The 55,036-nt window shown below is 69.5% G+C and carries 56 protein-coding genes, 1 tRNA gene and 1 other RNA gene (2 of these 58 running past the window's edge); 30 read left to right on the forward strand and 28 right to left on the reverse strand.

Going from position 1 to position 55,036, the window contains the following annotated elements; translation table 11 throughout:
- Positions 1-1,030, forward strand: partial view of a transglycosylase domain-containing protein gene (locus FHW79_RS00265; RefSeq protein WP_183177163.1) — the end only. Its footprint begins 1,997 nt before the window's first position; the window shows 1,030 of its 3,027 coding nt (coding positions 1,998-3,027); the start codon falls outside the window, past its left edge; its stop codon occupies positions 1,028-1,030.
- 98 nt (positions 1,031-1,128) lie between these two features.
- Here FHW79_RS00265 and FHW79_RS00270 read toward each other — a convergent pair whose 3' ends face one another.
- The 3 genes from FHW79_RS00270 to FHW79_RS00280 all read right to left on the reverse strand — a co-directional run bounded on the left by FHW79_RS00270 (position 1,129) and on the right by FHW79_RS00280 (position 2,734).
- On the reverse strand, positions 1,129-1,386 hold the full coding sequence (locus FHW79_RS00270) for a hypothetical protein (protein WP_183177164.1): 258 nt from the start codon (positions 1,384-1,386) through the stop codon (positions 1,129-1,131).
- A gap of 166 nt (positions 1,387-1,552) precedes the next feature.
- Positions 1,553-2,029, reverse strand: a complete 477-nt coding sequence (gene bfr, locus FHW79_RS00275; RefSeq protein WP_035671636.1) for a bacterioferritin — start codon at positions 2,027-2,029, stop codon at positions 1,553-1,555.
- A gap of 615 nt (positions 2,030-2,644) precedes the next feature.
- Positions 2,645-2,734, reverse strand: a tRNA-Ser gene (locus FHW79_RS00280).
- Positions 2,735-2,943: 209 nt separating this feature from the next.
- Here FHW79_RS00280 and rplU point away from each other — a divergent pair.
- The 5 genes from rplU to FHW79_RS00305 all read left to right on the forward strand — a co-directional run bounded on the left by rplU (position 2,944) and on the right by FHW79_RS00305 (position 6,798).
- Positions 2,944-3,261 carry a 50S ribosomal protein L21 gene (rplU, locus tag FHW79_RS00285; RefSeq protein ID WP_014239459.1) on the forward strand — a complete coding sequence of 106 codons (318 nt, stop codon included), beginning with the start codon at positions 2,944-2,946 and terminating at the stop codon, positions 3,259-3,261.
- Between the two features lie 33 nt (positions 3,262-3,294).
- On the forward strand, positions 3,295-3,573 hold the full coding sequence (gene rpmA / locus FHW79_RS00290; RefSeq protein ID WP_137139219.1) for a 50S ribosomal protein L27: 279 nt from the start codon (positions 3,295-3,297) through the stop codon (positions 3,571-3,573).
- Between the two features lie 159 nt (positions 3,574-3,732).
- Positions 3,733-4,977 carry a GTPase ObgE gene (gene obgE, locus FHW79_RS00295; RefSeq protein ID WP_183177165.1) on the forward strand — a complete coding sequence of 415 codons (1,245 nt, stop codon included), beginning with the start codon at positions 3,733-3,735 and terminating at the stop codon, positions 4,975-4,977.
- On the forward strand, positions 4,895-6,118 hold the full coding sequence (gene proB / locus FHW79_RS00300; protein WP_247884098.1) for a glutamate 5-kinase: 1,224 nt from the start codon (positions 4,895-4,897) through the stop codon (positions 6,116-6,118). The genes obgE and proB overlap by 83 nt, the downstream gene beginning before the upstream one ends.
- Entirely contained in the window at positions 6,115-6,798 is a 684-nt protein-coding gene (locus tag FHW79_RS00305; RefSeq protein ID WP_183177166.1) for an HAD family phosphatase, read from the forward strand. The genes proB and FHW79_RS00305 overlap by 4 nt, the downstream gene beginning before the upstream one ends.
- A gap of 16 nt (positions 6,799-6,814) precedes the next feature.
- On the opposite strand, the gene FHW79_RS00310 is transcribed toward FHW79_RS00305, so the two are convergent.
- Together FHW79_RS00310 and FHW79_RS00315 are read right to left on the reverse strand one after the other, a co-directional pair.
- On the reverse strand, positions 6,815-7,558 hold the full coding sequence (locus FHW79_RS00310) for a sulfite exporter TauE/SafE family protein (RefSeq protein ID WP_183177167.1): 744 nt from the start codon (positions 7,556-7,558) through the stop codon (positions 6,815-6,817).
- A gap of 107 nt (positions 7,559-7,665) precedes the next feature.
- Complete coding sequence (locus FHW79_RS00315; RefSeq protein ID WP_183177168.1) at positions 7,666-8,532, reverse strand: cytochrome c; 867 nt, start codon at positions 8,530-8,532, stop codon at positions 7,666-7,668.
- A gap of 181 nt (positions 8,533-8,713) precedes the next feature.
- Between FHW79_RS00315 and FHW79_RS00320 the strand changes: the two genes are divergently transcribed.
- The 9 genes from FHW79_RS00320 (at position 8,714) to FHW79_RS00360 (ending at position 18,022) form a co-directional block, all read left to right on the forward strand.
- Entirely contained in the window at positions 8,714-9,994 is a 1,281-nt protein-coding gene (locus tag FHW79_RS00320; RefSeq protein WP_183177169.1) for a glutamate-5-semialdehyde dehydrogenase, read from the forward strand.
- Positions 9,995-10,102: 108 nt separating this feature from the next.
- The gene (locus tag FHW79_RS00325; protein ID WP_183177170.1) at positions 10,103-10,720 is read left to right on the forward strand and encodes a nicotinate-nucleotide adenylyltransferase; all 618 of its coding nucleotides are present in this window, start codon (positions 10,103-10,105) and stop codon (positions 10,718-10,720) included.
- Positions 10,717-11,157 carry a ribosome silencing factor gene (gene rsfS, locus FHW79_RS00330; protein ID WP_104675343.1) on the forward strand — a complete coding sequence of 147 codons (441 nt, stop codon included), beginning with the start codon at positions 10,717-10,719 and terminating at the stop codon, positions 11,155-11,157. The genes FHW79_RS00325 and rsfS overlap by 4 nt, the downstream gene beginning before the upstream one ends.
- A gap of 41 nt (positions 11,158-11,198) precedes the next feature.
- Positions 11,199-11,657, forward strand: a complete 459-nt coding sequence (gene rlmH / locus FHW79_RS00335) for a 23S rRNA (pseudouridine(1915)-N(3))-methyltransferase RlmH (RefSeq protein WP_183177171.1) — start codon at positions 11,199-11,201, stop codon at positions 11,655-11,657.
- 137 nt (positions 11,658-11,794) lie between these two features.
- A complete protein-coding gene (gpmI, locus tag FHW79_RS00340; protein ID WP_183177172.1) occupies positions 11,795-13,360 on the forward strand; it encodes a 2,3-bisphosphoglycerate-independent phosphoglycerate mutase in 1,566 nt (521 codons plus the stop codon).
- Positions 13,361-13,373: 13 nt separating this feature from the next.
- Positions 13,374-14,825, forward strand: a complete 1,452-nt coding sequence (locus FHW79_RS00345; RefSeq protein ID WP_183177173.1) for a peptidoglycan DD-metalloendopeptidase family protein — start codon at positions 13,374-13,376, stop codon at positions 14,823-14,825.
- Positions 14,826-16,250, forward strand: a complete 1,425-nt coding sequence (locus FHW79_RS00350; RefSeq protein WP_183177174.1) for a S41 family peptidase — start codon at positions 14,826-14,828, stop codon at positions 16,248-16,250. It abuts the gene before it with no gap.
- 18 nt (positions 16,251-16,268) lie between these two features.
- On the forward strand, positions 16,269-17,519 hold the full coding sequence (locus tag FHW79_RS00355; RefSeq protein ID WP_183177175.1) for a divergent polysaccharide deacetylase family protein: 1,251 nt from the start codon (positions 16,269-16,271) through the stop codon (positions 17,517-17,519).
- Between the two features lie 5 nt (positions 17,520-17,524).
- Positions 17,525-18,022: an RNA pyrophosphohydrolase gene (locus FHW79_RS00360; protein ID WP_183177176.1), complete on the forward strand. Its 498-nt coding sequence runs from the start codon at positions 17,525-17,527 to the stop codon at positions 18,020-18,022.
- Between the two features lie 22 nt (positions 18,023-18,044).
- Here FHW79_RS00360 and FHW79_RS00365 read toward each other — a convergent pair whose 3' ends face one another.
- The 6 genes from FHW79_RS00365 to FHW79_RS00390 all read right to left on the reverse strand — a co-directional run bounded on the left by FHW79_RS00365 (position 18,045) and on the right by FHW79_RS00390 (position 24,138).
- The gene (locus FHW79_RS00365; RefSeq protein WP_183177177.1) at positions 18,045-18,863 is read right to left on the reverse strand and encodes an acyl-ACP desaturase; all 819 of its coding nucleotides are present in this window, start codon (positions 18,861-18,863) and stop codon (positions 18,045-18,047) included.
- Positions 18,864-19,063: 200 nt separating this feature from the next.
- Entirely contained in the window at positions 19,064-19,477 is a 414-nt protein-coding gene (locus tag FHW79_RS00370; protein WP_014239442.1) for a F0F1 ATP synthase subunit epsilon, read from the reverse strand.
- A gap of 90 nt (positions 19,478-19,567) precedes the next feature.
- A complete protein-coding gene (gene atpD / locus FHW79_RS00375) occupies positions 19,568-21,007 on the reverse strand; it encodes a F0F1 ATP synthase subunit beta (protein WP_014239441.1) in 1,440 nt (479 codons plus the stop codon).
- Positions 21,008-21,076: 69 nt separating this feature from the next.
- Complete coding sequence (locus tag FHW79_RS00380; RefSeq protein WP_174439533.1) at positions 21,077-21,967, reverse strand: F0F1 ATP synthase subunit gamma; 891 nt, start codon at positions 21,965-21,967, stop codon at positions 21,077-21,079.
- A gap of 72 nt (positions 21,968-22,039) precedes the next feature.
- Complete coding sequence (atpA, locus tag FHW79_RS00385) at positions 22,040-23,569, reverse strand: F0F1 ATP synthase subunit alpha (protein ID WP_035671446.1); 1,530 nt, start codon at positions 23,567-23,569, stop codon at positions 22,040-22,042.
- Complete coding sequence (locus FHW79_RS00390) at positions 23,569-24,138, reverse strand: F0F1 ATP synthase subunit delta (RefSeq protein WP_038526237.1); 570 nt, start codon at positions 24,136-24,138, stop codon at positions 23,569-23,571. Before FHW79_RS00390 ends, atpA begins: the two co-directional genes overlap by 1 nt.
- Positions 24,139-24,553: 415 nt before the next feature.
- Between FHW79_RS00390 and FHW79_RS00395 the strand changes: the two genes are divergently transcribed.
- Positions 24,554-24,877, forward strand: coding sequence for a hypothetical protein (locus tag FHW79_RS00395; RefSeq protein WP_183177178.1), 324 nt, complete (start codon positions 24,554-24,556; stop codon positions 24,875-24,877).
- 61 nt (positions 24,878-24,938) lie between these two features.
- Here the strand turns inward: FHW79_RS00395 and FHW79_RS00400 are convergent, their stop codons facing one another.
- Positions 24,939-25,442 (reverse strand): cache domain-containing protein, encoded by a 504-nt coding sequence (locus tag FHW79_RS00400; protein WP_247884099.1) that lies wholly within the window; start codon positions 25,440-25,442, stop codon positions 24,939-24,941.
- A gap of 159 nt (positions 25,443-25,601) precedes the next feature.
- Complete coding sequence (locus FHW79_RS00405) at positions 25,602-27,854, reverse strand: primosomal protein N' (RefSeq protein WP_247884100.1); 2,253 nt, start codon at positions 27,852-27,854, stop codon at positions 25,602-25,604.
- A gap of 88 nt (positions 27,855-27,942) precedes the next feature.
- On the opposite strand from FHW79_RS00405, the gene fsa reads away from it, so the two are divergent.
- The 3 genes from fsa to FHW79_RS00420 are packed head-to-tail and all read left to right on the forward strand — an operon-like array spanning position 27,943 to position 30,296.
- Positions 27,943-28,599 (forward strand): fructose-6-phosphate aldolase, encoded by a 657-nt coding sequence (fsa, locus tag FHW79_RS00410; protein ID WP_014239434.1) that lies wholly within the window; start codon positions 27,943-27,945, stop codon positions 28,597-28,599.
- 10 nt (positions 28,600-28,609) lie between these two features.
- Positions 28,610-29,323 (forward strand): DUF484 family protein, encoded by a 714-nt coding sequence (locus tag FHW79_RS00415; RefSeq protein ID WP_183177180.1) that lies wholly within the window; start codon positions 28,610-28,612, stop codon positions 29,321-29,323.
- A gap of 13 nt (positions 29,324-29,336) precedes the next feature.
- Positions 29,337-30,296, forward strand: a complete 960-nt coding sequence (locus FHW79_RS00420) for a tyrosine recombinase XerC (protein ID WP_183177181.1) — start codon at positions 29,337-29,339, stop codon at positions 30,294-30,296.
- A gap of 118 nt (positions 30,297-30,414) precedes the next feature.
- Here FHW79_RS00420 and lpdA read toward each other — a convergent pair whose 3' ends face one another.
- The 3 genes from lpdA to FHW79_RS00435 form a co-directional block, all read right to left on the reverse strand.
- Positions 30,415-31,815, reverse strand: coding sequence for a dihydrolipoyl dehydrogenase (gene lpdA, locus FHW79_RS00425; protein WP_183177182.1), 1,401 nt, complete (start codon positions 31,813-31,815; stop codon positions 30,415-30,417).
- A 206-nt stretch (positions 31,816-32,021) separates the two neighbouring features.
- Positions 32,022-32,669, reverse strand: a complete 648-nt coding sequence (locus FHW79_RS00430; RefSeq protein ID WP_183177183.1) for a hypothetical protein — start codon at positions 32,667-32,669, stop codon at positions 32,022-32,024.
- An 88-nt stretch (positions 32,670-32,757) separates the two neighbouring features.
- A complete protein-coding gene (locus FHW79_RS00435) occupies positions 32,758-33,639 on the reverse strand; it encodes an alpha/beta hydrolase (RefSeq protein WP_183177184.1) in 882 nt (293 codons plus the stop codon).
- A 124-nt stretch (positions 33,640-33,763) separates the two neighbouring features.
- Between FHW79_RS00435 and FHW79_RS00440 the strand changes: the two genes are divergently transcribed.
- Positions 33,764-33,922, forward strand: coding sequence for an entericidin A/B family lipoprotein (locus FHW79_RS00440; protein ID WP_038526216.1), 159 nt, complete (start codon positions 33,764-33,766; stop codon positions 33,920-33,922).
- Positions 33,923-33,979: 57 nt separating this feature from the next.
- Here FHW79_RS00440 and rfaE1 read toward each other — a convergent pair whose 3' ends face one another.
- Entirely contained in the window at positions 33,980-35,425 is a 1,446-nt protein-coding gene (rfaE1, locus tag FHW79_RS00445) for a D-glycero-beta-D-manno-heptose-7-phosphate kinase (protein WP_183177185.1), read from the reverse strand.
- A 167-nt stretch (positions 35,426-35,592) separates the two neighbouring features.
- Between rfaE1 and FHW79_RS00450 the strand changes: the two genes are divergently transcribed.
- The 3 genes from FHW79_RS00450 (at position 35,593) to FHW79_RS00460 (ending at position 38,160) form a co-directional block, all read left to right on the forward strand.
- Complete coding sequence (locus tag FHW79_RS00450) at positions 35,593-37,047, forward strand: HAMP domain-containing sensor histidine kinase (protein ID WP_183177186.1); 1,455 nt, start codon at positions 35,593-35,595, stop codon at positions 37,045-37,047.
- A 150-nt stretch (positions 37,048-37,197) separates the two neighbouring features.
- Entirely contained in the window at positions 37,198-37,362 is a 165-nt protein-coding gene (locus FHW79_RS00455; protein ID WP_162801091.1) for a hypothetical protein, read from the forward strand.
- A gap of 33 nt (positions 37,363-37,395) precedes the next feature.
- Positions 37,396-38,160: a methyltransferase domain-containing protein gene (locus tag FHW79_RS00460; RefSeq protein WP_183177187.1), complete on the forward strand. Its 765-nt coding sequence runs from the start codon at positions 37,396-37,398 to the stop codon at positions 38,158-38,160.
- 18 nt (positions 38,161-38,178) lie between these two features.
- Here FHW79_RS00460 and FHW79_RS00465 read toward each other — a convergent pair whose 3' ends face one another.
- A complete protein-coding gene (locus FHW79_RS00465) occupies positions 38,179-38,715 on the reverse strand; it encodes a DUF4405 domain-containing protein (RefSeq protein WP_183177188.1) in 537 nt (178 codons plus the stop codon).
- A gap of 204 nt (positions 38,716-38,919) precedes the next feature.
- Here FHW79_RS00465 and FHW79_RS00470 point away from each other — a divergent pair, with 204 nt between their 5' ends.
- Positions 38,920-40,308, forward strand: coding sequence for a PAS domain S-box protein (locus tag FHW79_RS00470; RefSeq protein ID WP_183177189.1), 1,389 nt, complete (start codon positions 38,920-38,922; stop codon positions 40,306-40,308).
- Position 40,309: 1 nt separating this feature from the next.
- Here FHW79_RS00470 and FHW79_RS00475 read toward each other — a convergent pair whose 3' ends face one another.
- The 3 genes from FHW79_RS00475 to FHW79_RS00485 all read right to left on the reverse strand — a co-directional run bounded on the left by FHW79_RS00475 (position 40,310) and on the right by FHW79_RS00485 (position 43,742).
- On the reverse strand, positions 40,310-40,933 hold the full coding sequence (locus FHW79_RS00475) for a ParA family protein (protein WP_145674709.1): 624 nt from the start codon (positions 40,931-40,933) through the stop codon (positions 40,310-40,312).
- 11 nt (positions 40,934-40,944) lie between these two features.
- A complete protein-coding gene (locus FHW79_RS00480; RefSeq protein WP_183177190.1) occupies positions 40,945-42,552 on the reverse strand; it encodes a CYTH and CHAD domain-containing protein in 1,608 nt (535 codons plus the stop codon).
- A gap of 95 nt (positions 42,553-42,647) precedes the next feature.
- Positions 42,648-43,742, reverse strand: a complete 1,095-nt coding sequence (locus tag FHW79_RS00485; protein ID WP_183177191.1) for a class I SAM-dependent methyltransferase — start codon at positions 43,740-43,742, stop codon at positions 42,648-42,650.
- A 149-nt stretch (positions 43,743-43,891) separates the two neighbouring features.
- On the opposite strand from FHW79_RS00485, the gene FHW79_RS00490 reads away from it, so the two are divergent.
- Positions 43,892-45,088, forward strand: a complete 1,197-nt coding sequence (locus FHW79_RS00490) for a phosphoglycerate kinase (RefSeq protein ID WP_183177192.1) — start codon at positions 43,892-43,894, stop codon at positions 45,086-45,088.
- Between the two features lie 150 nt (positions 45,089-45,238).
- Here the strand turns inward: FHW79_RS00490 and recR are convergent, their stop codons facing one another.
- The 5 genes from recR to FHW79_RS00515 form a co-directional block, all read right to left on the reverse strand.
- Complete coding sequence (gene recR, locus FHW79_RS00495; RefSeq protein WP_094301833.1) at positions 45,239-45,832, reverse strand: recombination mediator RecR; 594 nt, start codon at positions 45,830-45,832, stop codon at positions 45,239-45,241.
- A gap of 76 nt (positions 45,833-45,908) precedes the next feature.
- Positions 45,909-46,232, reverse strand: coding sequence for a YbaB/EbfC family nucleoid-associated protein (locus FHW79_RS00500; RefSeq protein ID WP_014239409.1), 324 nt, complete (start codon positions 46,230-46,232; stop codon positions 45,909-45,911).
- Positions 46,233-46,235: 3 nt separating this feature from the next.
- Positions 46,236-48,110 carry a DNA polymerase III subunit gamma/tau gene (locus tag FHW79_RS00505; RefSeq protein WP_183177193.1) on the reverse strand — a complete coding sequence of 625 codons (1,875 nt, stop codon included), beginning with the start codon at positions 48,108-48,110 and terminating at the stop codon, positions 46,236-46,238.
- Between the two features lie 99 nt (positions 48,111-48,209).
- Positions 48,210-48,307, reverse strand: an RNA gene (ffs, locus tag FHW79_RS00510) — signal recognition particle sRNA small type.
- 135 nt (positions 48,308-48,442) lie between these two features.
- A complete protein-coding gene (locus FHW79_RS00515; RefSeq protein ID WP_183177194.1) occupies positions 48,443-48,982 on the reverse strand; it encodes a cytochrome c family protein in 540 nt (179 codons plus the stop codon).
- 250 nt (positions 48,983-49,232) lie between these two features.
- Here FHW79_RS00515 and FHW79_RS00520 point away from each other — a divergent pair, with 250 nt between their 5' ends.
- The gene (locus FHW79_RS00520; protein ID WP_183177195.1) at positions 49,233-50,015 is read left to right on the forward strand and encodes a 3-deoxy-manno-octulosonate cytidylyltransferase; all 783 of its coding nucleotides are present in this window, start codon (positions 49,233-49,235) and stop codon (positions 50,013-50,015) included.
- A gap of 14 nt (positions 50,016-50,029) precedes the next feature.
- On the forward strand, positions 50,030-50,914 hold the full coding sequence (locus FHW79_RS00525) for a prephenate dehydratase (protein WP_183177196.1): 885 nt from the start codon (positions 50,030-50,032) through the stop codon (positions 50,912-50,914).
- 163 nt (positions 50,915-51,077) lie between these two features.
- Here the strand turns inward: FHW79_RS00525 and nudC are convergent, their stop codons facing one another.
- Positions 51,078-52,019 (reverse strand): NAD(+) diphosphatase, encoded by a 942-nt coding sequence (gene nudC / locus FHW79_RS00530; RefSeq protein ID WP_183177197.1) that lies wholly within the window; start codon positions 52,017-52,019, stop codon positions 51,078-51,080.
- A gap of 158 nt (positions 52,020-52,177) precedes the next feature.
- Between nudC and hisN the strand changes: the two genes are divergently transcribed.
- Positions 52,178-52,960 (forward strand): histidinol-phosphatase, encoded by a 783-nt coding sequence (gene hisN, locus FHW79_RS00535; RefSeq protein WP_183177198.1) that lies wholly within the window; start codon positions 52,178-52,180, stop codon positions 52,958-52,960.
- A gap of 18 nt (positions 52,961-52,978) precedes the next feature.
- Positions 52,979-53,518, forward strand: coding sequence for a hypothetical protein (locus FHW79_RS00540; protein WP_183177199.1), 540 nt, complete (start codon positions 52,979-52,981; stop codon positions 53,516-53,518).
- 257 nt (positions 53,519-53,775) lie between these two features.
- On the opposite strand, the gene aqpZ is transcribed toward FHW79_RS00540, so the two are convergent.
- On the reverse strand, positions 53,776-54,516 hold the full coding sequence (gene aqpZ / locus FHW79_RS00545; RefSeq protein ID WP_183177200.1) for an aquaporin Z: 741 nt from the start codon (positions 54,514-54,516) through the stop codon (positions 53,776-53,778).
- A 215-nt stretch (positions 54,517-54,731) separates the two neighbouring features.
- Between aqpZ and FHW79_RS00550 the strand changes: the two genes are divergently transcribed.
- Positions 54,732-55,036 carry the start of an extracellular solute-binding protein gene (locus FHW79_RS00550; RefSeq protein WP_247884101.1) on the forward strand. It continues 1,507 nt past the right edge of the window, so 305 of the gene's 1,812 nt are visible here — the first part of the coding sequence; it begins with the start codon at positions 54,732-54,734; its stop codon lies off the right edge, out of view.

The raw sequence follows: 55,036 nt of genomic DNA on the forward strand, positions 1-55,036 counted from the left end.
GAACATGCTGGCGGCCCGGTCGCGGCCGATGCCGCACCGCCTGTCGGTGATCTTCCGCACCGTGCGCCCGCAGGCCGGGGTGAAGGAGTTCGGCGCCTTCCTGCGCGCCCGCCTGCCCGACGCCAAGCTGGACGACGGCGACATCGCGTCGCTCTACGGCAAATACGGACCGGACAAGTTCCCGCTGAACGACCTCGGCTATCTGGCGCGCATCCATCCGCTGGAGCTGTGGCTGGTCTCCTACCTGCAGAAGCGTCCCGACGCCAAGCGGCAGGAGGTGCTGGAGGCCAGCGTCCAGGAGCGCCAGGAAAGCTACCGCTGGCTGTTCAAGAAGGGGCAGTCGGCCCAGAACACCCGCATCCGCATCGGGCTGGAGGAGGAAGCCTTCCAGCGCATCACCGAGCAGTGGCGCAAGCTGGGCTACCCCTTCGAAACGCTCGTCCCGTCCTTCGCCACGGCCATCGGCAGCTCCGCCGACCGCCCGGCGGCGCTGGCGGAGCTGGTCGGCATCATCCAGAACGACGGGGTGCGCCAGCCGACCGTGCGCGTGCGCAAGCTGCATTTCGCCGCCGGCACGCCCTACGAGGCCGTCGTCGGCCTGGGCGAACTGCGCGGCCAGCGCGTGATGAAGGCGGAGGTCGCGGCCACCCTGCGCAAGGCGCTGATGGACGTGGCGCAGAACGGCACGGCCAAGCGGGTCTGGGGCTCCTTCAAGGACTCCTCGGGGACGGTCATCCCGATCGGCGGCAAGACCGGCACGGGCGACCACCGGCTGGACCGCTACGGCCCCGGCGGCCACCTGATCGAATCGCGGGCGGTGAACCGGACGGCGACCTTCGCCTTCTACATCGGCGACCGCTTCTTCGGCACCATGACCGCCTTCGTCCATGGGCCGGAGGCCGACAACTACCGCTTCACCAGCGCCCTGCCCGCCCAGCTGCTGAAGAGCATCGCCCCGGCGCTGCAGCCCCTCATCGACCCCGGCGTGACCAAGACGGCGGACACCGGAAAGCCGCAGACGGGGCTGTAACCGGCCGGACGGCGCCGACCCGGACAACGAAAAGGCCCGCCCCGGGGAAACCGGAGCGGGCCTTTTTGATGAACCGGGGAAGGACGGCCGGGCGTGCCTTACGCCAGGGCGGGCTCCTGCGCCGGTGACACGGCGGCCGGCAGGGAGGCCAGCAGCAATTCCAGCTCCGCCGCGGCGATGTTCAGCGGCAAGCCGGGACGGTAACCGCGCAGCGTCTCCAGCGCCCGGTCGAAGGCGCTCTCATGATCGCCCTGATCCAGGTCGCTCTCATCCAGCGCCGCCAGATAGGCGTGCGCGACGGCGGCGGTCTCCTCCGGCGTCAGGTCGTCAACCTGCAAGGACGTGATGGGGAGCATGATGGCGGTTCCCGTACAAACTGAAGCGGAAACCCGCAAGCTACGGCAACATGGTTAACAAGGCGTTGCCGGCACCGCCCCGACACTCTGCGAAAAAGGGGAAACGCAAAAGGGGCGCGGCCTGCAGCCACGCCCCTCCAATCGGCCCTGAGCGGCCCCGAGCGGATCAGCTCTCGCCGTAGATCTGCTCCTGCTGGTAGGCGACAATGCCCACGCGCTGGATCAGGTCGAGCTGCGTCTCGATCCAGTCGATGTGCTCTTCGGTGTCGTCGAGCAGTTCGGTGAGCTGCGCGCGGGTCTCGTAATCGCGGACCTGCTCGCACAGGGTGATGGCGTCGATCAGGTCGGTGCGGGCCTTGTGCTCCACCTTCAGATCGTTGCCGAGCATTTCCGGCACGTCCTCACCGATCATCAGCTTGCCCAGGTCCTGGAGGTTGGGAAGACCTTCCAGGAACAGGATGCGCTCGATCATCTTGTCGGCGTGCTTCATCTCGTCGATGGATTCTTCGTAGATCTTGTGCGCAATGCGCTTCAGGCCCCAGTTCTTCAGCATGCGGGCATGCAGGAAGTACTGGTTGATCGCCGTCAGCTCGTTGGTCAGGATCTTGTTCAAATGGGTGATGACCTGCGGATCGCCCTTCACGTCCTGCCTCCATGCGGTTTGTTTGTCGAATCACGACGTTTCTGGAATGACCATGCCCGATTTCCGGAGCCTTGGCAACTGGATGCACGGCAGTTGCCAGAACAAATTCTTTTCCCTGCCCCCAGATCACTCATCGCAATTGCGAGTGAATATCAAAAAACCATCACGATGGATCGGAGCGATACATTCGGGAACGTGGAAATAGACTGGCGTTTTTGACGCCTCTACTCCATACCTCCCGACCAGAACCCATCTTCTTTTGGAAATCCGGAAGATCCGACACCGCGTCCGGACGCCGGAAGCAACATGGCGCAGCCGGTGCTGTCGCGGCTTTCCTGGCCACAAGGGCGACATGAAGGATGCATGGCCGGTCAAGCCGGACCGCTCGATCCTCTGGAGCGCTCCGCAGGCCTGGGCACGAGCGGTGATCCGCAAAAGCGGTCGTCAGGGATTGCGGAGTTCACGGTGCAGCACAATGCATCACCGCCAGCCCGAGACACGCGGAGACGCCGCAACCGGTGTCGGCGGCGTGGAACGACAAGGTGGGCCGGCGTGGGGGAATGAAAAAGGCCAGAGCGGATTTCGTGGCGAAATCAACGCTCTGGCCTGAAATTCTGGCGGATGGGGGGAGATTCGAACTCCCGATACCCTTGCGGGTATGCCGCATTTCGAGTGCGGTGCATTCAACCGCTCTGCCACCCATCCGCAGCCCCGTTTCCGGGGTGGCGCGGAACCTACCCAAAAGCCTGGGGGGATGCAAGCCCTTGTTTGCAGGAAAATGAACGGGAAATTGCCACCATGCCTGTTGACTCCCGGTGGCCCATCGGTTAAATCCCCGCTCTCACGAACGGGCTTGCACCTCAAACGGTGGGCGAGCGGCCCTTCCGTTTGTTTTGAGATAGGCAGTGACGACGATGTTTGCAGTGATCCGCACCGGCGGCAAGCAGTACAAGGTCGCCAATGGCGACGTGATCCGCGTTGAGAAGCTCGAGGCCGAGGCCGGCGCTTCCATCACGCTCAACGACGTGCTGATGGTCAGCGACGGCGGCAGCACCACCCTTGGCACCCCGACGGTTGCCGGCGCTGCTGTGACCGCCGAGATCGTCGCCCAGGATCGCGGTCCGAAGATCATCGTCTTCAAGAAGAAGCGCCGCCAGAACTACCGCCGTAAGAACGGCCACCGCCAGGACCTGACCGTCCTGCGCATCACCGGGATCAACGGCGCCGCCTGAACGGCCGCCGACCAGTCACAGGAGTAACTCCCCATGGCCCATAAAAAAGCAGGCGGCTCCTCGCGCAACGGCCGCGATTCCGCTGGCCGCCGCCTCGGCGTGAAGCGTTTCGGTGGCGAGAACGTCGTCGCCGGCAACATCATCGTCCGCCAGCGCGGCACGAAGTTCCACCCCGGTGAGAACGTCGGCATCGGCAAGGACCACACCCTGTTCGCCAAGGCGGATGGCGTGGTGGCCTTCAAGCACAGCGCCCAGGGGCGCACCTACGTCGCCATCGAGGCGGTCGAGGTCCCGGCGGTCGCGGCCGAGTAATCTCGTCCGGCCCGTACGGTGTGTTGGGATGATCGGGGGTTCGGGCAACCGGCCCCCGATTTTCTTTTTTTGCCATCTTTTGTTGATGGTGTGGTCACCGCCCCCTTCCCTCGGTTGGAGGACGGTGCGCAAACGGTAGATTGGCCGGCACGGTCCCCGATGAAGTTCCTCGATCAAGCCAAGGTGTATCTGAAAAGCGGCGACGGCGGCCCCGGCGCCATCGCCTTCCGCCGCGAGAAGTTCATCGAGTATGGCGGACCGGACGGCGGCAACGGCGGCCGCGGCGGCGATGTCGTGATCGAGGTCGTGAACGGCCTCAACACGCTGATCGACTACCGCTACAAGCAGCATTTCAAGGCGCAGCGCGGCAACCACGGCATGGGCGCCAACCGCAACGGCGCCAGGGGCGAGGACGTGGTCCTGCGCGTGCCGGTCGGCACCCAGATCCTCGACGAGGACCAGGAGACCGTGCTGCTCGACCTGACGGAGCCCGGCCAGCGCGTCGTCTTCCTGAAGGGCGGCGACGGCGGCTTCGGCAACGCCCATTTCAAGACCCCGACAAACCGCGCCCCGCGCAAGTCCCACCCCGGCTGGCCGGGTGAGGAGCGCTGGGTCTGGCTGCGGCTGAAGCTGATCGCCGACACCGGCCTGCTCGGCCTGCCCAACGCCGGCAAGTCCACCTTCCTGGCCGCGACCACCGCGGCGCGGCCGAAGATCGCCGACTACCCCTTCACCACGCTGGCCCCCAACCTGGGCGTCGTCCGCGCGGGTGACGAGGAGTTCGTCATCGCCGACATCCCCGGCCTGATCGAGGGCGCGCATGAGGGGCATGGGCTGGGCGACCGCTTCCTCGGCCATGTGGAGCGCACCCGCGTGCTGCTCCACCTGATCGACGGCACGGCGGAGGATGTGGTCCAGTCCTACACCACCATCCGCAACGAGCTGATCGCCTATGGCGGCAACCTCGCCGACAAGCTGGAGATCATCGGCCTGAACAAGGCCGACGCCCTGCTCGACGAGGAGGTCGCGGAGAAGAAGGCGGCGCTGGAGGCGGCGTCGGGTGCGGAGGTGATGGTTCTCTCCGGCGCCACCGGCCAGGGCGTCCAGGCGGTGCTTTACCGCTTGCTCACGCTCATCAAACAGTCCAAGGAAGAGGAGCCCGACGTCATCCAGGCTCCGGTCACGCGCTCCATCCCCCGGCCCCCGGTCGGCCAGAAGATGGACGACGAGTATGCGGGCTGGAACGAGGAGACGGGCGAGTACGACGATCTCCCCGAGGAATCGGACGACGGCTCCGACTCGGACGGGGATGACTGGGACGATGAAGGCGACGATGACGGTGACGACACCGAACACAGCGGCAACGGCGACGACGGCGGCCACGACGACAACGCCAAAGGCTGATACCCCCTCCCCGCTCCCCACCCTGCTCGACGCGCGGCGGCTGGTCGTCAAGATCGGCTCCGCCCTGCTCGTCGACGGCGCCACCGGCCGGATGCGCCGCGAGTGGCTGGACGCGCTGGCCGACGACGTGGCCGCCTGCCGCAAGCGCGGCCAGGAGGTGGTGATCGTCACCTCCGGCGCCGTCGCCTGCGGGCGCGAGCATCTCGGCCTCGTCGGGCGCGCCCTGCGGCTGGAGGAGAAGCAGGCCGCCGCCGCCACCGGCCAGATCCGGCTCGCCGCCGCCTACCAGGAGACGCTGGCCCGCCACGGCCTGACCGTCGCCCAGGTGCTGGTGACGCTGGAGGACACCGAGGAGCGCCGCCGCCACCTCAACGGCCGCGCCACCATCGACACGCTGCTGAAGCTGGGCGCGATCCCCGTCATCAACGAGAACGACACGGTCGCCACCGCGGAGATCCGCTTCGGCGACAACGACCGTCTGGCCGCCCGCGTCGCCCAGATGATCAGCGCCGACACGCTGGTCCTGCTGTCGGACATCGACGGCCTCTACACCGCCGACCCGCGCAAGGACCCCGACGCCCGGCACATCCCGGTCGTCCAGGAACTGACCTCCGACATCGAGAACATGGCGGGCGAGCCGCCGCCCGGCTACAGCTCCGGCGGCATGGTGACCAAGATCGTCGCGGCGCGCGTCGCGCTGGCCGCCGGCTGCCGCATGGTCATCGCCAAGGGCAAGCGCATGAACCCGCTGGCCGCGCTGGAGCAGCGGCCCGAGCAGGGCGGCGCGCTGTGCACCTGGTTCCTGCCCGCGGCCTCGCCCTCCTCCGCCCGCAAGGCGTGGATCGGCGGCAACCTGAACGCCCACGGCGCGCTGACCGTGGACGCCGGCGCGCTGTCGGCGCTCGCCCGCGGGGCCAGCCTGCTGCCCGCCGGGGTACGCGCCGTCGAGGGCGACTTCGAGCGCGGCGACGTGGTGGTGGTGAAGGCGCCGGACGGGCGCGAGGTGGCGCGCGGCCTGACCGCCTACGCCGCCGAGGACGCCCGGCGCATCACCGGCCGCAAGAGCCACGAGATCGAGGAAATCCTCGGCTACCGGGGACGCGACGAGATGATCCACCGCGACGATCTGGTGGTGCGGTGAGCGTTCCGATCGTGGGCCGCCCGCCGCTCCAGGCCATCCTGTGGGACATCGACGGCACGCTGTTGGACAGCGAGCCCTGGCACCAGCGCGCCACCATCGCGGTCTGCCGGCTGCACGGCCACGCGATGTCCGACACGGACTACGCGGCCACGCTGGGCGTCGCCTTCCCCGAGCTGTACGCCCGGCTGCACGCCGTTCGGCCCATGGCCCTGACCTTCCGGGAATGGGCGGACGCCATCACCGACCTCTATCTGGAGCGCATAGCCGAGGTCGAGGCACGGGCCGGCGCCCTGGCGCTGGTCGACGCTTTCGCGGAGCGGGGGCTGTTGCAGGCCTGCGTGTCGAACAGCGGACGCCGCGTGGTGGAGGCCAACCTGCGCCACATGGGCAGCCCGCACTTCCTGTTCGGCCTCAGCCGCGACGACGTGAGCAAGGGCAAGCCGGACCCCGAGCCCTACCTGACCGCCGCCGCCCGCCTCGGCGTGCCGCCCGCGGCCTGCGCGGTGATCGAGGACAGCCCGACCGGCGCCCGCGCCGCGAAGGCCGCCGGCATGCTGACCATCGCCTGGCCCCAGCACGCCGACCTGCTGTTCGACGCCGCCGACCATGTGGTGGAGGACCCGGCGGCGCTGGATTGGGACGCGCTCTGCGATCTGGCCGAGCGCATGGCGGCGGACTGAGCGCCGCCCGCCCTTATCACGCCTTGGCGACGAAGAAATAGACCGTCATCGCCACGCCCACCAGGATCACGAACTTGCGCAGGATCGGCGGCGGGATGTGGCGGGCGACGGCGGCCCCGGCGTAACCGCCGGCCATGGCGGCGACCAGCATGATCAGCGCCTCGTTCCAGTAGACCGCGCCGCCGAGGACGAAGGCCACCACCGCCACCGCGTTGAGGCAGCCGGAGACCAGCGCCTTCAGCCCGTTCATCGCGTGCAGGTCGGTCAGGCCGAAGACTCCCAGCGTCGCCAGGATCAGGATGCCGATCCCACCGCCGAAGTAGCCGCCGTAGATGGCGATGAAGAACTGCACGATCAGCACGGTGTTGTGGCCGACCTTGAAGTTGCGGCGGATGGCGGCCGACACCTTCGGGCCGAAGGCGAACAGCACCGTCGCGAACAGCAGCAACCAGGGAATGATCTCTTCGAACACCCGCTGCGGCGTCCACAGCAGGAGCAGCGCCCCCAGCAGCCCGCCGATCAGGCTGACCCCCAGGAAGGCCGGCAGGCTGACCTCCTTGATCCGCCCCAGCTCCCGCCGATAGCCGTAAGCGCTGGCCAGCGCGCCCGGCGACACCGCCACCGTGCTGGTCGCGTTGGCGTTCAGCGGCGGCACGCCGGCCATGATCAGCGCCGGAAAGGTCAGGAAGCTGCCGCCACCGGCCACGGCGTTGAGCACGCCCGCGAAGAAGGCGGAAACGATCAGCAGCAGGGTCAGCATGGGGCCACGGTCCGGCGGGTGAAAAAGCCCGCGGACTATGCCCTCTCGGCGACGCTTACGGTACTGCGTTTTCGGCGGTGCGGTATTTCACGTACGGCCGGTGGGGTCTAGCGGGTCGGGGGAAGCGTACGCAGGTAGGCGACCAGGGCGCCCAGCTCGCCGTCGCTCATGGACTGGTAATAGTGGTAGCCCATGGGCGGGCTCAGCCGGCTGCCGTCGGGACGTACACCCTCGGTGATCGCCTTGCGGATCTCCACGTCGGTCCAGCCGCCCAGCCCATGCTCCTTGTCCTGCGTGATGTTGCGGGACACGGCGTTGCCCCACGGCCCGGTGAAGTTGCGCCCACCGGCCCCCATGCGCGTCATGTCGAGCCGCCCGTCCGGCAGCATCGGCGTGTGGCACTCCATGCAGTGGCCGAGCGGCCCGGCCATGTACGCGCCGTACGCCACCGGGTCCGTACGCGGCACCTCGGCCACCGTCCCGACCGGCGGGCCGTAGGCGGCGGGGAGCGCCATGCGGTACTCCGACTTGGGGACAGAATGCCGCACCGGCGGCACGCTGCGCAGATAGGCGACGATGGCGCGCAGGTCGCCGTCCGACAGGCCGCGGTAGAAGCCGAAGGGCATCGGCGGGCCGATCAGGCTGCCGTCGGGCCGCTTGCCCTCGCGGATCGCGGTGATCAGCTGCTCGTCGGTCCAGCGGCCGATCCCCGTCTCCGGGTCCGGCGTGATGTTGGAGGCGTAGGCGGTGAAGGGCTCCTCGACGAAGGGCGTCCCGCCGGCCAGTTCGCGTCCCGTGACCGGGCCGTTCGGCCCCTGCGGCGTGTGGCAGTTGCCGCAGGCGACGATGCCGTTGACCAGGGCGCGGCCCCGCTCCACCGGCGATTCCAGCGGCGTTTCAGCCACGGCGGTCGCGATTATGCCGGACAGCATCAGGCACGTGGCGACGCTGCCGCGGCGGATAAGCCGGACCATGGAGTTCTCCCTCACCGATGATGCAGACGGCCACGCTACGCCCGCAATCGACCGCGGCCCAGACGGATTGTTGAGTATACCGATCAGCAATTCGGCTTAGCCGCCATGGCTTTCGCGGAAGCGTGGGATGGGCTATGGTTCCGGCCCTTTTTGTTTGGCGAACGCCACTGGAGTGAGACCGATGTCCGCCCTGCTTGAGACCACCGACGCCTTGCACGATCAGATGCTCGCCCTCGGCCGCGCCGCCCGCGCCGCCGCGGCGGAGTTGGCGACCGTGCCAAGCCCGTCGAAGGATCAGGCCTTGCGGGCGGCGGCGGCCGCGATCCGCGCCCGCAAGGCGGAGATCCAGGCGGCCAACGACGCGGACGTCGCCGCCGCCCGGGAGCGCGGCCTCGCCGGCCCCATGATCGAACGCCTTGCCCTCAACGACGCCCGCATCGAGGCGATGGCCAAGGGACTGGAGGACATCGCCGACTTCCCCGATCCCATCGGCGGCGTCATCGCCGAATGGACCCGCCCCAACGGGCTGGCCATCCAGCGCGTGCGCGTGCCGCTGGGGGTGATCGGCATCATCTACGAGAGCCGCCCCAACGTGACCGCCGACGCCGGCGGCCTCTGCCTGAAGTCGGGCAACGCGGCGATCCTGCGCGGCGGGTCGGAGAGCATCCGCTCGTCCAGCGCCATCGCCGCCTGCTTGGCCGCCGGGCTGCGCGCCGCCGGGCTGCCGGAGGCGGCGATCCAACTCGTCCCGACGACGGACCGGGCGGCGGTCGGCCACATGCTGACCATGCGCGACTTCATCGACGTGATCGTCCCGCGCGGCGGCAAGTCGCTGATCCAGCGCATCGCCGAGGAGAGCCGCATCCCGGTCATCAAGCATCTGGACGGCAACAACACCGTCTATGTCGATGCCGGGGCCGACCCGGAGAAGGCGCGCAAGGTGGTGATGAACGCCAAGATGCGCCGCACCTCGATCTGCGGCGCCGCCGAGACGCTGCTGGTCGACCGCAGGATCGCCGACGCCGTCCTGCCGGTGCTGGTGAAGGACCTGCTGGACGCCGGCTGCGCCGTCCGCGGCGACGAGGCCGCCCAGGCCGCCGACCCGCGCGTGACCGCGGTGGCGCCGGAGGATTGGGACACCGAGTATCTCGACGCCATCATCGCCTGCGGCGTGGTGGACGGGGTGGACGGGGCGATCGACCACATCAACCGCCACGGCTCCCACCACACCGACGCCATCGTGACCGAGGACCCGGCGGCGGCGGAGCGCTTCCTGCAGCGCATCGACAGCGGCATCGTGCTGTGGAACGCCAGCACCCAGTTCGCCGACGGCGGCGAGTTCGGCATGGGTGCCGAGATCGGAATCTCCACCGACAAGTTCCACGCCCGCGGCCCGGTCGGCGCGGAGCAGCTCACCAGCTACAAGTATGTCGTGCGCGGCGATGGCCAGACGCGGCCGTAAGCGCAGGCTTTTCCCCCACCCTAACCCTCCCCCGCTGGGCGGGGGAGGGAACGAAGGCGCCCCATCCCCCTCCCCCGCCCAGCGGGGGAGGGCCGGGGTGGGGGCTCCGTGAAACCACCCCCCCACCGCTACGCCGGCCCGCTCCACGCCGGTCTGCGCATCGGGTTGCTCGGCGGGTCCTTCAACCCGGCCCACGCCGGGCACCGCCACATCAGCCTGTACGCGCTGAAGGCGCTGGGGCTCGATCAGGTGTGGTGGCTGGTCAGCCCGCAGAACCCGCTCAAGCCCGTCCGGGGCATGGCGCCGCTCGTCGAGCGGCTGGAGGAGGCCCGGCGCACCGCCCGCCATCCGGCCATCCGGGTCACCGCCATCGAGCGGGAGCTTGGCACCCGCTACACCGCCGACACGCTGGCCAAGCTCACGCTCCGCTTCCCCAAAACGCGCTTCGTCTGGCTGATGGGGGCGGACAATCTTCGGCAAATCCCCCGCTGGCGGCATTGGACGCGCATCTTCCGGCTGGTGCCGGTTGCAGTTCTCGCCCGTCCAACTTATTCTATGGGAGCGCTTGGTGGCATGGCCGCTCAGCGCTATGCCCGTCGCCGGGTCAGCATGCACAAGGCCAAGGGGTTGGCCGGTTCGAAAACACCGGCCTGGATTTTCCTCCGCAACCCGCTGCATCCGGCTTCGGCGACGGCGATCCGCCGGGCACGCGCCAGCGGGTCGTGACCCTGTATCGCGAGGTAGGTACCATCAACACGTTCATCGAACCGGCCGCGCCCGTTGTGCGGCCCGCGCCCGTTCCCGTTCCCCAGCCGGACGAACTGAAGGCGCTCGTCGAGAAGTCCCTGGACGACGATCAGGCCGAAGACGTCGTCGTCATCGACCTTGCCGGCAAGACCACCATCGCCGACTACATGATCGTGGCGTCGGGCCGCAACACCCGGCACATCGCCGCCATGGCCATGAAGCTGGCCGACCGCATGAAGCAGGCCGGCCTGCGCGGCGTCGAGGTCGAGGGCCTGAACCAGTGCGACTGGGTTCTGGTCGACGCCGGGGACGTCATCATCCACCTGTTCCGCCCGGAAGTCCGGACCTTCTACAACATCGAGAAGATGTGGGGTCTGGAGACGCCGCGGCCCTCCGCCGAGCGCATGAGCGCCTGACGGACACCGCTCAGGACGGGTGACGAACGGGAGTCGGACCGATGCGTCTGTGGCTTGCCGCGGTTGGGCGGTCACGGACCGGTCCGGCGCGCGACCTGTATGACGAGTATGCCGGCCGCCTGTCCTGGCCGCTGACTCTGCGCGAGGTCGAGGTGAAGAAGCGCCTCGCCTCCGACGAGCTGAAGCGGCAGGAGGCGGAGCTGCTTCTGGCCGCCATCCCCGCCGGGGCCATCGTCGTGGCCCTGGACGAGCGCGGCAAGACGATCACCAGCGAAGCCTTCGCCGCGAAGATCAGCGGCTGGCGGGACCAGGGGGCGGGCGACATCGCCTTTCTCATCGGCGGGGCGGACGGCCACGGCGACGCCGTGCGGGCGCGCGCCGATTTCCTTTTGGCCTTGGGCGCCATGACATGGCCGCATATGCTGGTGCGAGGCATGTTGGCGGAGCAAATCTACCGTGCCCAGCAAATTCTGGCCGGACACCCCTATCACCGTGCATGACTCCCATTGTGCGCGTGCGCAGGCATGCCATTTTCTGATCCGGCCCAAGGCGATAAGAACCCGGCCACAAGAAGACTGGCATCAGACCGTTCGACCGAGACCCGCAACCCGACCGTGACAGGCGTATGAGGACCGTGATGACCGAGACCAAACGTCCCCGACCCGTGGTGCTGTGCATCCTGGATGGCTGGGGCTACCGCGAGGAGCGCGAAGACAACGCCATCGCGCAGGGCAACACGCCCAACTGGGACCGGCTGTGGTCGTCGGAGCCGCGCGCCTTCCTGGAGGCCAGCGAGGAGGAGGTCGGGCTGCCCAAGGGCCAGATGGGCAACTCCGAGGTCGGTCACATGAATCTGGGCGCCGGGCGCGTCGTCCGCCAGGATCTGGTGATGATCGACCACGCCATCGTCGAGGGCGAGCTGGAGCGCAACGCCGCGCTGACCGGCCTCGCCAAGACGCTGCTGGCGTCGGGCGGGCGCTGCCACATCCTGGGCCTGCTGTCGCCGGGCGGCGTCCATTCGCACCAGGACCACATCGCGGCGCTGGCCGGCGTGCTGGCCCATGAGGGCGTCCCGGTCGAGATCCACGCCTTCACCGACGGCCGCGACGTGCCGCCGCAGAGCGCCAAGGACCAGATGGCCGAATTCATGGCCGATGTCCACGCCCTGCCCGGCGTCACCGTCGCCACGGTCAGCGGGCGCTACTACGCCATGGACCGCGACAAGCGCTGGGACCGCGTCGCCAAGGCCTACGCCACGCTGGTGAGCGCCCAGGGCGAAAAGGCCGCCGATCCGATCCAGGCCATCGAGCAGAGCTACGCCGCCGGCACCCACGACGAGTTCATCCTGCCGACCGTCATCGACGGCTACACCGGCATGAAGGATGGCGACGCCATCCTGATGGCGAACTTCCGCGCCGACCGCGCCCGCGAGATCCTGGCCGCCTTCGTCGATCCGGCCTTCGACGGGTTCGAACGCGCCTCGGTGCCGAAGCTGGCCGCCGTCGTCGGCATGGTCGAGTACTCGTCCACGCTCGCCAAGCTGATGACGACCATCTTTCCGCCGAAATCCTTGACCAAGGTGCTGGGCGAAGTGGTCAGCGAGGCCGGATTGACCCAGTTGCGCATCGCCGAGACGGAAAAGTACCCGCACGTCACCTTCTTCTTCAACGGTGGCGAGGAGCGCGTGTATCCGGGCGAGGACCGCATCCTGGTGCCCTCGCCGAAGGTCGCGACCTACGATCTCCAGCCGGAGATGTCCGCCGCCGAGGTGACCGACAAGGTCGTCGCCGCCGTGGACAGCGGGAAGTACGATCTGGTGGTCATCAACTACGCCAACCCGGACATGGTCGGTCACAGCGGCATCCTGTCCGCCGCCATCAAGGCGGTGGAGGCGGTGGACGTCAGCCTGGGCCGGCTGGAGGCCGCCGTGCGCGCCCAGGGCGGCGTCATGCTGGTCACCGCCGACCACGGCAACTGCGAGCTGATGAAGGACCCGGAGACCAACGGCCCGCACACCGCCCACACGCTGGACAAGGTGCCGCTGGTGCTGGTGAACGGCCCCGCCGGGGTGTCGGCGATCCGCAGCGGGCGTCTGGCCGACATCGCCCCGACGCTGCTCGACCTGATGAAGCTGCCGCAGCCGGCCGAGATGACCGGCAAGAGCCTGATCGACCGCGCCAGCGCGCGGGCCGCCGCGGAATAAGGCGGAACCGGGCATGGGCGCAGGGCGCGATCATCCGGCGGGTGTTGCTCTGCTCCCCCTCCCCGTCTCCAGTCCGCAAAACGGCGGGCGGAGACGGGCGCTTTCCTGGCGGCCGGCCCTGCTGACCGCCACCCTGCTCGCCACCCCGTTGGTCGTCTCGGCCACCGCCACGGCGCAGACCGAGTCCCCCGGCCAGACGCTGAAGCGGGTGGAGCAGGACCTCCAGTCCGACAAGGCCCTGCAACGGCAGCTCGACCGCCAGTCCCAGACGCTCCAGAAGGAGTTGGACGAGCTGCGCGACCGGCTGGTCGGTCTGGCCGACCAGGAGCGGGCGCAGGAGGACGAACTCGCCCATCTCGAAGAGTCCCTGACCGCGCTGGAGACGCAAGAGCGCAGCCAGGCCGAAAAGCTGGAGGGCGAGCGGCAGCAGATCGCCGCCCTGCTCGCCGCCCTGCAGCGCGTCGCCCGCATCCCGCCGGAAGCGGCGCTGGCCCGTCCGGACGGGCCGGTTGACACGCTGCGCTCCGCCCTGCTGCTGCGCGACACGGTGCCGGCCCTGCGCGCCCGCGCCGACGCGCTGGCCCAGGCGCTGACCCGGCTGGCCGAGACGCGCGAGGCGCTGCAGGCCCAGCGCGGCCGCACCTACGCCGCCCGCCTCACCCTGATCGACCGCCAGAAGGAGATCGGCCAGCTCGTCGCCCGGCGCGAGGAGCTGTCGCGCCAGACCGAGGAGGAGCGCCAACAGGTCGCCCAGCGCACCGCGCGCCTGACCGGTCAGGCCGCCGATCTGCGCCAGCTGATGGAGCGCATCGAGGCCGAACGCCGCGCCGCCGCGGCTGCGGCGGCCAAGCGCGAGTCCGAACGGCTGGAGGCGGAGCGCCGGGAAGCCGAACGCCGGCTCGCCGAGCAACGGGCCGCGGAGCAGAAGGCGGCCGAGCAGAGGCTGGCGGAACAGAAGGCGGCGGAACAGAAGGCGGCGGAGCAGCGGGCCGCCGAACAGAAACTTGCCGAACAAAGGTCGAGCGAGCAGCGGGCCAGGGCCGAGGCGGAAACCGCCCGCGCCGCGCCCGGCCCGCCCGCCGGGGAACGCCTGCCGGTGGGCGGCCGGGTGACCGTCCGCTATGGCGAGGCCGACCGCTACGGCGCGACCAGCCGGGGCGTCACCATCCAGGCCCGCGCCGGCTCGACCGTCGTGTCACCGCAGGCCGGAACGATCGTCTTCGCCGGGCCGTTCCGCGGCTATGGCCAAATCTTGATCGTGGAACACAGCCACGGATATCATAGTCTCATCGCTGGATTTGGCCGCATCGACACGGCCGTCGGACGGCGCGTGGCCACGGGGGAACCCATCGGCCTGATGCCCGCCGACGGGTCACCCGATCTTTACTTCGAGCTTCGACGTCACGGACAGCCGATCAATCCACAGCGCGGTTTCGGCGCCCCGGAGGGGAAAGGACAAGGGTAGATGAGGATAGTCAAGCGTGCCGCCACCGCCGCGGCCCTGGTGTTTCTGGGGGCCGGCGTCGCCACCGTCACCGCGCAGGTGAACAGCACCGGCAACAGTTCCGAGACCTACCGCCAGCTCAACCTGTTCGGCGACGTGTTCGAGCGCGTGCGCGCCGAGTATGTCGAGTCGACGACGGACGAGCAGCTCATCGAGTCCGCCATCAACGGCATGCTCACCTCGCTCGACCCGCATTCCAGCTATCTGAACCGCAAGAGCTTCCAGGACATGCAGGTTCAGACCCGCGGCGAGTTCGGCGGGCTGGGCATCGAGGTGACGATGGAGAACGGCCTGATCAAGGTCGTGTCGCCCATCGACGAGACGCCGGCCTTCCGCGCCGGGCTGCAGCCGGGCGACCTGATCATCCAGCTCAACGGCGAGGCCGTGATGGGCCTGTCGCTGAACGAGGCGGTGGAGAAGATGCGCGGCCCGGTGGGCAGCGACATCAAGGTCACCGTGCGCCGCGGCGAGGCCGGCGAGCCGTTCGAGGTCACGCTGACCCGCGCCGTCATCAAGGTGCAGTCGGTCCGCTACCGCACCGAGGGCGACATCGGCTACGTCCGCGTCACCAGCTTCAACGAGCAGACGCAGCAGGGGCTGGAGAAGGCCATCGCCTCGATCCAGCAGCAGCTGGGCGACAAGCTGAAGGGCTACGTCCTCGACCTGCGCAACAACCCCGGCGGCCTGCTCGACCAGGCGGTCTCGGTCTCCGACACCTTCCTGGAGAAGGGGGAGATCGTCTCCACCCGCGGCCGCAAGGCGGAAGAGGGCACGCGCTACAACGCCAAGCCCGGCGACCTCGCCAAGGGCCTGCCGGTCGTGGTGCTGATCAACGGCGGTTCGGCCTCGGCGTCGGAAATCGTCGCCGGCGCGCTGCAGGACCACAAGCGGGCGCTCGTGCTCGGCACCCAGTCCTTCGGCAAGGGCTCGGTCCAGACGATCATCCCGCTGCCCGGCCACGGCGCCATGCGCCTGACCACGGCGCGTTACTACACGCCGTCGGGCAAGTCGATCCAGGCACTGGGCATCACCCCGGACATCGAGGTGCACCCGGCCCGCGTCGAGGAGACCGACCAGGGTCTGATCCGCCGCCGCGAGAGCGACCTGCGCGGCGCGCTGCGCAACCCGGACGCCCCCCGTCCGGCCACCACCCAGCCGGCCCCGGCGCCGGGCGCCAGCAACGCACCGGCTCCCGGGGCGGCCCCCGGTGCGGCTCCGGGCGCAGCGCCGGGTGCGACGCCGGCCCCCGCCAACGGCAACGCCCCGGCTGCGCCGTCCGCGGAGAATGGCGAGGGCGCGCCGAACCAGCCGCCCTTCGACTACCAGCTGGCCCGCGCGCTCGACCTGCTGCGGGGCGTCGCCCTGTTCCAGGCCCGCGCGCACTGAGGGAAGGGGAACGGGTCCGTGAACGCTGCCGCCCTGCTGGGCCGCCTGAAGCCCGCGAAACGGGAACGTTCCGGACCCGGCCTGCTGGCCCGTCTCCGGCGCCGCAAGGGCGGCGATTCCGACGGCGCGCCGCGCGCGCACAAGGAGCGCCGCCCGCTGTCGCCCCTCGCCAAGAGGCTGCTCGGCGCCTACGCCGCGCTGGCCCTCGGGCTGGGCGGGTTGGCCGGCTGGCTGGCGATGAACGCGGAGCACACGACCGAGGCATGGCAGGCCGCCATTCCCCGCGTCGAGGTGGCGGTGAAGGGCGCGCCAGCGCCAACGCCGCCGGCAACGCCCCCCGCTGCGGCGGCGGCCGTTCCCGTCCAACCATCTCCGCCTGCGGTCTCGCCTCCGGCGGCTCCCCCGCCGTCCGCCGCTGTCGCACCGCCTTCGCCGCCGCTCGCCGTGGTCGTGAACGAACCGGTCACCCTGACGCCGGCGCCGGTCCCCGGCCTGGTGGAGGACTCGCGCAACGGACCGCTGCCGCGCATCGCCGAGGACGGGCGCAAGCCCTGGCAGGTTTACGCCCGCCCCTTCCCCGCCGCCGACCGGCGCCCGCGCATCGCCATCGTGCTGGCCGAGATGGGCATCTCCGGCGTGACCACCGGCAACGCCCTGCAGAAGCTGCCGCCGACCATCACCCTGGCCTTCGTCCCCTACGCCGACCGGCTGGACAACTGGGTGGAGCGCGCCCGCGGCAAGGGGCACGAGGTGATGCTCTCCATTCCCATGGAGCCGCAGGACTACCCGCGCAACGATCCCGGCCCCAACGCCCTGCTGAGCATGCTGCCGCCCGAGCGCAACATGGAGCGGCTGGAATGGTCGCTGGGCAAGGCGGTCGGCTATATCGGCATCACCAGCACCACGGGCAGCAAGTTCACCGCCAACCCCGACGCGGTGAACCCGGTGATCGCGGCGATGAAGGCGCGCGGCCTGATGGTCCTGGACGCCCGCGCCAACCCGCGCAGCGTCGCCGGCACCCTGGCGGGACAGGCGGGCGTGCCGCGGGCCTTCGCCGACCGGGTGATCGACCGCGACCTGTCGCGCGGCGCCATCGACGACCAACTCGCCGAGCTGGAGGCCATCGCCAAGGCGAACGGCGCCGCGGTGGGCATTGGCGCCCCCTACCCCAGCACCATCGAACGGATCAACCTGTGGCTCACCGGGCTGGCCGACCGTGGCATCGCCATCGTGCCGGTTTCCGCCCTGGCCAACATGCAGAAGCAATAAGGCGCATGAGCAAGAAGGTCATCGACCGCGAGTCCCTCCCCTACCGCCCCTGCGTCGGGGTGATGCTGCTGAACGACCGTGGACAGGTCTTCGTGGCCCGGCGCTGCGACAGCAAGGACGCCTGGCAGATGCCCCAGGGCGGCATCGACGAGGGCGAGGGCGTGCATGAGGCCGCCCTGCGCGAGCTGAAGGAGGAGATCGGCACGGACAAGGCCGAGATCCTCGGAGAGACGGCGGAGAAGTTGCGCTACGACCTGCCCGACCATCTGCTGGGCAAGGTCTGGAAGGGCCGCTGGCGCGGCCAGGAGCAGGTCTGGCTGGCCGCCCGCTTCACCGGCGCGGACAGCGACATCGACCTCGCCACCGAGCATCCGGAGTTCGACGCCTGGAAGTGGGTTGATGCCGACGATCTGCCCGGCCTGATCGTGCCCTTCAAGCGCCCTGTCTACGAGTCGGTGCTGGCGGAATTCGCCCCGCTGATCGCGGCGCTGCGGCGGGGCTGACCCCCGCCGCTCCCGGTGGTCCTCAGGCGACCTTGGCCAGCCGCTTGGCGCGGCTTTCGATCAGCCACCAGGCGCTGCGGGCGGCGACGCTGTAGAAGCGGGTGTGCGGCTTCAGCCCGCAGGCCTTGAAGACCATCGCCACCGCGCGGTCGACGTGCTTGGGCCGGTAGCGGCCGTAGGCGCGGCGCATGTAGGCCTGATTGTAGGTCTTGTGCGCGTAGGGCTCGCCCTCCGGCGCGTTGGCCGCGTAGTAGGCGTAGGCCAGTTCGTCGTCCTCCGACTCGCCGATGCGCGACAGCGCCACCTTGAGCCGCTGGAACTTGTTGAGCTGCTCCAGCTCCAGATACTTCTTCGTGTAGGTGTAGAAGAGCTTGAAGTGGCGCAGCTCGTCGGCGGCGATGTTCTTGCAGATCAGCTTGAGCACCGGCTCGTCCGTCGAGTCGCCGATGGCCGCGTAGTAGCTGCTGGTGCCGGTCTCGACCATGCAGCGGGCGATCATCTCGCCGGTGCGCGAGCCGCGGACCGAGGCGTCGAGGTCGATCGGCACCTTGTAGCCGGCGCGGAAGCGCTCCACGGCCCGGTCGAAGTCGAAGGTCGGATCGACCAGCTCCGCCCATTTGCCGAGCGCGCGGCCGTGCTGGACCTCCTCGACCGCCCAGCCGTGCGCGACCTCCTGGAACTCGGGGTCGTCGTGGAAGACGTTGCAGAGATAGGCCGTGTAGTCGTCGGCGTTGAACTCCACCAGGGCTGCCGCCTTGATGAGCGGAACGAGATCGGGATCGACCTTGCCGTGGTCCAGTTGATCCCAGGGAAGCTCTTCGTATTTCCAGTGCAACGCCACACTCCACTCCCGCTGCTGGCCGCCGTTCCGGGCCGGTTGTTCCACGCTCTGACGGAGAATAGGACGATAAAAACAAAAACGCCTCGACGGACGGGCCGGGAGGCGTTCGATCCCCTGGGGGACACTATGTATGGCTGCGATGGCGCAATGCAACGGAAACGGCCCAGCCGGCGGTCGCCGCCGCCGGGCCGTGCCCGGTGTCAGTGCGTGGTCGCGCCGGTCGCGTCGAGCTTGGCGCGGGCGATGGCGATCTTCGCCTCCACGCGGGCCTTCTCGTCGTCGGACTTGGCGTCCTCCAGATCCTCGCCCAGGTCGCGGATCTGCTGCTCGACCTTGGCGCGGTCGATCTCGGCGACCGCGATGGCCTCCTCGGCCAGGACGGTGCAGCGGGTCTCGGTCACCTCGGCGAAGCCGCCGGCAACGAACACCCGGTCGACCACGCGGTCGGCCTCGTAGACGTCGATCACGCCCGGACGGACGGTCGAAATCATCGGCGAGTGGCCGGCGAGGACGCCGAAGTCACCTTCCGAACCCGGCACCACGACCATGTCGACGGGCTGCGAGGTCAGCAGCTTCTCCGGAGAGACCAGCTCGAATTCGACTTTATCGGCCATGGGTTTCCTGGTGCCTCTTCATAAGAACCCCCTCCCCCGCGCGGGCGGAGGAGAGGGTTAGCCTCGTTACCGAACCTCAGCCGACCGTGATCAGGCGGCTTCGGCGGCCAGCTTCTTCGCCTTGGCGATGGCTTCGTCGATGGTGCCGACCATGTAGAAGGCCGCTTCCGGCAGGTGGTCGTAGTCGCCGTTCACGATGCCCTTGAAGCCCTTGATGGTGTCTTCCAGGCTGACGAGCACGCCCGGGGTGCCGGTGAACACCTCGGCGACGTGGAACGGCTGCGACAGGAAGCGCTGGATCTTGCGGGCGCGGGCCACGACCAGCTTGTCCTCTTCCGACAGCTCGTCCATGCCCAGGATCGCGATGATGTCCTGCAGCGACTTGTAGGTCTGGAGGACGCGCTGCACCGAACGGGCGACGGTGTAGTGCTCCTCACCGACGACGCGCGGGTCCAGGATGCGGCTGGTCGAGTCCAGCGGGTCCACCGCCGGGAAGATCGCCATTTCGGCGATCGAACGCGACAGCACCGTGGTGGCGTCCAGGTGGGCGAAGGAGGTGGCCGGGGCCGGGTCGGTCAGGTCGTCGGCGGGCACGTAAATGGCCTGCACCGAGGTGATCGACCCCTTCTTCGTGGAGGTGATGCGCTCCTGCAGGGCGCCCATGTCGGTGGCCAGCGTCGGCTGGTAACCCACCGCCGACGGGATGCGGCCCAGCAGAGCCGACACTTCCGAACCGGCCTGCGTGAAGCGGAAGATGTTGTCCACGAAGAACAGCACGTCCTGGCCTTCCTCGTCGCGGAAGTACTCCGCGAGGGTCAGGCCGGACAGGGCGACGCGGGCGCGGGCGCCCGGCGGCTCGTTCATCTGGCCGTACACCAGGGCCACCTTGGAGCCCGGGCCGTCGAGCTTGATGACGCCCGACTCGATCATCTCGTGGTAGAGGTCGTTGCCCTCACGGGTGCGCTCGCCCACGCCCGCGAACACCGACACGCCGCCGTGCGCCTTCGCGACGTTGTTGATCAGCTCCATGATGGTCACGGTCTTGCCCACGCCGGCGCCGCCGAACAGGCCGATCTTGCCGCCCTTGGCGTAGGGGGCCAGCAGGTCGATGACCTTGATGCCGGTGATCAGCACTTCGGCGTCCGTCGACTGCTCGACGAAGTCCGGGGCCGCACGGTGGATCGGCAGGGTGCGCTCGGCGCCGACGTCGCCGCGCTCGTCGATCGGCTCGCCGATCACGTTGATGATGCGGCCGAGGGTGGCCGGGCCGACCGGCACGGCGATCGGGGCGCCGGTGTCCGTCACTTCGGCGCCGCGGACCAGGCCGTCGGTGCTGTCCATGGCGATGGCGCGGACGGTGCTCTCGCCGAGGTGCTGGGCAACCTCGAGCACGAGGACCTTGCCGTCGTTCTGGGTGTGCAGAGCGTTCAGAATGGCCGGCAGCTCGCCGTCGAACTGGACGTCGACAACGGCGCCCGTGACCTGCGTGATCTTGCCGACGGCGTTCGTCGCCTGGGTGGTGGTGGCCATGGAGTAAAGCTCCCTCGGAACTCGATAATTGTCGGATGTGCCGTCGTATCGACCGCGAACGCTGCGCCGTTAAACCGCCTCGGCGCCGGAGATGATCTCGATCAGCTCCTTGGTGATGTAGGCCTGGCGCGTGCGGTTGTAGGTGATCGTCAGCTTGTTGATCATGTCGCCGGCGTTGCGCGTCGCGTTGTCCATCGCGGTCATGCGGGCGCCCTGTTCGGACGCGGCGCTTTCCAGGAGGGCGCGATAGACCTGGATCGACAGGTTGCGCGGCAGCAGCTCGGCGAGGATCTGCTCCTCGTCGGGCTCGAACTCGTAGATCGCCTTGACCTCGGCGCCCGCGGCTTCCTCGTCCGCCTGCGCCTCGACGGCGAAGGGAACGAGCTGCTGGACGGTCACGATCTGGGAGATCGCCGACTTGAACTTGTTGAAGATCACCGAGCAGACGTCGAACTCGCCCGCGTCGTACATCGCCAGGACCTTCTGCGCGACGACATCGGCGTCGGCGAAGGACAGGCGGCGGCGCCCCACGTCCTCGTAGGTCTCGACGATCAGCGAGCCGAACTCGCGGCGCAGCTGGTCGCGGGCCTTGCGGCCGACGGTGAGCAGCTTGACCGTCTTGCCTTCCGACTGGAGGCGCAGGATCTGGCGGCGGGACTCACGGACGATGGCGCCGTTGAAGGCGCCGCACAGGCCGCGGTCGGAGCTGATGATGACGAGGAGATGCACCTGATCGGAACCGGTGCCGGTCATCAGCTTCGGGCCGTTGCCCGAGTCCTGCACGTTGGCCGCGAGAGAGGCCAGCATGCGGCCCATGCGCTCGGCGTAGGGACGACCGGCTTCCGCCTGCTCCTGCGCACGGCGGAGCTTGGAGGCGGCGACCATCTTCATCGCCGAGGTGATCTTCCGCGTCGATTGGACGCTGGCGATCCGGTTCTTTAGGTCCTTGAGGTTAGGCATGCCGGCCCTTCATTCCGCTCGGGGTCGTTCGGGTTGACGGACGGGGCGCAGGGACTGCGCCCCCGCCGTCGATCAGACGAACACCTTGGAGAAGTTGTCGAGGAAGGCCTTGAGGCGCTCCTCGGTCGCAGAGGTGATCTGCTTCTCGTTGCGGATCGTCGCCAGGATGTCGGCCCCCTTCGAGCGGACCTCGGCGAGGAACTTCTGCTCGAAGCGGTTGACGTCCTCGACCTTGATCTTGTCGAGATAGCCCTTCACGCCCGAGAAGATCGACACGACCTGCTCTTCGACCGGCAGCGGCTGGAACTGCGGCTGCTTCAGCAGCTCGGTCAGACGGGCGCCGCGGGCCAGCAGGCGCTGGGTGGCGGCGTCGAGGTCCGAGGCGAACTGCGCGAAAGCGGCCATCTCGCGGTACTGGGCCAGCTCCATCTTGATGGTGCCCGCGACCTGCTTCATCGCCTTGATCTGGGCGGCGGAGCCGACGCGCGACACCGACAGGCCGACGTTGATGGCCGGACGGATGCCCTTATAGAACAGGCCCGTCTCGAGGAAGATCTGGCCGTCGGTGATCGAGATCACGTTCGTCGGGATGTAGGCCGACACGTCGCCGGCCTGCGTCTCGATGACCGGCAGGGCGGTCAGCGAGCCGTTGCCGTGGGCGTCGCCCATCTTGGCGGCGCGCTCGAGCAGGCGGCTGTGGAGGTAGAACACGTCGCCCGGGTAGGCTTCGCGGCCCGGCGGACGGCGGAGCAGCAGCGACATCTGACGGTAGGCGACGGCCTGCTTGGACAGGTCATCGTACACGATCAGGGCGTGCATGCCGTTGTCGCGGAAGTACTCGCCCATCGTGCAGCCGGTGTACGGCGCCAGGAACTGCAGCGGAGCCGGCTCCGACGCGGTGGCGGCGACGACGATCGAGTATTCCAGGGCGCCGGCGTCTTCCAGGGTCTTGACGATCTGGGCGACGGTGGAGCGCTTCTGACCGACGGCGACGTAGATGCAGTAGAGCTTCTTGCTCTCGTCGTCGCCCTGGTTGATCGGCTTCTGGTTCAGGAAGGTGTCGATGACGACGGCGGTCTTGCCGGTCTGGCGGTCACCGATGATCAGCTCGCGCTGGCCGCGGCCGATCGGAACCAGGCTGTCGACGGCCTTCAGGCCGGTCTGCATCGGCTCGTGCACCGACTTGCGCGGGATGATGCCGGGGGCCTTGACCTCGACGCGGGTGCGGGTGACGTCCACCAGCGGGCCCTTGCCGTCGATCGGGTTGCCCAGGCCGTCCACGACGCGGCCCAGCAGACCCTTGCCGACCGGCACGTCCACGATGGTGCCCGTGCGCTTGACGGTGTCGCCTTCCTTGATCTCGCTGTCGGTGCCGAAGATCACGACGCCGACGTTGTCGGTCTCGAGGTTCAGCGCCATGCCCTTGATGCCACCGGGGAACTCGACCATCTCGCCGGCGCGCACGTTGTCCAGGCCGTGCACGCGGGCGACGCCGTCACCCACCGAGAGGACCTGGCCGACCTCGGCGACGTCCGCCTCGGTCCCGAAATTCGCGATCTGCTGCTTGAGGATCGCAGAGATTTCTGCGGCGCGGATATCCATCAGACTGATCCCCCTGAGGCCTTCATGGCGAGTTGCAATTTGTTCAGCTTCGTGCGCACCGAGGTGTCGACCATGCGCGAGCCGAACTTAACGATCATGCCCCCGATCAGCGCGGGATCGACCGTGGTGTTGATCAACACCTTGGAGCCGATCGACGCCTTCAGCGCGTCGGTGACCGCGGCCAGCTGAGCGTCGCTCAGCGGCTGGGCCGAGGTGACCTGGGCGGTCACTTCGCCACGACGGCGGGCCAGTTCGGCGAGATAGCCTTCGATCATGCCTTCCAGCGCGAACAGGCGGCGGTTCTTGGCCACCAGCCCGATGAAGCGCTTGGTCAGATCGGACACTTCGGCGCGGTCCAGAACCGCGGCCATCGCCCGGCCTTGGTCGGCGCGGCTGATCACGGGACTGCGGACGAGGCGGCGAAGGTCGGCGCTCTCAGCCAGGATTTGCTTCAGCGCAACCAGATCGCTCGCGACCTGATCCAACGCTTTGTTCTCGTCCGCAAGCTCGAACAGCGCGATGGAGTAGCGCGTAGCGAGTTCGGAAACGCCTGTACCTTCGATTGCCACCTGATCCCTCGAATTGAGTTCGGTAGACGGTGAATTTTCAGGGCCTTAAATAGGGCAAAACCCACATCGCGGCGGCCCAGCCCGCGAAAGCGAGCGGTCCAATATCACAGGATTAGGCCCTGCGCAACGGGGTCTGGACAATTTGCGCGCGGGGTGAGTGCGGCGTTTTGCGCCCCTGCGGGGTGGGGTCCGTTCTTGGCGGCGGGGGCTGGAAATGGGCATACCACTTCACAACCGCAACGGATCACCTTGGCATCTGAAGGCCCTGCCCTCTCCGGGACCGGTTTTTTCCGGAGCCCGTCCCGTGGCGGTCCAGAGACCAGACTGTGACCTAACGCCCCGCTTAACACCCGTTTAACCATTCACGCGCACGGTCGCCACACAGCCCGTCTGACAGGACAAACCCAGGCCAATCATGACCGTCGTCGCCTTCTCCTGCGCCCGCTTCACCCCCGCCGACCTCAACGAATTCGAGGCGGTGGCCGAGCCGAAGCTGCGCCTTGGCCATTGGGCCGGGGTCATCCGCGAAACGGGCCGGGAGCATGACCGGCTCCTCGTTCTCCTGCCCGGCGTGGACCGTCCGGTCTTCCGGTTCGAGCGCGACGGCCGCGGACGCTACAACCTGTCCTTCAACGACCGCTCCGGCTGGTACGGCATCGGGTCGGGAGGCAGCGCATCCGAATGCCTGTCGATCTGGCGTCCCCGCCCGCGGACCGACCGCTCCGTCTCGGTGCTCTGAACCTCTTTTTCACCCTTCGGAAAAGTCCGATTCGGCCGCCGCCGGCGTGCCGGACAGCCGGTCAGCGGTAGACGCCGACCGACAGCAGATAGGGCTCGCCGCCCAGGACGATGCGGCGCACGATCATCGTCTTCGGCGCGATCTGGCCGGACAGCGGGTCCGTCCATTTGTAGCTGACGGCGCCTGAGTCCCGCTCCGCCACGATGTCCAGCGCCTCCTGGATGAAGGGCTTGCCGTCGACGTCCTTCAGGTCCTTGAGGTTCGCGCCGTTCAACGACGGCGTCCAGCCGTGGGCCACCATGACGCCGTCGCGGTCGATCAGCATCGGGTAGAGGTCGCGGTCGATCAGCGCGCCGTCGCGCTGGGCGAAGGCGTCCGGCGCCGCCTCCGCGCCGTGCTGGCGCAGATAGCCGCTGGTCTTGTCGAGCAGCGCCTTGGCATCCGATTCCGTGCCCCGGGTCTGGGCGGGCACACCAGCCGCCAGCGCGATGATCGCCAGCAGCGCGAGAACCGGAAGGACCGTCAGCAATGTGGGGAGGTGGAAACGATCGCGCAGCCAGGACATGAGATCGCTCGGCGAAAGATGACTTCCATACTCTGGTAATACCATGACCCGCCGGCCGCAACGGACCAAACGTCACAGGTGCCCTGCGGAGCGCGCAGAGACAATCGGTCGCAGCCCCCCTTTACAGGAGTCCGACGTTTCTTAAAGGGCACCGCGTCTCTACAGGAAGCTGTAGGGATCGACGTCCACTTGCACGCGCACGTTGGGCGGAATCTCCACCCGCTCCAGCCACTGGGCGATCAGGGGTTGCACCTGAACGGTGCGCGGTGCCTTCAGCAGCAGACGCCGCCGATGCCGGCCCCGCAACAGGGCGAGCGGCGCCGGGGCGGGCCCCAGCACCGCGACGGTGTCGCTGCGCGGCGCGGCGCGGCCCAGCGCGATGGACAGCTTCTCCACCGCCGCCGCGTCCTCCCCCGACACGATCAGGGCGGCCAGACGCCCGAAGGGCGGCATCCCGGCCTCCAGCCGCATCTCCGCCTCCAGCTGGTAGAAGCCGTCGCGGTCCCCGGCGGCCAGCGCCTGCATCACCGGATGCTCGGGCATATAGGTCTGCAGCATCACCCGCCCCGGCCGCTCGCCGCGCCCGGCGCGCCCGGCCACCTGATGGAGGAGCTGGTAGGTCCGCTCCCCCGCCCGCAGATCGCCGCCCGCCAGCCCGAGGTCGGCGTCGACCACCCCGACCAGGGTCAGCATGGGAAAATGGTGGCCCTTCGCCATCACCTGGGTGCCGATCAGGATGTCCAGCTCGTGGTCGGCGATGCGGCGGACCATCTCCTGGATGGCGCGGGGGCCGAACAGCGTGTCCGACGCCATGATGGCGGCCCGGGCGTCGGGGAACAGCTCCGCCACCTCCTCGGCGATGCGCTCCACGCCCGGACCGCAGGCCGCCAAAGTCCCCTCCTCGCCGCATTCCGGGCAGGTCGGGGAGAGCGGCTGCGACAGGCCGCAATGGTGGCACTGGAGCTTGCGGGCCAGCCGGTGCTCGACCAGCCACGCCGTGCAGTTGGGGCATTGCAGCCGGTGCCCGCAGGCCCGGCACAGGGTCAGCGGGGCATAGCCGCGGCGGTTGAGGAACAGCATCACCTGCTCCTTCTCCGCCAGCGTCTGCTCGATGGCTTTCTTCAGCGACGGGGCCAGCCAGTGGCGGGCCGGCGGCCGGTCCTTGCGCAGGTCCACCAGCTCCACGTCGGGCAGAACGGCGCCGCCGTGGCGGCCCGGCAGCTCGATGCGGGCGTAGCGGTGGCTGTCGGCGTTGACCTTGGTCTCCAGCGACGGGGTGGCGGAGACCAGCACGGTGGGGATGCCGCCGAGATGCGCCCGCGCGACGGCCATGTCGCGGGCGTGGTAGATCGACCCCTCCTCCTGCTTGTAGGCGGAGTCGTGCTCCTCGTCGATGATGATGACGCCGAGGTTCTTGTAGGGCAGGAACAGGGCGGAGCGGGCGCCGACGACCACCGGCACCTCGCCGTTGGCCACCGCCCGCCAGGTGTCGCGGCGCTGCGCCCCGGTCAGCTCGGAATGCCATTCCGCCGGCGGCGCGCCGAAGCGGCGGGCGAAGCGCTCCAGCCACTGCGCCGACAGGGCGATTTCCGGAAGCAGCACCAGCGCCTGCTTGCCCGCCTTCAGGGCGGCGGCGATGGCCTCGTAATAGACCTCCGTCTTGCCGGAGCCGGTCACCCCGTCGAGCAGCACGGTGGAATAGACGCCGGACTCCACGCGGGCGCGCAGGTCGGCCGCCGCGGCCTCCTGGTCGGCGGACAGGGTGGGGCCGGGGCGGTGGCAGTCGGGCCGCCCGAGCCTGGTCGGCTGGAGCAGCACCGGCTCCAGCAGCCCGGCCTCGGCCAGCCCGCGCACCACGGTGACGCCGCAGCCGGCCTCCTCCGCCAGTTCCGCCGGGGTGCGCGGCGGGCTGTCCTCCAGCAGGGCCAGCACACGCCGCCGCGGGTCGGTCATCTTGAAGCCGGGCGGCGGCTCCGCGTCGGGCTTGCGCAGGTAGGCGAGCGTCGCCTTCGCCGGCTCCAGCGCCGAGGGCACGCTGATCGCCATGCGCAGCACATGGCCCGGCGGCGTCATGGTGTAGGCGGCGACCCACTCCACGAACTTGCGCTCGACCTCCGGCATCGGCGGCACGTCGAAGCGGCGGACCACCGGCTTCAGCCGGGCGGCCGCCACGACTCCGGCGCCGTCGCCCCACACCACGCCCAGCACGCGGCGCGGCCCCAGCGGAACCTCCACGTAATCGCCGGGGACGAGGGACATCCCGGCGGGCACGCGGTAGTCGTAGGCCTCGCGCAGCGGCAGCGGCAGCAGCACGCGGACGCGCGGGTCCGCGTCCACCGGCACCGTGCCCGGCAGAAGAGCCTGCGCTGAATCTCCGGAACCGGCCCCGGATCTGGCGGAATTTTCACGCATCGGCTAGAGTGCCCCCTGGCCGCGACGCCGGGCAGCGAATCCCGGGAAACAGGGCACGGTCTTCCTCAGCAAGTATGGATTCCAGGTCATGAAGTTCTTCGTTGACACCGCCGACATCGCCGAGATCCGCGATCTGGCCGACACGGGCCTGCTGGACGGTGTTACCACCAACCCCTCCCTCGTCGCCAAGACCGGTCGCAGCTTCCTCGACCTCGTGGCCGAAATTTGTGACGTGGTGGACGGCCCGGTCAGCGCCGAGGTGGCCTCCACCGACTTCGAGACCATGCTGGCGGAAGGGAAGAAGCTTGCCAAGATCGCCGACAACGTCACGGTCAAGGTTCCGCTGACCCCGGCCGGCCTGAAGACCTGCAAGGCGCTGTCCTCCGAAGGCACGATGGTCAACGTCACGCTGTGCTTCTCCCCGGCCCAGGCGATCCTGGCGGCCAAGGCCGGCGCCAGCTTCGTGTCGCCCTTCGTCGGCCGCCTGGACGACATCGGGCAGGACGGCATGGGCCTGATCGCCGACATCGTGGAGATTTACAGCAACTACGACTACTTCAAGACCGAAGTGCTGGTCGCCTCGATCCGCAACCCGATCCACATCGTCGACTCCGCCCGCCTGGGCGCCCACGTCGTCACCGCCCCGCCGTCGGTCCTGAAGCAGCTCTTCAACCATCCGCTGACCGACAAGGGCCTCGCCCAGTTCGTCGCCGACTGGCAGAAGACCGGCCAGTCCATCCTCTGAGGACGGCAGCATGGGCCGGGAGCCGGGACACACCCCCCACCGGAAGGACGCGCCGACCGCCGAGGAGGTGCACGCCTACCTGCGGGACCATCCCGACTTCCTGGTCCATCACGGCGATCTGGTCCACCACCTGACTCCGCCGTCGCAGGACCGCGGGCGCGGGGTGGTGGACCTGCAGGCCTACATGGTCGAGCGCCTGCGCGGCGAGGTCCGCCTGCTGAAGGACCAGCAGCGCGAGCTGATCGGCACCTCGCGCGCCAACATGAACAGCCAGAACCGCATCCACGCGGCGGTGCTGTTCCTCCTCGACGCGCAGAGCTTCGAACAGCTCATCCAGACCATCACCACCGATCTCGCGGTGCTGCTCGACCTGGACGTCGCCTGCCTGATCGTCGAATCGAACGGCCACGACACCCCGCATGTCCAGACCTCCGGCGTGCGGGTGGTCGAGCCGGGGACCGTCGACCGCTGGCTGGGCAAGGCCGACGTGGCGCTGAACGCCGACATCCAGGGCGACCCGGAGCTGTACGGCCCCGGCGCCGGGCTGGTGCGGTCGGAGATCCTGATCCGCCTCCAGGTGTCCAGCGAGACGCCGGACGGCATGCTGGCCTTCGGCAGCCGCGAGCCCGGCACCTTCCACAGCGGCCAGGGCACGGAACTGGTCGGCTTCCTCGCCCGCGTGGTCGAGCGGGTCATCCGCGGCTGGCTCGAACTGCCGGCCTGAGCCACGAGAGCGCATGACCGGAAAACAGAACCCCGTCCTCGGCTTCGCCGCACAGCCGGACGTGCAGGACGTGCTGGTCCACTGGCGCCGCTGGATGGAGAGCGAGCGCAACGTCTCGCCCCACACGCTGACCGCCTACATCGGCGACGTCGCGACCTTCCTGGAATTCATCACCGGCTATCAGGCGAAGCCGCCGTCGATGAACGACCTCGCCGCGCTGACCGTCACCGACTTCCGCTCCTGGCTGTCCCACCTCGCCATGAAGGGGATCGGCTCCAACAGCCGGTCGCGCGCCCTGTCGTCGGTGCGCAACCTGTTCCGCTGGATGGACCGCGACGGCCGGCTGCACAACCCGGCGATCAACACCTTCTCAGGCCCGCGCATCAAGCGCCCGGCGCCGAAGCCGCTGACCGTGCTGGACGCCGACCGCCTGCTGGAGGAGTCGGAGAAGGAGCCGGACGAGCCGTGGGTCGGCAAGCGCGACCGGGCGCTGTTCACGCTGCTCTACGGCTGCGGCCTGCGCATCTCGGAAGCGCTGAACCTGACGCGCCGCGAGGCGCCGCTCGGCGAGACGCTGCGCGTCACCGGCAAGGGCAACAAGGAACGGATCGTCCCGGTGCTGCCGGCGGTGACGGAGGCGGTGCGCGCCTACATGGACGCCTGCCCTTACAAGCAGGGTCCGGACGCGCCGCTGTTCGTCGGGGTGCGCGGCGGGCAGCTCGCCCCGGCCATCGCGCAGCGGCGGATGCGCGACCTGCGCCGCCTGATGGGGCTGCCGGAAACCGCGACGCCGCACGCGCTGCGGCACAGCTTCGCCACGCATCTGCTGGCGGACGGCGGCGACCTGCGGGCGATCCAGGATCTGCTGGGCCACGCCTCGCTGTCGACGACGCAGCGCTACACGGACGTGGAGAGCGAGCAGCTGATGCAGGTGTACCGCTCGGCCCACCCGCGGGCGAAGAAGACGCCGTAGGGTCGGAGGGAGGGACGGAGGTACATTGCCCCCTCCCCGACCCTCCCCCGCTTCGCAGGGGAGGGGGAAAGAGGGGCCTCCCCCGCTTCGCAGGGGAGGGAGAGGAGAGAGACGCGCCTTAGATGTGCAGGGCGCGGCCGTCCACGGCCAGTGCGGCTTCCTTGGTCACCTCCGACAGGGTCGGGTGGGCGTGGCAGGTGCGGGCGATGTCCTCGGCGGAGGCGCTGAACTCCATCGCCACGCCCAGCTCGCCGACCATCTCCGAGACGTTCGGGCCGACCATGTGGACGCCCAGCACCTTGTCGGTGCGCGCGTCGGCCAGGATCTTCACGAAGCCGTCGGTGGTGCCGCTGGCGCGGGCGCGGCCGTTGGCGGTGAAGGGGAACTTGCCCGCCTTGTAGGCGACGCCCGCGGCCTTCAGCTCCTCCTCGGTCTTGCCGACCGCAGCCACTTCCGGCCAGGTGTAGACGACGCCGGGGACGAGGTCGTGGTTGACGTGGCCCGCCTGACCGGCCAGCAGCTCGGCGAGAGCGACGCCCTCCTCCTCGGCCTTGTGGGCCAGCATCGGGCCTTCGACCACGTCGCCGATGGCGTAGATGCCCGGCACGTTGGTCTCGAAATGCTTGCCGATCTTCACGCGGCCGCGGTTGTCCATCTCCACGCCGACGGCGTCGAGGCCCAGCCCGTTGGTGTAGGCGCGGCGGCCGATGGCGACCAGCACGACGTCGGCCTCGACCTCCTCGGCGGTGCCGCCGGCGGCGGGCTCGACCGACAGGGTGACGCCGGTGTTGGTGATCTTGGCGCCGGTGACCTTGGAGCTGAGCTTGAAGGTCATCCCCTGCTTGCCCAGGATGCGCTGCATCTGCTTGGACACCTCGCCGTCCATGGTCGGCAGGATGCGGTCCAGGAACTCGACCACGGTGACCTGCGCGCCGAGACGGCCCCAGACCGAGCCCAGTTCCAGACCGATCACGCCGCCGCCGATGACGACGAGGCGCTTCGGCACCTCCGGCAGCTCCAGGGCCCCGGTGGAGGAGACGATCTTCTGCTCGTCGATCTCGATGCCCGGCAGCGGGGTGACTTCCGAGCCGGTGGCGATGACGATGGCCTTGGCCGCCGTGATGGTGCCGACGCCCTCGACCTCGACGGTGTTCGGGGCGGTGATGCGGCCCGCACCCTTCAGCCACGCGATCTTGTTCTTCTTGAACAGGAACTCGATGCCGCCGGTGTTCTCTTTGACGACCTTGTCCTTGTGGGACAGCATGCCCGGCAGGTCCAGCTCGACGCCGCCGACCTTGATGCCGAACTTGGCGAGGCCGTGCTTGGCCTCCTCAAACTTCTCCGACGCGGCGAGCAGCGCCTTGGAGGGGATGCAGCCCACATTCAAGCAGGTGCCGCCCAGCGCGCTGCGCTTTTCGACGCAGGCGACCTTGAAACCGAGCTGCGCCGCACGGATCGCGCAGACATACCCGCCGGGACCGCCGCCAACCACGACGACGTCGAAAGTGCTTTCAGCCATTGGGGGCTTTCCTTCCGCCATTTTTGTGTTTGCCAAAAGCCTTCCCGTCCAGCGGGGAGGGCCGCGCGCCGATTTATGCCGCCGCTCACGCCAACTGGCAACGGGACAGTTCGTCCGGGGGAAGGGATGCCGGGTTGAACGACCGGCATGGGAACGACCGGAACCCATGCCGGAACGGGGGAACCGGGGCCGGCGCCCCGGCCACGTCACACCGAAACGGCGACGAGGAACAAACGATCGAGGCCGCCCGGGGCGACATTCGCCAAGGTGGTGACCCGACTGTTCTGGTTGTAATTGTTGTTGAAAACATCGTACACATAGGCTCTGCGCCCGCCCTGCATGAACCAGGCAAGACTGTTTATATCGGCCTGATTGAAGGTGCCGAAAGTCGCCAGAACCGAGATACAGTTCAGATTGCCGTTGCTGGCGGTCAGGATCTGTTGTTTCACGACGTCGGCCTCGAAACGGCCCCAGGCGTTGAGCACGGCATTATTCCGCGTCGCATTTATGCACTTCAGCTCGATGTAGGCCTCGTCCGCCATGCCTTGGGTACGGTGCAGAAAGAAATCGGCCCGCGCAGCGGCATTGCGTTTGGTCGCGGTTCCCGCGACCCCCGCCACCGCCGAGTAGGTCAGAAATTGCCTCCTTTGGTTGGTGGAGGGATAGGGCTGTTCCCGTTCGCAGGTCCAGTTGCCGTCGGCGTGCAGAAACGCATGCGCGATTTCCAGCTGGAGCCAGACTTCCCAGCCGCCGCGGATGCGGTCGTTCCGGGCGAAGACGCTGGCCCGTTCAAGATTGATGTACCCGTGGTTGAATGCGTCTTCGATGGTGGTCAGGAGTTGCTGGCAACGCATGACGGTGTTCCTTCCCTCGATGCCGGGCCGGAACGGTGGTCCGGGCCTCGGCATAGGGACGGTTGCGCATCGCGTGGCGTGAGCGGGTTCAGGCGGAAAGGAAATCCAGCAGCGCCCGCGCCGTCTCCTCCGGCGCCTCCTCGGGGATGAAATGGCCGGCGGGCATCACGTGGCCCTGGATGGCCGGGGCGTAGCCGCGCCAGATGCCCAGCGGGTCGTCGTAAAGGCGCCCGACCGCGCTGTTGCGGCCCCACAGGAACAAGGCGGGTCCTTCCACCTTGCGGCCCGCCGCCCGGTCGGCGCGGTCGTGCTCCAGGTCGATGCTGGCGGCGGCGCGGTAGTCCTCGCACATGGCGTGGACCGTGGCGGGGTCGCGGAAGGCGGCGCGGTAGGCCTCCATCGCCTCCGGCTCGAAGATGTCGGCGCTGCTGCCGATGGAGCCGAGCACCTGCCCCAGATAGAAGTCCGGGTCCGAACCGATCAGCCGTTCCGCCAGATTGTTCGGCTGGATCAGGAAGAACCAGTGATAGTAGGCGGTCGCCATGCGCTGGTCGATGCGAGCGAAGACCTCCAGCGTCGGCACCACGTCCAGGAAGGCGACGCGCTCGACCCGGTCGGGATGGTCGAGGACGAGCCGGTGGGCCACCCGCGCGCCGCGGTCGTGCCCGGCCAGCCGGAAGCGGTCGAAGCCCAGCGCGGCCATCACCGCCACCTGATCGCGCGCGTTGGCGCGTTTGCAGTAGGTCTCGTGCGCGGAATCGCCCGGCGGCTTCGACGATTGGCCGTACCCCCGCAGGTCGGTCAGCACCACGGTGAAGCGCTCGGCCAGCCGCGGCGCGACCCGGTTCCACAGGGCGTGGCACTGCGGAAACCCATGAAGCAGAAGGAGCGGCGGCCCCTCGCCGCCGACCAGCGTGTGGATCTCGGCGCCGTCGGTGGCGATGCGGTGGCGGGTGAACCCTTCGAACATGCGCGCCCTCCCCTATCCGTTTGAGTGTGGAGAACTGTCCTTCCGCATCGCGGGTCTTCGGAAACCTTGGGTGGGTTTCTCGCGTTTTTCAGCCGATTGTTTTCGACCTCAAGAGGAAAATGCCATGCGCAGCCTGAAGAAGCTCGTCCTTTTCGCCGCCCTGGGTGCCGCCCTGACCACCAGCCTCGCCGCCTGCAACACCGTCGAAGGCATGGGCCAGGACGTGCAGGCGGGCGGCCGCGCCGTGGAGCGCTCGTCGGACAGCGTCCAGAAGAAGATGTGAACCCTTGAGGCGCGGACTCCCCGGAGCCACGGCTCCGGGGGTTCGGTGCCCCAAAATTCAGCGCTGCATGCGCTTGATGGTGTTGGTCGTGCTCTGGCCGTCCACGAGGTCGGCCAGCACGACCTTGCCGCCGTAGCTCTGCACGAAGCCGGCGCCGACCACCGTGGCGACGGTGTAGTCCGCCCCCTTCACCAGCACGTCGGGACGCAGGGCGCGGATCAGCTCCTCCGGCGTGTCCTCGCCGAAGATGACCACCAGATCGACGCAGGCCAGCGAGGCGAGCACCGTCGCCCGCGCCGTCTCGGTCTGCACCGGGCGCGTCTCGCCCTTCAGCCGCTTCACCGAGGCGTCGCTGTTCAGCCCGACCACCAGCACGTCGCAGGCCGCCTTGGCCTGGTTCAGCAGCGAAATGTGGCCGGGGTGCAGCAGGTCGAAGCAGCCGTTGGTGAAGCCCACCCGCTTGCCGCGGGCCCGCCAGCGCTCGGCCCGCTCGACCGCCTGCTCCAGCGTGTCGACCTTCTCCTCGCCGCTGCGCCATTCCTGCTCGTGCAGGGCGGACAGCAGCTCCGGCGCGCGGACCACCGCGGTGCCGACCTTTCCCACCACGATGCCGGCGGCCAGATTGGCCAGCCGCGCCGCGTCGGTCAGCTCCACCCCCACCGACAGGGCGGAGGTCAGCGTCGCCACCACCGTGTCGCCGGCGCCCGAGACGTCGAAGACCTCGCGCGCGTTGGCCGGCAGATGGGTGGCGCCGTCGCGGGTGACCACCGACATGCCGCGCTCGCTGCGCGTGGCGACCACGGCGTCGATGCCGCAGGTCTCCAGCAGGAAGCGGCAGGCGGCTTCGACCTCCGCGTCGCTGTCGGCGGGCATGCCGGTCGCCTGGATCAGCTCCTTGCGGTTGGGCGTGATGACGCTGGCCCCGCGGTAGCGCCCGAAATCGTCGCCCTTGGGATCGACCACCACCGGCAGCCCGGCCTCCCGCGCCGCCTGGATGAGCTGCGCCACCAGAGCGTCGGTCAGCACGCCCTTGCCGTAGTCGGACAGGATCACCGCGCCCACCGTCAGCAGGCCGGTGCGGGCGGCGACCATCACCTCCTCCTCCGACCCGATGGCGGCGATGGTCTCGGCGTCGGCGCGCAGGAGCTGCTGGCGCCCGGCGATGAAGCGCGTCTTGACGGTGGTCTGGCGCCCCGGCTCGGCGACCAGACCGCCGCCGTCGCCCGTCTCCTTCGCCACGAGGCGGACCAGCTCCAGCCCCGCCGCGTCCTCGCCCACCACCGACACGAAGCGGCAGCCGGCGCCCAGCGCCATGAGGTTGGCGGCCACGTTGCCGGCGCCGCCGAGCATGGCCGTCTCGCGCTCGATCCGCAGCACGGGGATCGGCGCCTCGGGGGACACGCGGTCGACCGACCCGTAGATGAATCGGTCGAGCATGACGTCGCCGACGCACAGCACGCTGGCGCGGGACAGGGAGTCGATGTGACGGGCAAGGTCGCTCATGCCGGTTCTACTACCAACCTTGCGCGCGGGGCGCCAGAGGGGAGCGCTCGTATCCCCTCTCCCGAAGCGGGAGAGGGGATAATAAGGTCCGGCAACTGGCCTGCGGCGGCATCCTGCCCTATCCTCCGGCATCCCCTGCCCCAAGACGTTGCCCCCGGACATCGCCCATGCCCTTGCCGCCCGTCACGAGAAGCCTGTCGGCCAAGCTGCTGGTGCTGACCGTGCTGTTCGTCCTGCTGGCGGAGGTGCTGATCTACACGCCGTCCATCGCGCGCTACCGCCTGACCTATCTGGAGGAGCGGCTGGCCGCCGCCCATCTCGCCGCCCTGTCGGTGGAGGCGACGCCGGACATGATGGTGGCGATGGAGCTCCAGAACGAGCTGCTGGCCCATGTCGGCGCCCATGCGGTGGAGTTGATCCGGCCGGACAGCCGGGTCTACATGCTGTCCCGCTCCATGCCGCCGACGGTGGACGCCGTCTTCGACCTGCGCGCCACCATGGCGCCCCGGCTGGCCGCCGACGCCTTCATGGCGCTGGCCCAGCGGCGCGACCGGGTGATCCGGGTGATCGGGCCGTCGCCCAAGGACCCCGCCTTCCAGGTCGAGATGGTGATCGACGAGCGCCCGATGATCCGGGCGATGGTCGACTTCTCGGGCCGCATCCTGGCGCTGTCGGTGGCGATCTCGCTGATCGCGGCGGTGCTGGTCTTCGTCTCGCTGACCCGGCTGCTGGTGCGGCCGATGCGCCGCCTGACCGAAGGGCTGGTCGCCATCCGCCGCGACCCCGACGGCACGCCGCCCTTCCAGCCCAGCGCCCGCACCGACGAGATCGGCGTGGCCGAGCGCGAGCTGGCCGACATGCAGGCCACCATCCGCAGCGCGCTGCGCCAGCGCGAGCGGCTGGCCGCGCTGGGCACCGCGGTCGCCAAGATCAACCACGACCTGCGCGCCATCCTGTCCACCGCCGCCCTGCTGTCGGAGCGGCTGGCCAAGAGCGCCGATCCGGAGGTGCGGCGGGTCACGCCGCGGCTGATGGCCTCCATCGACCGGGCGGTGGAGCTGTGCGGCCAGACCATGACCTACACCCGCGACGGCCTGCTGCCCCTGGCGCGGACCGCGGTCCCGCTGCGTCCGCTGGTCGAGGAGGCCGGGGCCGTGGCGCTCGCCACCCTGCGCCCGGATGGGGAGCGGGCGGAGCTGCGCTGGGACAACCAGGTGCCGGAGGGGCTGACCGTCCGCGCCGACGCCGCCCAACTGTCCCGCGCGCTGGTCAATCTGGGGCGCAACGCCGCCCAGGCGGGGGCCGCAGCCGTGACGGTGACGACGCAAGAGCGGCCCGGCGGCGGGCTGGTCCTGCGGGTGGCCGACGACGGGCCGGGCCTGCCGCCGCGGGCGCGGGAGAACCTGTTCCAGCCCTTCGCCGGCTCCGCGCGGGCGGGCGGCGTCGGGCTGGGCCTCGCCATCGCGCGGGAGGTGCTGCGCGCCCATGGCGGCGACCTGCGGCTGGTGGAGAGCACCGCGGCGGGCACCGTCTTCGCGCTGGAGCTTCCCCCCGGGATCGTCGTGGAGGACGCCGGCCGGTTGGGCGAAATGCCCACATCGGATTCGCCCATCCCGGATTGATTTCCGGCGCCCGCTCCACCAGAATTCGCGGCATGGTCAACCCGTCGGCATCCCGCCGGGCGCACGCCCCGCGCGGGACCGGCAGCGAAGGAAGGGAACGGGACTTTGGAAGGCACGGGCAAGTGGATCACCGGGGGGATCCTGGGCTTCATGGCGTTCATCGGCCTGCTGGCGGCGTCGCGCGCGGCGGACACGGCGTTCTATTATGGCGGCTGGCTGCTGGCCATCGGCTGCATCGGGACGATCTTCATGATGGTCACGAAGCACTACAACCAGATGGACGAGCGGATCGCCCGCCAGCGCGAGCAGGAATAACCCCCAAACCCCTTCAACCGGTGGAGGCCGGGCATGCCGTGGGACCCCGAACAATACGCACGGTTCGAGTCCTGGCGCCGCCGCCCGGCCCACGACCTCGTGGCGGCCCTGCCCTCCCTGACCCCGCGGACGGTGGTCGATCTCGGCTGCGGCGCCGGGCAGCTCGCCCGGCTTCTGGCCGGACGCTGGCCGGAGGCCGATGTGCTGGGGGTGGACAGTTCCCCCGCCATGCTGGAACGCGCCCAGGCCACGCCGTCCCGCGTGCGCTGGCTCCAGGCCGACCTTGGGGTCTGGCGCCCCGACCGACCGGTCGATCTGCTGATCTCCAACGCCGCCCTGCACTGGCTGGACGGGCACGGGCGGCTGTTCCCCGACCTGCTGCGGGCGCTGGCCCCCGGTGGGGTGCTGGCCGTGCAGATGCCCCGCAACTTCGACGCGCCCTCGCACCGCCTGCTCTACGAGACGGCGGCGGACGGCCCCTGGGCCGAGCGGCTGGCGCCGGTGCTGCGCACCGCCCCGGTGCACGCGCCCGAGATCTATTACGGCTGGCTCGCCCCGCTCGCCCGGCGCCTGGACCTCTGGGAGACCGAGTATCTCCAGGTTCTGGAGGGCGACGATCCGATCCTGGAATGGACGCGCGGCACAACGCTGCTGCCGGTCCTCGACACGCTGAAGGGCGCGGAGCTGGACGCCTTCCTGGCGGCCTACCGCGCCCGGCTCGACGCCGCCTATCCCCGGCGCCCCGACGGCCGCACGCTGTTTCCCTTCAAGCGGCTGTTCCTCGTGGCGCGGGTGTAGGCGGTCGCTTCCAGGACGTTACGACGCCGGCCCATTTGAAGCTGGCCTGGGCTGTTTCGCGGCGGTGAGGATGTTCGCGACACCCACCGCGTTCATCCCGGCGCGGGTGCCGATGGCCGACAGCGACTCGCCGGGCTGCGCCTCGATGTTGGCGGCCTTGAGCGCCTGGATGGCCTTGTCGGCGTCCAGTCCGAAGACCGGCGCCACCGTCGCCAGCGGGGCGTTCGCCACCGCCCGCATCATTGCGCCGGGTCCGCCGGTGGTGGCCGGGGTCCCGGTCATCGCGGTGAAGACCAGCGAGCCGGCGACGCTGACCACGAAGGCCGACAGGGCGACGTTGCGCTTGAAGTACTGAAGGAAGGCGGCCCAGTTGCGCGCCAGATGCCATAGACCGATGGCCGAGAAGCCGACGCTCAGCCATTCGTGGGAGAAGCGCACCAGATTGCCGTTCCAGTGCAGCAGCAGCATGATTCCCGTCACCGTGGAGACGACGAACAGGACGATGGTCACCGGCGTGACGATCTGCCGGGTGATGGTGGAGGAGATGGAGGGCATGGGTGGGAATGGCTCGCGGGTTGAACGGGCGGGTTGAACGGAATGCGGCCAAAGTGGGGCCGGATTGTAACCGCTTGATGTCCCGCACTGCCGCCGAACGTTACAGAGTGTAACGGCGCCAACCGCCGCCCGCGCGCTTGACCACCCCGCCCCACGGTCCAGATGATTGCGTGATCGTGGCGCAACCATCGGGGCTTCCGGTTCATGGGCACACAGGAACAGCCGGAAGCGTGGCGCGACGAGAGCGAGGAGCGACTGCGCGTCTTCATCGAAAGCGCCCCGCGCAAGATGTGGATCGCCCGCACCGACGGGACGGTCGAGTTCTTCAACCGTGAATGGCGCGACTACACCGGACAGAGCGGCGCCGAGGGGATGCTGAACTGGCGGGAGGCCGTCCATCCCGCCGACCGCCCACGCCTGGATGAGGTGCGCCACCGGGCAGTTCCTTTGGGCCAGCCCTACGACGTCCAGGTGCGGCTGCGGCGGCAGAGCGACGGGCTGCACCGCTGGCACATCGGGCGGGTTTCCCCCGTCCACCTGCACGGACGTCTGATCGCCTGGATCGGCGCCGCGACCGACATCGACAACCGCGTCCGCGCCGAGGCCGCCCTGCGCGAGAGCGAGACCAACTTCCGCACCATGGCCAACGCCATCCCGCAGCTCGCCTGGATGCGCGACCCCGCCGACTACAGCATCTGGTACAACCAGCGCTGGTTCGACTTCACCGGCACCTCAATGGAGCAGATGCAGAACGACGGCTGGTGGACGGTCATCCATCCCGACCACGCCGACCCGATGCTGGAAGCCGTCACCGCCGCCCGGGCGGAGGGCCAGCCTTGGGAGTACACGGCACCGCTGCGCCGCCGCGACGGCGTGTACCGCTGGCACCTGTTCCGTGCCGTGCCCATCCGCGACGAGACCGCCGGCACCATCACCCGCTGGTTCGGCACCAGCACCGACATCAACGAGCAGCGCGAGGCGCAGGAGCGCCAGCGATTGCTGACCCAGGAGGTCAGCCACCGGGTGAAGAACAGTCTGGCGCTGGTGGCGGCGCAACTCTCGCTCCAGGCCCGCGCGTCGGACAACGACGACGCCCGTGCCGTCCTGATGGACGCCTACAGCCGCGTCCTGACCATCGCCGGGGTGCACGACCATCTGTGGCGGCAGTACGACGCGAGCTTCATCGACATGTCCGGCTTCCTGCACGGCCTCTGCCGGAAGCTCCAGGAAACCGCGCCGGGCCACGAGTTGAGCTTCACCGGCGACCGGGTGATCGTGCCGACCGATCAGGCCGTCCCCATCGGGCTGGTGGTCAACGAGTTGGTCACCAACGCCCTGAAATACGCCTATCCCGGCGACCGCGGGGGGCCGATCCGGGTGACCCTGCGCCGGGATGGCGAGGACGCGATGATCCTGGAGGTGATGGACCAGGGCGTCGGGCTTTCCGCCGGGTTCGACCTGTCGGCACCGACCAAGAGCCTCGGCATGCGGTTGCTGGTCAACACCGTCCGGCAGATCAACGCCACGGTGGACGCCGAACGCCTCGATCCGGGAACCCGCTTCGCCGTCGCCATCCCGGTCGCGCGGGGGTGACTTACACCTTCTCGATGTAGGCCAGGAGCGGTTCCCAGTCGGCGCGGTGCTCGGCGGCGCGCTTGCCGGTCAGGTCGAACAGGCTGAGGCCAGAGGCCGCGGCGTCGGCGTAGATCTGGCTGTCGCGCAGGCGCGTCACCACGCTGTGCCCGACCCCGCCGAGGAACTGGTCCAGCCGGTCCGCCGCCTTGGTGCGGGGGCGCAGGCGGTTGCCGACCACCGCCACCGACTTGCGGTTCTTGGCGATCGACTTCAGCTCCTCCAGCTTGCCGAGGAAGCGCTGAGTCGCCTGCTCGTCGAAGGCGCTGGGCAGCACCGGCAGCACGACGACGTCGGCCATCCGCACCAGATCCTCGATCTGCTTGGTCTTCAGCGCGGCCGGCGCGTCGATGACGAGGCGCTGGATGCCCTTCGGCGCGTCGGACAGATCCTTCGCCCAGTCCAGGCCGACCAGGGCGGCGGCCGTGGCCGGGCGTCGGGCCAGCCAGCCCAGCGAGGAGCGCTGGCGGTCCACGTCGGCCAGCGCGGTGCTGTGGCCGGCGGCGGCGCTGGCCGCGGCGAGGTGGGTGGCGATCGTGGTCTTACCGCAACCGCCCTTGATGTTGGCGACGAGGATGGTCCGCATGGGCGGGAAGATTACCCCTCCCGGTCGGGCTTTGACCAGAAGGCTTTCGCGTCGGCGAATTCCTTCCACAGGTCGCGCAGCGCCGGTTCGGACTCCGCCACGCCGCGGGCGTGCCAGCCGATGACGATGCCGGCGGCGCGCGGTTCGCCCGGGTCGGGACGGCTGCCGTCGTCGTGCAACTCGTGCAGCAGGCGCGTCGCCGTCGCCACGTCGTTCAGATGGCCCAACGCGTCCTGGAAGGCCGACAGGTCCTGGATGTAGCGGCGGGCCGGCTTGTCGTCGTAGAGGCTGCGGAAGAACTCCGCCGCGTAGCGCAGCTTCTTCAGGGCGATGCGCAGCTCGTGCCGCTCGGTCACCGACAGGCTCGCGAAGCCGTGGCCGGCGCGGCGGGCCTTCTTGGCGCGGCGCGACAGCAGATGGTCGGCCAGATCCTCCACCGGGTCGAACAGGCGGGCGGAATGCTCGCTGACCGGCTGGTCGCGCCAGCCCCGCGACTCGACCCAGGCGCCGAACTTCAGCAGGAAGCTGGTGTAGCGCTCCGACCGGATGGCCGCGCGCACCCCTTCGTAGGCGCGGTCGCGCCGGGCGCGCGCCGCGGCGGCGAGCGCATCAATGTCGTCCTGGAGCGGCTTGCCGTGGCCGTCGGCGCGATGGAAGGAGTCCTTCACCGGCTCCAGCAGCTCGGCCAGGAAGACGTCCCAGTCGCGCGCCGGGCCGAGGCTGCCGCCCAGCCACTTCACCTCGCCGACCAGCCAAGCGTAGGACTCGGCGGGGATGAAGTGCTTGAACAGGGCGAGCGCCGAGCGCAGGCGGCGCAGCGCCACGCGCATCTGGTGGACGCCTTCCGCGTCCTCGCCGACCAGGGTGACCGCCTCGTTCGCCAGCATATGGCCGATGCAGGAGCGCAGGATGCGGGCCAGCGCGCCTTCCACCGTGGTGTCGCGGTCCAGCTCCAGCTTGCCCGCCTTGACCACCTTGTCCACCGTCCCGTCGGCCAGGGCGTAGCCGCGCTCCGCCTTGGTGCGCGGGTCGAGCCGCAGCGGGGCGGCCTGGGCCAGTTCCAGCGCCAGCTCGTAGAGGGCGGCGGCGGAGCCTTCGAGAAGCTCCAGTTCCACCTCCGACACGGGGATGGAGGCGCCGTCCGGGCTGCGGATCTCGCCGCTGTCGAAGGCGACCTCGATGCGGCTGGCGGTTTCGCCCTCGCCCATCGTCACCACCCGCACGGTGCGCTGGATGAGCGTGGTGAAGAGCGGCTGCAGCTCCGCCGCACCGACCGAGCCCAACAGGTCCAACGCCTCCGGCGATTCGATGGCCGACAGGTCGGGGGCCGGTCCGGCGACCGGATGCTCCCACTCCGCCCGGCCGAGCTCGCCGCGCTCCGGCGCGCCCTTCACGGTCTGGAGATGCTGGTTGCCGACCTTGCGCACGCGCAACGTCACCAGCCGCCCGGCCAGACGCCGGTCGGCGGTGTCGTAATAGGTGCTTTCCAGGGTCTTGGTGCCGGCTTTTCCCTTGGCGCGGGATGCAACCGCCGGGCAGGACCGGAGCTTCGCCATGTCTTCGGCCCTGACGGCCAGCTTCAGCTCGGTTTCCCGGTTGGACTCCGCTTCGACCACCATTCGTGCCCCGTCGTTTCCGGTGGGTCCCCGTTTTGCACAGGCCCCAGCCACGGTCAAGTTACAGAACCATGACGCTTTTGTTGCAGTCCCCGCAATCAGCGGTCCGCCTTTTCCAACACCAAGAGCTTGGACATGTAGGCGAGCGACGTCTCGCGCAGGCGCAACCCACCGGCGGCGAACAGGGCGGGCAGGTCGTCGCGGGCGTAATGGGCGTAGAAGGGCTCGTGGAAGGACTGCGGGAAGCGGTCGATCAGCCCGTCCATCATCGGGTTGTCGCCGTACTGCACGCTGTCCATGAAGACCAGGATGCCGCCGGGCTTCAGCACGCGGGCCATCTCGGCGGCGGCCTGGGCGCGGATTTTCGGCGGCAGCTCGTGGAACAGGTAGATGCAGGTCACGATGTCCTGCGACCCGCTGGCCAGCGGGATCGCCTCGGCCGCCGCCTGGACCAGCGCGCTGCTGCGCGCCCAGGGGGCGAGGTTGCGCCGCGCCTCGCGCAGATAGGCCGGGGAGAGATCGAGCGCGGTCACCGGCAGGCGCGGGTGGTTGTCCTTCACGAAGGTCAGGAAGCGCCCCGTCCCGGCGGCCACGTCGAGCAGGCGGCAATCCGTGCTGCGGCGCGTTCTCAGATGGTCGAAGATCGGCACCAGGACTTGGCGGCGCATGGCGTCGGCACCGCCGCCGAACAGCACCTCCACCTGATGGTCGTAGAGGCGGGCGCTCTCCTCCGTCAGGTAGCCGCCGGTCTGGTAATGGAAGTTCTGGCGGTAGTAGGCGGGCAGCCCCGCGCTGCCGGGCGGCGGCGCGGCGCGCACCTCCACCGCCGCGTGGTCGCGGCGCCGCCGTGACACCTCCGGCACGTCGCGGAAGAAGGCGGCGGCGTCGGCCAGCAGCCGGCGCGGGTCGGGCAGCAGATCGTGCGGCAGGCGGTAGTAGCCCGCCTCGATGTTGGCGAGGTCGCGGGCCAGCAGGGCGCGCAGCTCTTCCAGAATCGCGCGGGTGCCGGGCACCGGACGCCCGCCGGGCGGGGTGGTCCGCGGCGGTCCGGTGATCCGTCGGCCGATCCGCGCGGCCATCATGTACTGGCCGAGGAACCAAGCGACGCGGGCGGACTGGCTGGCCGCGTAAGCCAGCCGGGGGGCCAGCCGGGGTACCGGCCGGGCGGAGGACGGCGGGGTGATCCTGTTCATGGGAATAGAAATGGGATCGGCGGCCCCGCCCGCCCAGAGCCCCGTCTTTTCGCCGCATGGGGCAACCGGTCGCCCACGCGGGCCGTTGCAAAGCGGCCGCCCCTGTGCTGGATTGCCCGGCAAAAGTTCAACCCGTAGGGACAGCAGCCATGACCGAGTTCAACACCATCGACGATCTCGACGTGAACGGCAAGACGGTGCTGGTGCGTGCCGACCTCAACGTCCCGATGCAGGACGGCAAGGTCTCCGACACGACCCGCATCGACCGTCTGGCGCCGACTCTGACCGAGCTGGCGAAAAAGGGTGCGAAGGTCGTGGTTCTGTCGCACTTCGGCCGTCCGAAGAACGGCCCGGACGCCAAGAACTCGCTGCGCAACGTGCTGGAGGCGCTGAGCGCCGCCGTCGGCCAGCCCGTCGCCTTCGGCGAGGATTGCATCGGCGACAAGGCCAAGGCCGCCATCGACGGCGTCCAGCCGGGCGCCATCGTGCTGCTGGAGAACACCCGCTTCCACGCGGAAGAGGAAAAGAACGACCCCGCCTTCGCCAAGCGGATCGCCGCTCTGGGCGACCTCTACGTCAACGACGCCTTCTCCGCCGCGCACCGCGCCCACGCCTCGACCGAGGGCGTCGCCCAGCATCTGCCGGCCGCCGCGGGCCGCCTGATGCAGGCCGAGCTGGAGGCGCTGACCAAGGCGCTGGAGAAGCCGGAGCGCCCGGTGGCCGCCGTCGTCGGCGGCGCCAAGATCTCCACCAAGCTGGACCTGCTCGGCAACCTCGTGAAGAAGGTCGACATGCTGGCGCTGGGCGGCGGCATGGCGAACACCTTCCTCTACGCCCAGGGCGTGGATGTCGGGGCCTCGCTCTGCGAGAAGGACATGGCCGATCAGGCCCGCGCCATCATGGAGACCGCCAAGGCCGCCAACTGCGAGCTGCTGCTGCCGAAGGACTTCATCGTCGCCAAGGAGTTCAAGGCCGGCGCGGCCAACCGCGCCGTTCCGGCGGACGGCATCGGCGCCGACGAGATGGCGCTGGACGTCGGCCCGAAGACGGTCGAGTTCCTCGGCCTGAAGCTCCAGGGCGCGAAGACGGTGGTGTGGAACGGCCCGCTCGGCGCCTTCGAGATCCAGCCCTTCGACGCCGGCACCAACGCCGTCGCCGGCCTCGTCGCCGAGCGCACGTCGGAAGGCGGCCTGCTGTCGGTGGCCGGCGGCGGCGACACCGTGTCGGCGCTGGCCCATGCCGGCGTGGATGAGAAGTTCACCTACATCTCCGCCGCCGGCGGCGCCTTCCTGGAGTGGCTGGAAGGCAAGGACCTGCCGGGCGTCGCCGCGCTGAAGAAGAAGTAAGGGTCGTGTGATGGGTTGGGGTCGAGACGGGCCCCCACCCTTCCCACGGCTTCGCCGTGGGCCCCTTCCCTCCCCCGCTTCGCAGGGGAGGGAGCTTTATCCCCTCCCCTGCGATAGCGGGGGAGGGTTAGGGAGGGGGCAATGCTTCCCTCACAAAGGCCGCCGCGCCTTCAGCGCCGCGGTCAGCGTCCCGTCGTCCAGATAGTCCAGTTCCCCGCCCACCGGCACGCCGTGGGCCAGACGGGACACCGACACCCCGCTGCCGGACAGGCGGTCGGTCACCACATGGGCGGTGGTCTGGCCGTCCACCGTGGCGTTCAGCGCCAGGATGACCTCGGTCACCGCCGGGTCCTTCGCGCGCTCCACCAGGGACGGGATGTTCAGATCGTCCGGCCCCACCCCCTGCAAGGCCGACAGCGTGCCGCCCAGCACGTGGTAGGTGCCGCGGAAGGCGCGCGTGCGCTCCAGCGCCCAGAGGTCGCCGGCATCCTCCACCACGCAGATGGTCGAGCGGTCGCGGCTGTGGTCGGAACAGACGGAGCAGGGATCGCGGCTGTCGAGGTTGCCGCAGACCGAGCAGTTGCGGATGGCCTCCGCGGCGAGCGCCATGGATTCGGACAGCGGCACCAGCAGGCTGTCGCGGCGCTTCATCAGGTGCAGCGCCGCCCGCCGCGCCGACCGCGGCCCCAGCCCCGGCAGCTTGGACAGGAGCTGGATCAGGCGCTCGATTTCAGGACCGATCATTCACAGCTTCGCTGGTACGGCTTCGTTTTTCAAAGGGCGGCCGGGCCGCAAGTGCGACGGCCCGGCCATTCAACACTCAGAACGGCAGCTTCATGCCCGGCGGCAGCTTCATCCCGCCCATCAGGTTCTGGGTCTCGTTGGCGACGTGCTGCTCCACCTTGGCCTTGGCGTCGTTAAAGGCGGCGATGATCAGGTCCTCCAGGACCTCGATGTCCTCCGGATCGACGATCGACTTGTCGAGCTTGATCTTCTTCATCTCGCCCTTGCCGTTCACCGTCACGTTGACCATGCCGGCGCCCGACTGGCCGGTCATCTCGACCTCGCCCAGGCGGGCCTGCATCTCCTGCATCTTGGCCTGCATCTGCTGGGCCTGCTTCATCATCTGGCCGAGGTTCTTCATGGGTCAGAAATCTCCTTCATCGTCGAGCGGGTAATAAACCCCGTCGTCCTGCTGCATGACCATAAGGTCGGGATTCTCCCCGTCATCCGCAACCTGGGGCTCGGCCTCGACCGCCGCCTTGAGGTCACGGACATCGGTGATCTTCGCGCCGGGAAAGGCGTCCAGAACGGCGCGCACCACCGGATGCGCCTCCGCCTCCTCCAGCGCGCGCTTCTGGGCGGCCTGCTCCTGCTGGATCAGCGTCGGCTCGCCCGGCGCGTCCGACACGATGACGACCCAGCGCTGGCCGGTCCATTCCGTCAACAGCTGGCCGACGCGATTCGGCAGGGTCGACGGGGCCAAGGTCGTCAGCCGCAGTTCCAGCCGCCCCGGCTCCATGCGCACCAGATGGACGCTGCCGGTCAGGTGGCCGTAGAGCGCGCCCTCGCGCTTCTCCGCGAAGACCTGGACCAGCGTGCGGAAGTCGCGCGGCATCGCCACGCGCTCCTCGTCTGCCAAGGAGACGGCCGCCACGGCAACGGCCGGCACGGGCTGGGGAGACGGCTGCTGGCTCGGCTGGGCCTGGGCCTGGGCGACGGCGCGCACGGCGGAGCCGCCCACCGCCACCGGCCCGCCGCCGGGACCGCGCGGGGCGGAACCGCCACCGCCTTGTCCACCTTGCCCGCCGCCGTTCTGCACATTCTGGAACTGGCGGATCAGGTCGCCGGGTGTCGGCAGGTCGGCGGCGTAGGACAGCCGTACGATGACCATCTCCAGCGCCTGCTGCGGCACCGGGGCCGCCTGCACCTCGCCCAGCCCCTTCAACAGGAGCTGCCACGCGCGGGTCAGCGCCGGCATGCCGAGCTTGGCCGACAAGGCGGCGCCGCGGGTGCGCTCCGCCTCCGGCAGGCCGGGGTCGTTGGCGCTGTCCGGCACGACCTTCAGCCGCGTCAGATTGTGCACGAGGTCGAGAAGGTCCTGGAGGATCACCACCGGATCGGCACCGACGCGGTGCAGGTCGGACAGCAGGTCCATCGCCTCCGCCGGCTTGGCCGAGACGGCGGCCTCGAACAGGTCGATCACCTTGCTGCGGTCGGCCAGCCCCAGCATGTCGCGCACCTGCTGCGCGGTCACCGTGCCGGCGGCCAGCGCGATGGCCTGGTCGAGCAGCGACAGGCCGTCGCGCACCGACCCGTCGGCGGCGCGCGCGATCAGGGCGGCGGCGTCCGGCTCGATTTCCGCCCCTTCCAGGCCGGTGATCCGGGTGAAATGCTCCTTCAGCACCTGGGCGTCGACGCGCCGCAGGTCGAAGCGCTGGCAGCGCGAGAGCACCGTCACCGGCACCTTGCGGATCTCGGTGGTGGCGAAGACGAACTTCACATGGGCCGGCGGTTCCTCCAGCGTCTTCAGGAGCGCGTTGAACGCGCTCTTGGAGAGCATGTGGACCTCGTCGATGATGTAGAGCTTGTAGCGCGCCGAGACGGGGGCGTAGCGCACGCCGTCGATGATCTCGCGGATGTCGTCCACGCCGGTGTGGCTGGCGGCGTCCATTTCCATCACGTCGACGTGGCGGTCCTCGGCGATGGCGCAGCAATTGTCGCAGACGCCGCAGGGCGTCACCGTCGGCCCGCCGGTGCCGTCCGGCCCGGTGCAGTTCAGCGCGCGGGCGATGATGCGGGCGGTGGTCGTCTTGCCCACGCCGCGCACGCCAGTCAGCATGAAGGCCTGGGCGATGCGGCCCGAATGGATGGCGTTGGTCAGGGTGCGGACGAGCGCGTCCTGCCCGATCAGCTCGGCAAAGCTCTTCGGACGGTATTTCCGCGCCAGAACCCGGTAGGCGAGGCCCCCGGAGGTCCCGGAAACGGAAGAGGATGCATCGGCAACGGTGGTATCGGTCACGCGGCTGGCCCGGTAATCGGCTTCACGACGGAGCGCAGAATAGCGTCACGGCACGGGGCTGTCGCCGTTTCAATTCGCTGCAGGACTTTATGGGGAAGGGTGGGAGACTGGACGAACGACCCGAGCCGAAACTCGTTACGGCTGCTTCCTTCCGGACCTGACCGGGTTGGCGAGGGACTCGTCCGCCGCCAGCCTCCCGCGCCTTATATCGGCGATCACGCCGCCCCATGCAAGGCCAAACTGCGGGCTTTCCGTTTGAGGCGGAACGAAAAAGCCCCGCGTCCGGCGGACCGCGGGGCTTTCGCCGGTTTCCCGGATGGAACCGCTGCGCGTTACTGCGGCAGCGGCGCCGGGTTGTCGGACAGGGAGCGCAGATAGGCGATGATGTTCGCCCGGTCCTGGTCCTTCTTGACGCCGGCGAAGGTCATCTTGGTGCCCGGCGCGTAGGCCTTCGGGTCGTAGAGGAAGTGGTTCAGCTCGTCGTAGTTCCAGGGGCCGGCCTTGCCCTTGATGGCGTCGGAATAGGCGAAGCCGTCCAGATGGCCGTGCGGGGCGCCGACGATGCCGTACAGGTTCGGGCCGACCTTGTTCGCCCCCCCCTTGTCGAAGCTGTGGCAGGCGGCGCAGGCCTTGGCGGCGGATTGGCCGGCGGCGGCGTCGGCCTTGGCGAGCAGCGGGGCGATCTCGGCGGGGCCGGACGGGGCGGCGCCACCGCTGGGGGCCGGAGCGGCGCCTTCCGGCATGGCCACCACATAGGCGGGCTTCTCAGGCGTCTTCGGGTGCACCAGAACTTCCGCGGCGAAGCCGGCCAGCATGGCGATCAGACCCGCCAGCAGCACGGCGCCGAAAATCTTGTTCCACTCCATGCTCATAACGTCTTGTTCCCCTTTTTTGTCGTGCCGCGGGCCCGTCGCCAGGGCTGGCTGGTTCTCCGCCGCACGATAGCGTGACCGCAGCGGCTTGTCACCGCTTCGGCCCCCTCCCTTGCCACAGGAATATCGGTTCTCCGACTGTTGGCCACCTGAATATTGGAGTGACGCCGCTTGACGCAAAGGGCGATCCATGGTTCACCCGCGCCACCTTTCCGACGCGACAGGGGGCCGTTCCACCATGAACGCCGACATGAACGCAGACAGCAAGACGACGCCGAACCCGCCACCGTCCAATCCCATCGTGGTGATTCCCGCCCGCATGGCCTCCACCCGCCTGCCGGGGAAGCCGCTGGCCGACATCGGCGGCGCGCCGATGATCGTGCAGGTGTGGCGCCGCGCCATGGAGGCGGAGATCGGCCCCGTGGTCGTCGCCTGCGCCGAGCCGGAGATCGCCGCGGCGGTGGAGGCGGCGGGCGGCACCGCCGTGCTGACCCGGCCTGACCATCCCTCGGGCTCCGACCGCATCTTCGAGGCGGTCAGCCTGCTCGACCCGGAGGGGAAGTACGACGCGGTGGTGAACGTGCAGGGCGACCTGCCGACCATCGAGCCGGCGGTGGTGCGTGCCGCCTTCGCCCCGCTGTCCGATCCGCAGGTGGACATCGCCACCCTGGTGGTCGAGATCACGCGGGAGGAGGAGCGCACCGACCCCAACGTGGTCAAGGCCATCCTGGAGCTGCCGCCCGGCGCCCGGCGGGGCCGCGCCCTCTATTTCAGCCGCGCCACCGCCCCGTGGGGCGACGGGCCGCTGTTCCACCACATCGGGCTGTACGCCTACCGCCGCGCCGCGCTGGAGCGCTACGTCCGCCTGCCGCCCTCGGCGCTGGAGCAGCGGGAGAGGCTGGAGCAGCTCCGCGCGCTGGCCTTCGGGATGCGCATCGACGCCGCCGTCGTTGACGCGGTTCCGCTCGGCGTCGATACTCCCGGCGACCTGGAGCGCGCCCGCGCGATCCTCGCCAAGCGCACCTCCCTTTAAAAGAAGACCTCCCGATGACGACCTCGAACGTGATCGCCTTCCAGGGCCTGCCCGGCGCCTATTCGGACCTGTCCTGCCGGACGGTCTTCCCGGAGATGACGACGCTGCCCTGCGCCACGTTCGAGGACGCCTTCGCCGCCGTGCGCGAGGGGCGCGCGGCGCTCGCCATGATCCCGGTGGAGAACTCCATCGCCGGGCGCGTGGCCGACAACCACCATCTGCTGCCCGAGGGCGGCCTGCACATCATCGGCGAGCATTTCCAGCGGGTGAACCACCAGCTCCTGGCCCCCAAGGGTGCGACGCTGGCCGGGCTGAAGACGGTGCGCAGCCACATCCAGGCGCTGTCCCAGTGCCGCAACATGACGCGCGAGCTGGGGCTGACGGCGATCTCCCACGCCGACACGGCGGGCGCCGCCGCCGAGATCGCCAAGCTGGGCGACCCGCAGCACGCGGCCATCGCCTCCTCGCTGGCCGCGGAGATCTACGGTCTGGACATCCTGAAGGGCGGCATCGAGGACGCGGAGCACAACACCACCCGCTTCCTGATCCTGTCCCGCGAGCCGAAGACCCCGCCGCTGCCCGCCGAGGGGACCGGGGCCAAGATCATCACCACCTTCGTCTTCCGCGTGCGCAGCGTGCCGGCGGCCCTCTACAAGGCGCTGGGCGGATTCGCCACCAACGGCATCAACATGACGAAGCTGGAAAGCTACATGGTCGGCGGGCACTTCACCCAGACCCAGTTCTACGCCGACGTGGAGGGCCATCCGGAGGAGCGCTCCCTGCGCCTGGCGCTGGAGGAATTGGCCTTCTTCGCCCGCGCCGGCGAGGTGAAGATCCTGGGCGTCTATCCCGCCAACCCCTTCCGCTACCAGGAAAGCCAGCGCATCGGCGAGGATTGAGGGGCGGGGCGGGCCGCGCCTGCCCCACCCTTCCCACGGCTTGCGCCGCGGGCCCCTTCCCTCCCCCGCTTCGCAGGAGAGGGAAATCCAGTCCCCTCCCCTGCGACAGCGGGGGAGGGCTAGGGAGGGGGCAATAACTGAGGGGGCAAGCGCACTCTTCCGCTCACTCCCCCTCGGCGATCCACTCGTCGATCAGGCGGCGGGCGATGCTGTCGGGGCGGGCGAGGCGGAACGTCTCGCTGGGCGTGAAGGTCCGCAGGAAGTCGCGGTCGAACCAGTGGGCCTCCTCCAACTCCTCCAGGTCGGTCTGGATGTCCAGCGTGACCGCCCGGGCGCTGAAGCCCAGCATCAGCGAGGACGGGAACGGCCAGGGCTGGGACGAGTGGTAGCGGATGTCGGTGACCTCTAGCCCGACCTCCTCCAGCACCTCGCGCTTGACGCTGTCCTCCAGGCTTTCGCCCGGCTCGACGAAGCCGGCCAGCACCGAATGCATGCCCGGCGGAAAGCGGGAATTGCGGCCCAGCACCATCCGCCCGGCCCCGTCATGGACCAGCATGATCACCGCCGGGTCAGTGCGCGGGAAATGGTGGGTGGCGCAGTCCGGGTTGGTGCAGACGCGCACATGCCCGCCCTCCGCGCCCACGGCGGCGGAGCCGCAGACGCCGCAGAAGCGGTGCCGGGCGTTCCACCAGGTGATGCCGCGGGCGTAGGCGCACAGCCCGGCCTCCGTCGCCTCCATCACCGGACCGACGGCGCGCAGATCCTCAAAGCGGCCGAGCCCGGCAAGGAGCGGGTGCTCCTCCGGCGTCTCCAGACCGGTCAGGTCCACGGTGAAGTGCGGAACGCCGTCCAGCAGGCCGAGGAAGACCGGCTCCACCCCCCAGTCGCCGCCGCAGGCGACGGCGACCGCGTGGGCCGAGTCGGCGTCGCCGGTCACGAAGTTGCGCGATTTCGCCACGGGCAGCAGGCGCGCGGTCGGCGAGGCCCAGGCGTCGTTCAGCCAGTCCTTGTCCTTGCGGCGCACGCCGGCGCGGTCGAGCGGGATACCGGCATAGGCGTTCGGGCGGGCGTTCGGGCGGTCGGGTGGGGAGGTGCGGTCGTGCATGGCGAAGAGGCTGCCACAAGCCCGCGGAACGGGGAAGCGGCGTCCCGCGCAACCCTCCTCCGTCATTGCCCTCCCCCCGCATTGATGGTTTGCGCCGGGAGAGCAGCCGACTAGGATGCCGCCCTCGTCCCAACCACGCGCGATCCGGCGGAGCGACCATGACCGAACCCTGCCCCACCCCCCTGGTGACCCTGGCGGAGCGTCTGGCCGACGCCTCCGGCCCGGTCATCCGCCAGTATTTCCGCACGCCGGTGGCGGTGGACGACAAGGCCGACGCCTCCCCCGTCACCATCGCCGACCGCGAGGCGGAGCGGGCCATCCGCGCCATCATCGAGGCCGAGCGCCCCGACGACGGAATCTATGGCGAGGAGTTCGGGACCAAGAACCTGGACGCCGAATGGGTCTGGGTGATCGACCCCATCGACGGCACCAAGTCCTTCATCACCGGCCGCCCGATCTTCGGCACGCTGATCGCCCTGCTGCACCGCGGGCGCCCGGTGCTCGGCGTCATCGACCAGCCCATCGTCCGGGACCGCTGGCTGGGCGTCGAGGGGCGCCCCACCCTGTTCAACGGCCAGCCGGCCCGCGTGCGCACCTGCGCCGGGGGACTGGCCGCGGCGACGCTGGGGACCACCTCGCCCGACCTGTTCCCCGGTGCAGACCAGGACGCCTTCCGCCGGGTGGCGGGGACGGCCAAGGTGTCGGTCTATGGCGGCGACTGCTACAGCTACGGCCTGCTGGCGGCGGGCTATTACGACCTCGTCGTCGAATCGGGGTTGAAGCTCTACGACTTCGCGGCGCTGGTGCCGGTGGTGACCGGGGCCGGCGGGCTGATGACCGATTGGGACGGACGGCCGCTCGACGCCACCTCCAGCGGGCGCGTGGTCGCCGCGGGCGACGCCCGCACCCACCGCGAGACGCTGGCCGCCCTGGCCGGCTGAGACAAGAGGACCACGCCCATGGCCACCATCGCCACGCCCGCCCGCTCCGTCTTCGAGACCTCGCCGGAGAAGCTGCGCCCCTTCCTGCACTCGCTGGCCGGGCGGGTGTCGGGCGGGGCCAACTGGATGGTCCGCAAGAAGACGGTCTGCGACCTGTTGCTGGGGCTGGACGCCTTCTTCGCCCTGCCGGCGGAGGAGCGCCGCGCCCTGATGGGCGCCGGAGACGACGCCGCCTCCCAACCTGGAGCCCAGGACGGCACCGGGCCGGAGGACTTCCGCAATGTCCTGCCGCTCTATGTCGGGGCGATCCTGGAGGGGCTGAAGGAGGAGGCGGTGACGCAGCCGGAGCAGGCGGCGATCTACATGCTGTCCATCCACCCGGAGCACCAGATGGCCGCGGAGGAATGGATGCTTGCCGACCCGCGCAACGGCAAGGCGGTGCGCCGGATGATGCGGTCCGACCGCCGCTACCGTCAGCTCATGGAGCGCATGGCCGACCACTGGAAGAAGACCCGCGCCGGTCAGGGCAGCAGCGAGACGGCCAGCAGCCCCAGGTAAATGCCGATGAACAGGCCGAGGACGATGCCGTAATCCTCGTCGGTCATCGGATTGGAATCGGGGTCGAACTGCCGCATGACATACTCCCTGTGCGTCAACGAGTGCTCAGAATAACCGTTGACGCCCTCGAAGTTCCCGCGACAAGGCCGTGACCTTCGCTCGAAGCCGAACACACCCCATAAAAAACGGACCGCGCCGGAGGGGCACGGTCCGCTGAGTCGGGAGGGACCCGAAGGGAAAGGGTCAGGCGGAACGGATCAGGCGGAGGGCCGGGCCTCGCCGGTGATGGCGGGCTTCGGCGGCATCTCCTCGGCCAGTGCGCGGTAGGCCAGCCCGCCGAGCAGCCCGCCGACCAGCGGCGCTACCCAGAAGGCCCAGAGCTGCTGCAACGCCCAGCCGCCGACGACCAGCGCCGGTCCCGTGCTGCGCGCCGGATTCACTGAGGTGTTGGTGACCGGGATGCTGATGAGGTGGATCAGCGTCAGCGCCAGCCCGATGGCCAGCGGCGCGAAGCCCGCGGGCGCCCGCCGGTCGGTGGAGCCCAGGATGACGATCAGGAACATGAAGGTCAGAACCACCTCGATCAGCAGGCCGGAGGTGAGGTTGTACGCGCCCGGCGAATGCTCTCCGTACCCGTTGGCGGCCAGCCCCTTGGCGGCCAGCGACCAGTCGGCCTTGCCGGTGGCGATGACGTACAGCACCACCGCCGCCAGGAAGGCGCCGACCACCTGCGCGATGACGTAGGGCAGGATGTCCTTGGCCGGGAAGCGCCCGCCGGCCCACAGCCCCACCGTGACCGCCGGATTCAGGTGGCAGCCGGAGATGTGGCCGACCGAATAGGCCATGGTCAGCACGGTCAGGCCGAAGGCCAGGGAGACGCCGGTCAGCCCGATCCCGACCTCCGGAAAGGCGGCGGACAGCACGGCGCTGCCGCAGCCGCCGAACACCAGCCAGAAGGTGCCGAGAAATTCCGCGCTCGTGCGCCGGACCATCGACATGTCACCACCTCGTCGGGCTTGCCGCATTTCCGCCTTTTTTGCGCCCCCGGACGGGCCGGCACCAGCGGACAGGCGTAAGATACCGTTGCGTACGCGGACTTGACGCGCCGCAAGGCGCGTACATGCTAGGGCTGATCCGCCTTATCATCTCAGGCCCAACCACATCAGGACCGACGATGCGCCGAGTTCTCGCTGCCGCCCGGACGACTGCTTTCTTGGCTCTCCTTGTGCTGTCGGCGCCAATCCAGGCGAACGGGGCCCAGGCGCAGACGGCCACCGTCCCCGCCCTGAAGCAGTTCGGCGAACCGGAGTTCAAGCCGGGCTTCACCCATTTCCCGCACGCCAACCCCGACGCGCCGAAGGGCGGTGCGATCACCCTGGCCGCGCAGGGCAGCTTCGACAGCCTGAACCCGATCATCCTGCGCGGCGTCACCCCGCGCACGCTGGGGCTGATCGCCGACTCGCTGATGGTCGGCTCCGGCTGGGAGATGGACGCCGCCTACGGGTCGCTCGCGGAAAG

The organism is Azospirillum sp. OGB3 (genome assembly GCF_014192915.1).
GTDB lineage: Bacteria > Pseudomonadota > Alphaproteobacteria > Azospirillales > Azospirillaceae > Azospirillum.

Coding starts and splice junctions, on each gene's coding strand:
- FHW79_RS00270 (WP_183177164.1), bottom strand. CDS start 1,386: ATGCTCCCCATCACGTCCTTGCAGGTTGACGACCTGACGCCGGAGGAG.
- rplU (WP_014239459.1), top strand. CDS start 2,944: ATGTTTGCAGTGATCCGCACCGGCGGCAAGCAGTACAAGGTCGCCAAT.
- rpmA (WP_137139219.1), top strand. CDS start 3,295: ATGGCCCATAAAAAAGCAGGCGGCTCCTCGCGCAACGGCCGCGATTCC.
- obgE (WP_183177165.1), top strand. CDS start 3,733: ATGAAGTTCCTCGATCAAGCCAAGGTGTATCTGAAAAGCGGCGACGGC.
- proB (WP_247884098.1), top strand. CDS start 4,895: ATGAAGGCGACGATGACGGTGACGACACCGAACACAGCGGCAACGGCG.
- FHW79_RS00310 (WP_183177167.1), bottom strand. CDS start 7,558: ATGCTGACCCTGCTGCTGATCGTTTCCGCCTTCTTCGCGGGCGTGCTC.
- FHW79_RS00315 (WP_183177168.1), bottom strand. CDS start 8,532: ATGGTCCGGCTTATCCGCCGCGGCAGCGTCGCCACGTGCCTGATGCTG.
- FHW79_RS00320 (WP_183177169.1), top strand. CDS start 8,714: ATGTCCGCCCTGCTTGAGACCACCGACGCCTTGCACGATCAGATGCTC.
- rlmH (WP_183177171.1), top strand. CDS start 11,199: ATGCGTCTGTGGCTTGCCGCGGTTGGGCGGTCACGGACCGGTCCGGCG.
- gpmI (WP_183177172.1), top strand. CDS start 11,795: ATGACCGAGACCAAACGTCCCCGACCCGTGGTGCTGTGCATCCTGGAT.
- FHW79_RS00345 (WP_183177173.1), top strand. CDS start 13,374: ATGGGCGCAGGGCGCGATCATCCGGCGGGTGTTGCTCTGCTCCCCCTC.
- FHW79_RS00350 (WP_183177174.1), top strand. CDS start 14,826: ATGAGGATAGTCAAGCGTGCCGCCACCGCCGCGGCCCTGGTGTTTCTG.
- FHW79_RS00360 (WP_183177176.1), top strand. CDS start 17,525: ATGAGCAAGAAGGTCATCGACCGCGAGTCCCTCCCCTACCGCCCCTGC.
- FHW79_RS00370 (WP_014239442.1), bottom strand. CDS start 19,477: ATGGCCGATAAAGTCGAATTCGAGCTGGTCTCTCCGGAGAAGCTGCTG.
- atpD (WP_014239441.1), bottom strand. CDS start 21,007: ATGGCCACCACCACCCAGGCGACGAACGCCGTCGGCAAGATCACGCAG.
- FHW79_RS00380 (WP_174439533.1), bottom strand. CDS start 21,967: ATGCCTAACCTCAAGGACCTAAAGAACCGGATCGCCAGCGTCCAATCG.
- atpA (WP_035671446.1), bottom strand. CDS start 23,569: ATGGATATCCGCGCCGCAGAAATCTCTGCGATCCTCAAGCAGCAGATC.
- FHW79_RS00395 (WP_183177178.1), top strand. CDS start 24,554: ATGACCGTCGTCGCCTTCTCCTGCGCCCGCTTCACCCCCGCCGACCTC.
- FHW79_RS00400 (WP_247884099.1), bottom strand. CDS start 25,442: ATGTCCTGGCTGCGCGATCGTTTCCACCTCCCCACATTGCTGACGGTC.
- FHW79_RS00405 (WP_247884100.1), bottom strand. CDS start 27,854: ATGCGTGAAAATTCCGCCAGATCCGGGGCCGGTTCCGGAGATTCAGCG.
- fsa (WP_014239434.1), top strand. CDS start 27,943: ATGAAGTTCTTCGTTGACACCGCCGACATCGCCGAGATCCGCGATCTG.
- FHW79_RS00415 (WP_183177180.1), top strand. CDS start 28,610: ATGGGCCGGGAGCCGGGACACACCCCCCACCGGAAGGACGCGCCGACC.
- FHW79_RS00420 (WP_183177181.1), top strand. CDS start 29,337: ATGACCGGAAAACAGAACCCCGTCCTCGGCTTCGCCGCACAGCCGGAC.
- lpdA (WP_183177182.1), bottom strand. CDS start 31,815: ATGGCTGAAAGCACTTTCGACGTCGTCGTGGTTGGCGGCGGTCCCGGC.
- FHW79_RS00430 (WP_183177183.1), bottom strand. CDS start 32,669: ATGCGTTGCCAGCAACTCCTGACCACCATCGAAGACGCATTCAACCAC.
- FHW79_RS00435 (WP_183177184.1), bottom strand. CDS start 33,639: ATGTTCGAAGGGTTCACCCGCCACCGCATCGCCACCGACGGCGCCGAG.
- FHW79_RS00440 (WP_038526216.1), top strand. CDS start 33,764: ATGCGCAGCCTGAAGAAGCTCGTCCTTTTCGCCGCCCTGGGTGCCGCC.
- rfaE1 (WP_183177185.1), bottom strand. CDS start 35,425: ATGAGCGACCTTGCCCGTCACATCGACTCCCTGTCCCGCGCCAGCGTG.
- FHW79_RS00450 (WP_183177186.1), top strand. CDS start 35,593: ATGCCCTTGCCGCCCGTCACGAGAAGCCTGTCGGCCAAGCTGCTGGTG.
- FHW79_RS00455 (WP_162801091.1), top strand. CDS start 37,198: ATGGCGTTCATCGGCCTGCTGGCGGCGTCGCGCGCGGCGGACACGGCG.
- FHW79_RS00460 (WP_183177187.1), top strand. CDS start 37,396: ATGCCGTGGGACCCCGAACAATACGCACGGTTCGAGTCCTGGCGCCGC.
- FHW79_RS00465 (WP_183177188.1), bottom strand. CDS start 38,715: ATGCCCTCCATCTCCTCCACCATCACCCGGCAGATCGTCACGCCGGTG.
- FHW79_RS00470 (WP_183177189.1), top strand. CDS start 38,920: ATGGGCACACAGGAACAGCCGGAAGCGTGGCGCGACGAGAGCGAGGAG.
- FHW79_RS00475 (WP_145674709.1), bottom strand. CDS start 40,933: ATGCGGACCATCCTCGTCGCCAACATCAAGGGCGGTTGCGGTAAGACC.
- FHW79_RS00480 (WP_183177190.1), bottom strand. CDS start 42,552: ATGGTGGTCGAAGCGGAGTCCAACCGGGAAACCGAGCTGAAGCTGGCC.
- FHW79_RS00485 (WP_183177191.1), bottom strand. CDS start 43,742: ATGAACAGGATCACCCCGCCGTCCTCCGCCCGGCCGGTACCCCGGCTG.
- FHW79_RS00490 (WP_183177192.1), top strand. CDS start 43,892: ATGACCGAGTTCAACACCATCGACGATCTCGACGTGAACGGCAAGACG.
- recR (WP_094301833.1), bottom strand. CDS start 45,832: ATGATCGGTCCTGAAATCGAGCGCCTGATCCAGCTCCTGTCCAAGCTG.
- FHW79_RS00500 (WP_014239409.1), bottom strand. CDS start 46,232: ATGAAGAACCTCGGCCAGATGATGAAGCAGGCCCAGCAGATGCAGGCC.
- FHW79_RS00515 (WP_183177194.1), bottom strand. CDS start 48,982: ATGAGCATGGAGTGGAACAAGATTTTCGGCGCCGTGCTGCTGGCGGGT.
- FHW79_RS00520 (WP_183177195.1), top strand. CDS start 49,233: ATGAACGCAGACAGCAAGACGACGCCGAACCCGCCACCGTCCAATCCC.
- FHW79_RS00525 (WP_183177196.1), top strand. CDS start 50,030: ATGACGACCTCGAACGTGATCGCCTTCCAGGGCCTGCCCGGCGCCTAT.
- nudC (WP_183177197.1), bottom strand. CDS start 52,019: ATGCACGACCGCACCTCCCCACCCGACCGCCCGAACGCCCGCCCGAAC.
- hisN (WP_183177198.1), top strand. CDS start 52,178: ATGACCGAACCCTGCCCCACCCCCCTGGTGACCCTGGCGGAGCGTCTG.
- FHW79_RS00540 (WP_183177199.1), top strand. CDS start 52,979: ATGGCCACCATCGCCACGCCCGCCCGCTCCGTCTTCGAGACCTCGCCG.
- aqpZ (WP_183177200.1), bottom strand. CDS start 54,516: ATGTCGATGGTCCGGCGCACGAGCGCGGAATTTCTCGGCACCTTCTGG.